The sequence below is a fragment of the Hymenobacter crusticola genome (genome assembly GCF_002154225.1).
GTDB lineage: Bacteria > Bacteroidota > Bacteroidia > Cytophagales > Hymenobacteraceae > Hymenobacter > Hymenobacter crusticola.
Genome location: NZ_MTSE01000002.1, coordinates 519,043 through 576,713, shown reverse-complemented (window position 1 = coordinate 576,713; position 57,671 = coordinate 519,043). Strand labels below are relative to the sequence as shown.

Annotated in this window: 45 protein-coding genes (1 of these 45 running past the window's edge); 19 read left to right on the top strand and 26 right to left on the bottom strand. The window is 54.9% G+C overall.

What is annotated here, in order from left to right:
• The first annotated feature begins 610 nt into the window (after positions 1-610).
• The 3 genes from BXP70_RS05700 to BXP70_RS05690 all read left to right on the top strand — a co-directional run bounded on the left by BXP70_RS05700 (position 611) and on the right by BXP70_RS05690 (position 4,341).
• Positions 611-1,057 carry a hypothetical protein gene (locus BXP70_RS05700; RefSeq protein ID WP_086593051.1) on the top strand — a complete coding sequence of 149 codons (447 nt, stop codon included), beginning with the start codon at positions 611-613 and terminating at the stop codon, positions 1,055-1,057.
• Between the two features lie 29 nt (positions 1,058-1,086).
• On the top strand, positions 1,087-1,809 hold the full coding sequence (locus BXP70_RS05695; RefSeq protein ID WP_086593050.1) for a DUF92 domain-containing protein: 723 nt from the start codon (positions 1,087-1,089) through the stop codon (positions 1,807-1,809).
• A 108-nt stretch (positions 1,810-1,917) separates the two neighbouring features.
• Complete coding sequence (locus BXP70_RS05690) at positions 1,918-4,341, top strand: outer membrane beta-barrel family protein (RefSeq protein ID WP_086593049.1); 2,424 nt, start codon at positions 1,918-1,920, stop codon at positions 4,339-4,341.
• 125 nt (positions 4,342-4,466) lie between these two features.
• Here the strand turns inward: BXP70_RS05690 and bglX are convergent, their stop codons facing one another.
• The 7 genes from bglX to BXP70_RS05655 all read right to left on the bottom strand — a co-directional run bounded on the left by bglX (position 4,467) and on the right by BXP70_RS05655 (position 17,157).
• Positions 4,467-6,770 (bottom strand): beta-glucosidase BglX, encoded by a 2,304-nt coding sequence (gene bglX, locus BXP70_RS05685; protein ID WP_086593048.1) that lies wholly within the window; start codon positions 6,768-6,770, stop codon positions 4,467-4,469.
• Positions 6,771-7,006: 236 nt separating this feature from the next.
• Positions 7,007-8,761 (bottom strand): family 43 glycosylhydrolase, encoded by a 1,755-nt coding sequence (locus tag BXP70_RS05680; RefSeq protein WP_086593047.1) that lies wholly within the window; start codon positions 8,759-8,761, stop codon positions 7,007-7,009.
• 207 nt (positions 8,762-8,968) lie between these two features.
• Complete coding sequence (locus tag BXP70_RS05675; RefSeq protein ID WP_086593046.1) at positions 8,969-10,306, bottom strand: glucoamylase family protein; 1,338 nt, start codon at positions 10,304-10,306, stop codon at positions 8,969-8,971.
• Positions 10,307-10,399: 93 nt separating this feature from the next.
• A complete protein-coding gene (locus BXP70_RS05670) occupies positions 10,400-11,863 on the bottom strand; it encodes a RagB/SusD family nutrient uptake outer membrane protein (protein WP_086593045.1) in 1,464 nt (487 codons plus the stop codon).
• Between the two features lie 18 nt (positions 11,864-11,881).
• Positions 11,882-15,262: a TonB-dependent receptor gene (locus BXP70_RS05665; protein WP_143436380.1), complete on the bottom strand. Its 3,381-nt coding sequence runs from the start codon at positions 15,260-15,262 to the stop codon at positions 11,882-11,884.
• 114 nt (positions 15,263-15,376) lie between these two features.
• Positions 15,377-16,417, bottom strand: coding sequence for a FecR family protein (locus BXP70_RS05660; RefSeq protein WP_143436379.1), 1,041 nt, complete (start codon positions 16,415-16,417; stop codon positions 15,377-15,379).
• A gap of 137 nt (positions 16,418-16,554) precedes the next feature.
• The gene (locus BXP70_RS05655) at positions 16,555-17,157 is read right to left on the bottom strand and encodes an RNA polymerase sigma factor (RefSeq protein ID WP_143436378.1); all 603 of its coding nucleotides are present in this window, start codon (positions 17,155-17,157) and stop codon (positions 16,555-16,557) included.
• A 285-nt stretch (positions 17,158-17,442) separates the two neighbouring features.
• Between BXP70_RS05655 and BXP70_RS05650 the strand changes: the two genes are divergently transcribed.
• From BXP70_RS05650 to BXP70_RS05630, 4 genes are all read left to right on the top strand, one after another.
• Positions 17,443-18,735: an MFS transporter gene (locus BXP70_RS05650; protein ID WP_245849513.1), complete on the top strand. Its 1,293-nt coding sequence runs from the start codon at positions 17,443-17,445 to the stop codon at positions 18,733-18,735.
• A 732-nt stretch (positions 18,736-19,467) separates the two neighbouring features.
• On the top strand, positions 19,468-20,115 hold the full coding sequence (locus tag BXP70_RS05640) for a L,D-transpeptidase family protein (protein WP_218779746.1): 648 nt from the start codon (positions 19,468-19,470) through the stop codon (positions 20,113-20,115).
• Between the two features lie 244 nt (positions 20,116-20,359).
• A complete protein-coding gene (locus BXP70_RS05635) occupies positions 20,360-21,151 on the top strand; it encodes an SDR family NAD(P)-dependent oxidoreductase (RefSeq protein WP_086593040.1) in 792 nt (263 codons plus the stop codon).
• A 126-nt stretch (positions 21,152-21,277) separates the two neighbouring features.
• A complete protein-coding gene (locus BXP70_RS05630; RefSeq protein WP_086593039.1) occupies positions 21,278-21,712 on the top strand; it encodes an META domain-containing protein in 435 nt (144 codons plus the stop codon).
• Between the two features lie 28 nt (positions 21,713-21,740).
• On the opposite strand, the gene BXP70_RS05625 is transcribed toward BXP70_RS05630, so the two are convergent.
• Positions 21,741-22,886: an NAD(P)/FAD-dependent oxidoreductase gene (locus tag BXP70_RS05625; protein WP_179197600.1), complete on the bottom strand. Its 1,146-nt coding sequence runs from the start codon at positions 22,884-22,886 to the stop codon at positions 21,741-21,743.
• A 114-nt stretch (positions 22,887-23,000) separates the two neighbouring features.
• Between BXP70_RS05625 and BXP70_RS05620 the strand changes: the two genes are divergently transcribed.
• From BXP70_RS05620 to BXP70_RS05610, 3 genes are all read left to right on the top strand, one after another.
• Complete coding sequence (locus BXP70_RS05620; protein WP_086593037.1) at positions 23,001-23,537, top strand: NUDIX hydrolase; 537 nt, start codon at positions 23,001-23,003, stop codon at positions 23,535-23,537.
• 314 nt (positions 23,538-23,851) lie between these two features.
• Positions 23,852-24,340: an outer membrane beta-barrel protein gene (locus BXP70_RS05615; protein ID WP_179197599.1), complete on the top strand. Its 489-nt coding sequence runs from the start codon at positions 23,852-23,854 to the stop codon at positions 24,338-24,340.
• Between the two features lie 198 nt (positions 24,341-24,538).
• Positions 24,539-25,630 carry a WD40 repeat domain-containing protein gene (locus BXP70_RS05610; protein WP_086593035.1) on the top strand — a complete coding sequence of 364 codons (1,092 nt, stop codon included), beginning with the start codon at positions 24,539-24,541 and terminating at the stop codon, positions 25,628-25,630.
• A gap of 55 nt (positions 25,631-25,685) precedes the next feature.
• Here the strand turns inward: BXP70_RS05610 and BXP70_RS05605 are convergent, their stop codons facing one another.
• A complete protein-coding gene (locus BXP70_RS05605; protein ID WP_086593034.1) occupies positions 25,686-27,089 on the bottom strand; it encodes a DUF5723 family protein in 1,404 nt (467 codons plus the stop codon).
• A 215-nt stretch (positions 27,090-27,304) separates the two neighbouring features.
• Between BXP70_RS05605 and meaB the strand changes: the two genes are divergently transcribed.
• Positions 27,305-28,282 (top strand): methylmalonyl Co-A mutase-associated GTPase MeaB, encoded by a 978-nt coding sequence (gene meaB / locus BXP70_RS05600; protein WP_086593033.1) that lies wholly within the window; start codon positions 27,305-27,307, stop codon positions 28,280-28,282.
• Between the two features lie 213 nt (positions 28,283-28,495).
• On the opposite strand, the gene BXP70_RS05595 is transcribed toward meaB, so the two are convergent.
• The 6 genes from BXP70_RS05595 to BXP70_RS05570 all read right to left on the bottom strand — a co-directional run bounded on the left by BXP70_RS05595 (position 28,496) and on the right by BXP70_RS05570 (position 36,857).
• Positions 28,496-29,368 carry a TraB/GumN family protein gene (locus BXP70_RS05595; RefSeq protein WP_086593032.1) on the bottom strand — a complete coding sequence of 291 codons (873 nt, stop codon included), beginning with the start codon at positions 29,366-29,368 and terminating at the stop codon, positions 28,496-28,498.
• A gap of 164 nt (positions 29,369-29,532) precedes the next feature.
• Complete coding sequence (locus tag BXP70_RS05590; RefSeq protein WP_086593031.1) at positions 29,533-29,922, bottom strand: VOC family protein; 390 nt, start codon at positions 29,920-29,922, stop codon at positions 29,533-29,535.
• Positions 29,923-29,946: 24 nt separating this feature from the next.
• Complete coding sequence (locus BXP70_RS05585) at positions 29,947-31,182, bottom strand: gliding motility protein GldB-related protein (RefSeq protein WP_218779745.1); 1,236 nt, start codon at positions 31,180-31,182, stop codon at positions 29,947-29,949.
• Between the two features lie 149 nt (positions 31,183-31,331).
• Positions 31,332-33,875 carry a DUF5916 domain-containing protein gene (locus tag BXP70_RS05580; RefSeq protein ID WP_086593029.1) on the bottom strand — a complete coding sequence of 848 codons (2,544 nt, stop codon included), beginning with the start codon at positions 33,873-33,875 and terminating at the stop codon, positions 31,332-31,334.
• A 199-nt stretch (positions 33,876-34,074) separates the two neighbouring features.
• On the bottom strand, positions 34,075-36,447 hold the full coding sequence (locus BXP70_RS05575; RefSeq protein WP_086593028.1) for a M56 family metallopeptidase: 2,373 nt from the start codon (positions 36,445-36,447) through the stop codon (positions 34,075-34,077).
• Complete coding sequence (locus BXP70_RS05570) at positions 36,447-36,857, bottom strand: BlaI/MecI/CopY family transcriptional regulator (RefSeq protein ID WP_086593027.1); 411 nt, start codon at positions 36,855-36,857, stop codon at positions 36,447-36,449. Before BXP70_RS05570 ends, BXP70_RS05575 begins: the two co-directional genes overlap by 1 nt.
• A 325-nt stretch (positions 36,858-37,182) precedes the next feature.
• Between BXP70_RS05570 and BXP70_RS05565 the strand changes: the two genes are divergently transcribed.
• Both BXP70_RS05565 and BXP70_RS05560 read left to right on the top strand, forming a co-directional pair.
• Complete coding sequence (locus tag BXP70_RS05565) at positions 37,183-38,187, top strand: Kelch repeat-containing protein (RefSeq protein ID WP_086593026.1); 1,005 nt, start codon at positions 37,183-37,185, stop codon at positions 38,185-38,187.
• The gene (locus BXP70_RS05560; RefSeq protein ID WP_086593025.1) at positions 38,174-39,538 is read left to right on the top strand and encodes a DUF4270 family protein; all 1,365 of its coding nucleotides are present in this window, start codon (positions 38,174-38,176) and stop codon (positions 39,536-39,538) included. The genes BXP70_RS05565 and BXP70_RS05560 overlap by 14 nt, the downstream gene beginning before the upstream one ends.
• A gap of 84 nt (positions 39,539-39,622) precedes the next feature.
• On the opposite strand, the gene folB is transcribed toward BXP70_RS05560, so the two are convergent.
• The 3 genes from folB to BXP70_RS05545 all read right to left on the bottom strand — a co-directional run bounded on the left by folB (position 39,623) and on the right by BXP70_RS05545 (position 42,169).
• Positions 39,623-40,000, bottom strand: a complete 378-nt coding sequence (folB, locus tag BXP70_RS05555; protein ID WP_086593024.1) for a dihydroneopterin aldolase — start codon at positions 39,998-40,000, stop codon at positions 39,623-39,625.
• Between the two features lie 120 nt (positions 40,001-40,120).
• On the bottom strand, positions 40,121-41,134 hold the full coding sequence (locus BXP70_RS05550; protein WP_086593023.1) for a DivIVA domain-containing protein: 1,014 nt from the start codon (positions 41,132-41,134) through the stop codon (positions 40,121-40,123).
• A gap of 99 nt (positions 41,135-41,233) precedes the next feature.
• Complete coding sequence (locus BXP70_RS05545; protein ID WP_086593022.1) at positions 41,234-42,169, bottom strand: WD40 repeat domain-containing protein; 936 nt, start codon at positions 42,167-42,169, stop codon at positions 41,234-41,236.
• A gap of 73 nt (positions 42,170-42,242) precedes the next feature.
• Between BXP70_RS05545 and BXP70_RS05540 the strand changes: the two genes are divergently transcribed.
• Both BXP70_RS05540 and BXP70_RS05535 read left to right on the top strand, forming a co-directional pair.
• Positions 42,243-42,911, top strand: a complete 669-nt coding sequence (locus BXP70_RS05540; protein WP_086593021.1) for a 4'-phosphopantetheinyl transferase superfamily protein — start codon at positions 42,243-42,245, stop codon at positions 42,909-42,911.
• A 9-nt stretch (positions 42,912-42,920) separates the two neighbouring features.
• On the top strand, positions 42,921-43,508 hold the full coding sequence (locus BXP70_RS05535; RefSeq protein ID WP_086593020.1) for a redoxin domain-containing protein: 588 nt from the start codon (positions 42,921-42,923) through the stop codon (positions 43,506-43,508).
• A 97-nt stretch (positions 43,509-43,605) separates the two neighbouring features.
• Here BXP70_RS05535 and BXP70_RS05530 read toward each other — a convergent pair whose 3' ends face one another.
• The 5 genes from BXP70_RS05530 to BXP70_RS05510 form a co-directional block, all read right to left on the bottom strand.
• Positions 43,606-44,475: a transglutaminase-like domain-containing protein gene (locus BXP70_RS05530; protein ID WP_086593019.1), complete on the bottom strand. Its 870-nt coding sequence runs from the start codon at positions 44,473-44,475 to the stop codon at positions 43,606-43,608.
• 203 nt (positions 44,476-44,678) lie between these two features.
• The gene (locus tag BXP70_RS05525) at positions 44,679-45,227 is read right to left on the bottom strand and encodes a hypothetical protein (RefSeq protein ID WP_086593018.1); all 549 of its coding nucleotides are present in this window, start codon (positions 45,225-45,227) and stop codon (positions 44,679-44,681) included.
• Between the two features lie 28 nt (positions 45,228-45,255).
• On the bottom strand, positions 45,256-46,884 hold the full coding sequence (locus tag BXP70_RS05520; protein WP_086593017.1) for an acyl-CoA carboxylase subunit beta: 1,629 nt from the start codon (positions 46,882-46,884) through the stop codon (positions 45,256-45,258).
• 148 nt (positions 46,885-47,032) lie between these two features.
• Positions 47,033-48,073 carry an MlaD family protein gene (locus tag BXP70_RS05515; RefSeq protein WP_086593016.1) on the bottom strand — a complete coding sequence of 347 codons (1,041 nt, stop codon included), beginning with the start codon at positions 48,071-48,073 and terminating at the stop codon, positions 47,033-47,035.
• 70 nt (positions 48,074-48,143) lie between these two features.
• On the bottom strand, positions 48,144-48,950 hold the full coding sequence (locus tag BXP70_RS05510; protein ID WP_394334980.1) for an N-acetylmuramoyl-L-alanine amidase family protein: 807 nt from the start codon (positions 48,948-48,950) through the stop codon (positions 48,144-48,146).
• Between the two features lie 112 nt (positions 48,951-49,062).
• Here BXP70_RS05510 and BXP70_RS05505 point away from each other — a divergent pair, with 112 nt between their 5' ends.
• The 4 genes from BXP70_RS05505 (at position 49,063) to BXP70_RS05490 (ending at position 54,704) form a co-directional block, all read left to right on the top strand.
• Complete coding sequence (locus tag BXP70_RS05505) at positions 49,063-51,906, top strand: putative LPS assembly protein LptD (RefSeq protein WP_143436377.1); 2,844 nt, start codon at positions 49,063-49,065, stop codon at positions 51,904-51,906.
• A gap of 144 nt (positions 51,907-52,050) precedes the next feature.
• Positions 52,051-52,866 carry a 3-methyl-2-oxobutanoate hydroxymethyltransferase gene (gene panB / locus BXP70_RS05500; protein WP_086593013.1) on the top strand — a complete coding sequence of 272 codons (816 nt, stop codon included), beginning with the start codon at positions 52,051-52,053 and terminating at the stop codon, positions 52,864-52,866.
• A gap of 151 nt (positions 52,867-53,017) precedes the next feature.
• Positions 53,018-53,728, top strand: coding sequence for an RluA family pseudouridine synthase (locus BXP70_RS05495; protein ID WP_086593012.1), 711 nt, complete (start codon positions 53,018-53,020; stop codon positions 53,726-53,728).
• A gap of 220 nt (positions 53,729-53,948) precedes the next feature.
• The gene (locus BXP70_RS05490; RefSeq protein ID WP_086593011.1) at positions 53,949-54,704 is read left to right on the top strand and encodes an acyl-CoA desaturase; all 756 of its coding nucleotides are present in this window, start codon (positions 53,949-53,951) and stop codon (positions 54,702-54,704) included.
• Between the two features lie 179 nt (positions 54,705-54,883).
• On the opposite strand, the gene BXP70_RS05485 is transcribed toward BXP70_RS05490, so the two are convergent.
• The 3 genes in view from BXP70_RS05485 to BXP70_RS05475 are tightly spaced (at most 35 nt apart) and all read right to left on the bottom strand, a layout consistent with a single transcriptional unit that may run on beyond the window.
• A complete protein-coding gene (locus BXP70_RS05485) occupies positions 54,884-55,876 on the bottom strand; it encodes a Hint domain-containing protein (protein ID WP_086593010.1) in 993 nt (330 codons plus the stop codon).
• A gap of 31 nt (positions 55,877-55,907) precedes the next feature.
• A complete protein-coding gene (locus BXP70_RS05480; RefSeq protein WP_245849512.1) occupies positions 55,908-57,080 on the bottom strand; it encodes a pyridoxal phosphate-dependent aminotransferase in 1,173 nt (390 codons plus the stop codon).
• 35 nt (positions 57,081-57,115) lie between these two features.
• Positions 57,116-57,671 carry the end of a flavin monoamine oxidase family protein gene (locus tag BXP70_RS05475; RefSeq protein WP_317044455.1) on the bottom strand. 1,034 nt of this gene lie beyond the right edge of the window, so only the last 556 of its 1,590 coding nucleotides appear in the window; its start codon lies beyond the right edge, outside the window — the gene reads right to left on this strand; the stop codon is at positions 57,116-57,118.

The following is a 57,671-nucleotide window of genomic DNA, read 5'->3' as shown; positions in this document are numbered from 1 at the left end:
CCCCTAGCGCGCACGCAGCGTCAGACCTAGGGAAAACGCCGGCAACGACACGGCGAAGCAGCACGCTTGGCGCGCTTGATATGGCTAATGGACTAGCAACGGGAGGAAGCAGCCTAGGAGCAACAACAGTCGGCTGAAATTGCCGGAGCGAATCGCTTCGCTCCAGTTATTGCTTTCTCGTACTGGTGTTGGTTTGAACGCCTGCCTGCATGAGGCGTTTGGCGGATGCCTGTCGAGAAAGACGGCACCTGACGCATACTCCCGCGGCCTTGCCGACAACTGGAATTACATAAGTTCTGCGGTTGACCATCACGCGTGGTTCTTGCGCGATGAACGAACGGATAAGTTGATTGCCAACCTCTTCCGCTCGGGCAGAAGAAGTGCTGGCACGCAATCATCGGGTCAACTCAGCGGATTTCCATTGGAGTACTAGTAGGCTTACTTGGCTGCAAGTATAAGAAAAACAGAACATTGTTTGTCATGCGCCAGCTTCATCTTCTGCCACTAAGTACACCACCTGTCCGAACCCTTTGACAGCACCGTATGAGTTGAGCACAAACCCCCTAGCTTTGAACCGACTTCTACCAGGCCCTTACTCATACCCGCTGTTATGCGCATTGACGAACTAGAACAAGAAGATTCTGACATCGATTGGTTTGCCGTTGACAGCGACGGGCACGTGCTGCACGTTTCTTCCGGGGGCGGCGTGTTGCCCGAGTCGGTGGCTGCTTCCGAGGAGACGTTGTTGCAACTCTACCAGTATTTTCTGGCGCTGCCCGATACCGCTTCTGCTGCGCTGGTGCAGGTAGAAGCCAATGCTGAAAAGAGCGGCCGAAACTACCAGAACGCCATTCGCTACGCCCAACGGGGTTTGTTCTCCTTCGATAAGACGTTGCTGAACAAACACCCCGATCCGCAGTATCACTTGGTAGTCCGCCCCGCCGATCCGCTCACGATCAAAGACATTCCCGAGCCTATCGCGACGCTGCTTTTGCGCACGCGCTTGCCGGAGCCGGTGGCGGCGAAGACCAAGCTGCTAGTCGCCGACATAGCCTAGGTAGTGTTCCTCTCCTTTCGTCGAGCCAGATGAACAATCTTCTACAAGTCGGGGCGGTGGCGCTGATACTGGGTATCGGGATGCTCTACAGCGTGCGGGCGGGCAAGCTCACGGTGGCGGGCGCCTGCACCGGCGGCGTGCTGGGCGTCCTGATCTTTCTAGGGGCGGGCTTCACGGGGCTAGCTATGCTCGGCTTGTTTTTCCTGCTCGGGTCGGCGGCCTCGGGGTGGCGGGTAGAAGAGAAGCGCCGGGCTGGACTAGCGGAGGAAAACAAAGGCCGCCGCACCGCCAGTCAGGCGCTGGCCAATGGGGGCGTGGCGGGCATCTTGGGTTTGTTGAGCTGGCTGTTTCCCGCTTACGCGACGGTGTTCCAGCTGATGATAGCTGGCAGCTTTGCCTCGGCCACCGCCGACACGATGGCGTCGGAGCTAGGCAACGTGTACGGCCGGCGCTACTACAACATTCTCACCCTGAAGCCTGACACGCGCGGCTTGAACGGCGTAGTCAGCGTGGAAGGCACCCTGCTGGGGCTAGCTGGCAGCGTGGTTATTGCCGTGGTGTATAGCCTAGGTTTTGGGTGGAGCAGCGCATTTGGCTGGCTGTTGCTGGCGGGCACGGTGGGCAACCTAGCCGATTCGGTGCTGGGCGCCACGCTGGAGCGCAAACATTGGCTTTCGAATGATGCCGTCAATTCGCTTAATACGCTCGTTGGGGCAGTGGTGGCTGCGGCGCTGTGGAGCCTCGCTAGGTAGCTCCCGCCGCAAAAAGGCTGGTTTCCGCTACTTCGGAGCTTCTATCTTTGGCGGCAACTCGCTCCTGCTTACCTCCGGGGCGCAATCCACGCCAGCTACCTAGCTTCTATGCGGCATCTTTTACCCTTGCTCTTGTGCTTGCTGATTCAATTTGCCGCCCAGGCGCAAACCGATCAGACGCTACGTGGCCGGATAGTGGATGCTCAACAGCAGCCTTTGGAGTTCGTGACGGTGGCCTTGGTGCGCACCACCGACCAGCAGGCCGTGCAGGGCACGCTTACCAACGCCGCGGGCGAATTTGTGCTGCACTATGCCACGCCGGGCGCCTATCAGCTCATGGTGCGGTTTGTGGGCTACCAGCCGTATCAGTCCGAAGCGTTTACCCTAGCTAGCCGCGACTGGGGCACGCTGGTGCTCACGGCGTCGGCTGCCGAGCTAGGGGAAGTGCGCGTGTTTGGCAAGCAAGATCTAGTGACGGCCGAAAACGGCAACCTCAGCGTGAACGTGGCCGGCAGCACCACCGCAGCGGGCCAAACCGCCTACGACTTGCTGCGCCGGGCACCCGGCGTGGCTATCAGTCGCGACAACGTTGTTTCGCTGAACGGCAAGCAGGGCGTGCGCCTCATGCTCGATGGCAAGCTGGTGTACCTGGAAAGTGCCGACTTGGTGGCTCTGCTGAAAACCTTGCCGGCCAATGCCATCAGCAACATCGACCTGCTCGCCAACCCTGGCGTGCAGTATGATGCGGCGGGTACGGCCGGGCTCATCAACATCCGTACAAAGAAAGGCATGGCCGAAGGGTTAAATGGCGCCTTTACGGTGGGCGTTTCGCACTGGTACACCCCCAAAACCAACGCCGACCTCAACCTAAACTACCGCCGGGGCCGCCTGAACCTTTACGGCACCTACAACCACCAGATCGGCCACTACGCCTACCGCTACACGCTCTACCGGGTGCAGCGCGACACCATCTACGACAGCCCCACCCGCGACACCGACAAGCGCAGCAACGTTAACGCCACGCTCGGCGCCGACTACCAGCTCGACGACCACCAGACCCTAGGGTTGGCGCTGAGCACCAACCAGCGCTTTGGCCCTGGCCTTACCCACACCATCACGCGCATCTCGCCCGAGGCCACCGGCCAACTCCTGCGCACTCTCTACGCCACCAACGACTACTATTTTCAGCGCGCCAACCGCTATAATGCGAGCCTCAACTACCGCTGGCAGGACAGCACCGGCCGCACCTTCAGCGCCGCCGCCGACTACGGCTACTTTGATGGCGGCTCGCGCAACTTGCAGCCCAACGTATACCGCAGCCCGGAAGGCACCACGCTGAGCGAGAACCTGTACCGCTCGCTTACCCAAGCCGGCATTGATTTGTACGCGTTCAAGGCCGATTTTCAGGATAGCTTAGGTCGGGGGCAGCTGAGCGTCGGGACGAAGTTTTCGGATGTGCAATCGGATAACAACTACCGTTTCCTACGGGTGGAAGGCGCCGCTGAGCTACTCGATGCGCAGCGCTCCAACCGGTTTGAATACCACGAGCAAATTGCCGCCGCCTACGCCGACTACCAGGTGGCCGTTAGCGCCCGCGTGCGTCTGCAAGGCGGCCTGCGGCTGGAAAACACGCGGGCGCGGGGGCAACTGCGTTACGCGGATGCACAAACCACGCCCACCCAGCCCGTGAAGCGCGACTACCTCAACTTGTTTCCGGCCCTCTCGGCGGGCTACAAGCTCAGCGACCAACGCCGCCTTTCCCTCTCCTACGCCCGCCGCCTCGACCGGCCCGCTTACCAGAGCCTGAACCCGTTTATTACACTGCTCGATGAGCTTTCTTTCTGGCAGGGCAATCCGCTGCTGCGCCCCCAGTACGCCAACCGCTTCGCCGTCGATTATTCCACTGCCGGCAACCTAGCTCTTACATTAGCCTACACCCGCACCCGCGACATCATCGCCTCCATCAACGACACGCTGGAGAGCAATAAGGTGGCCATGACGCCGCGCAACGTGGGCCGCCAACACCACCTCAGCCTGACGGCCACTCGCTCCTTCGCACCGACAACGTGGTGGAATATTTCGGCCAGCGCCACGCTTTACTACGTCGACAACCAGATTGCTTTCGATGCGAATCGGCAGTTTCGGCTGCGGGCATTGGCGGGCAATATGAGCTTGCAACAAAGCTTTCAACTGCCTTTTTGGGGCCTGAACGCCGAGCTGGTAGGTAACTACAATTCGCCCACCGCTACCTCGGCCAACGAGCGTAATCACGGCAACGGCCAACTCGACGCGGCCCTCAGCCGCAAGTTTTTCAAGGACGCTGGCAGTCTGAGCCTAGGTATCACCGATATTTTTCTGACGAGCCGCTGGAACAGCCGAAGTCAGTTTGCGGGCTTTTACCTGCGCAGCTATGGCTACGGCGAAACCCGCCAAGTGCGCCTGAACTTCACTTACAACTTTGGCAACAAGCAAGTAGCCGCACCCCGCGAGCGGAAATCCGCCTTGGATACCGAAGCCGGCCGGATTAAGTAAGCAGTCGCCTGCCGGTCGGACGCGTAGGGCGTCGGACCGGCAGGCGACTGCTTATACTAGAAAATAAAAGAGCGGCCATGCCCAGACATGACCGCTCTTTACATATGAGACCTAGCTAGGCCTTCTTATTCCAGCGTGAAGCTAGCTTGTTGCACATCCCGCGAGTTGCCGCCGACCATCACTTGGAAGGCGCCGGGCTCTGACACGAATTTCAGATCGGCGTTGTAGAACTTAAGATCGTCGGGGGTGAGGCGGAAGGTGAGCGTGCGGCTCTCCCCTTTTTTCAACATCACTTTCTGGAAGCCTTTCAGCTCTTGCACGGGCCGCGTGATGGAACCTACCATATCGCGGATATAGAGCTGCGCGACTTCTTCGCCGTCGTAGTTGCCGGTGTTTTTCACCGTCACGCGTACTTCTTGCGTGTCGCCGGTGCGCAGGGTGGCTTTGCTCAGCTCGGGCTTCGAGTAGCTGAACGTGGTGTAGCTCAGGCCGTAGCCAAAGGGATACAGCGGGTCGTTGGTTACGTCGAGGTAGCGCGACTTGTATTTGTCGAGCTGCTCGCCGGCGAAGGGACGGCCGGTGTTGCGGTGGTTGTAGTAGATCGGCACTTGGCCCACCACCTGCGGGAAGGTCATGGTGAGCTTGCCGGCGGGGTTGTAGTTGCCAAACAGCACATCGGCCACGGCGTTGCCGGCTTGCGTACCGCCAAACCACGTTTCGAGCATCGCGTCGGCGTTCTGGTTTTCCCAGGGCAAGGTCAGCGGACGGCCGTTTACGAGCACAATGACTAGCGGCTTACCTAGCTTTTTCAATGCTTTCAGCAGATCGAGCTGGCGACCGGGCAAACTGATGTCGGCGCGGCTGGCGGCTTCACCGGTCATGCCCTGCGACTCCCCTACCACGGCCACCACCACGTCGGCCGCTTGGGCGGCTTGCACCGCTTCTTGGATCATGGCTTCGGGGGTGCGCTTGTCGAGGGCTAGCTCGCCGCCGTGGGCGTTGAGGCGCGCAATCATCTGCTCGTCGTCGGTCACGTTGGCGCCTTGGGCGTAGGTGAACTTCACGCCGTTGCCAGCCACATTTTTCAGGCCTTGCAGGATGGATATGGCTTGTTTGCCTTCACCCGCGCCGCTCCAGTTGCCGATCATGTCGCGGGCGCGGTCAGCCAGCGGCCCAACCACGGCAATGGTGCCCGATTTCTTCAGCGGCAGTGTGTTCTTGTCGTTCTTCAAGAGCACCATGCTGCGGCGGGCCACGTCGCGGGCGGCTTCGATGAACTCCGGCTTCATCAGGGTTGCCTTAGCGCGCTTCTCGCTCACGCCTCGGTACGGATCTTTGAACAGCCCTAGCTTGTACTTGCCTTCCAAGATGCGGCGGCAGGCTAGGTCAATATCGGCTTGCTTCACGGTACCTTCTTTCAGGTTTTGGGCTAGGTTCTTCAGAAACACCTCACCCACCATGTCCATGTCGATGCCAGCCGTGAGGGCAATGGCCGACACCTGCTTCTCGTCGCCGAGGCCGTGCGGAATCAGCTCGTTGATGGCCGTGTAATCGGTGGCCACGAAGCCTTTGAAGCCCCATTGGTTGCGGAGCAGATCGGTCATGAGCCACTTGTTGCCGGTGGCGGGCACGCCGTTGATGTCGTTGAAAGAGCTCATCACTGAGCCCACGCCGGCCTCGACTGCCGCTTTGTAGGGCGGCAGGTACTCGTTGTACATGCGCTGGAGGCTCATGTCGGTGGTGTTGTAGTCACGACCGGCTTCGGCGGCGCCGTAGAGGGCGAAGTGCTTCAGGCAGGCCATCACGTTGGCGGGGTTGGTGAGGTCGGCGCCTTGGTAGCCGCGCACCATAGCCTCGGCGATGCGCGAACCTAGGTAGGGATCTTCGCCGGCGCCTTCGGCCACGCGGCCCCAGCGCGGGTCGCGGGCAATATCCACCATGGGCGAGTACACCCAGTTAACACCGTCGGCGGCGGCTTCCTGGCCGGCAATGTGGGCGCTACGCTCCATGGCGGCTAGGTCCCAGCTAGCCGCCAGCCCCAGCGGAATCGGGAAGATGGTACGGTGTCCGTGAATCACGTCGTAGCCGAGGATGAGCGGAATGTGCAGGCGCGATTCTTTCACCGCCATTTCCTGGAGCTTGCGCGCCGCCACGGGCGTGTAGGTGTTCAGCACGCCGCCCACGAGGCCCTTGCGGATCTTCGCGTCTACGTCTTTGCTCACTACCGGGCCGGTCACGTCGAAGCCTACCGACACGAGATTCAGCTGGCCGATTTTCTCTTCCAGCGTCATCTTTTTCATCAGCTCATTAATGAACTGATTCATTTTCGGGTCGTTGGCGGTGGTGGCCGTGGCAGCCTTCTGTGCCTGTAGGTGCGGACTTGCTAGGAGCCCCAGCGCCAGCACGGCCGCGCGGAAAGTTGAGTTCATGTAAAAGGGGTATTGGTTGAAGTATGACGTTCTAGTGGGGCGCCTTACCCCCCGGCCCCCTCTCCGAAATGGAGAGGGGGAGCCACTCGTCTGAAGTATTGAGTGCGAAGGGCTGAAGATTGCGTTGAAAAAATCACTTAAAACTGGAAACCTAGCACTTTTCCCTTCTTGCATCGGGCTCCCCCTCTCCTTTTCGGAGAGGGGGCTGGGGGCGAGGCGCCCCAGCAGAACGGATTTTATTTTGCTTCCATCACCGGCGTGCGTTGCGAGATGCCGTTTTCGTTGATGGATTCGATGGTGAAGTAATACGGCCGGTCTTTGTCCATGCCTTTGAAGTAGTACTCGTTTTGGCCGTGCACCATGATGCAGTTGTAAAGCTTATCGGGCGCGATGCCGGTGTAGATGTTGTAGGCGTAGGCCCCATCCGTCGGCGACCACCGCAGCCAGGCACTGCGCTTGTCTTTCTCGGTGCGCAACACCACGAAGCCTTTCACCGAGCTAGGTTTGGTGCCCGATCCTAGCCCAAATACTCGCAAGCCGCTGATGGCGAATTTGCCGGTGGGCATGTGGATGTTTTCGAGCTTGAGGTAGCGGGTTTTCACGCCCGCGGGCAGCTCAATGTAGTCGTGGGGCACGTCGGTGCGGTTCTGACTTTTATCCACCAGCACCTTCCACGTTTTGCCGTCATTCGATTGGTAGAGCTTGTACTGGTGATACGTGCCCTGCTGCTTGCCCAGGAACTGCGCGTCCTGGTCGGCGTAGTTGATCTGGATGGCGCGCACGGTGCACACGCTACCTAGGTCGGTTTGCAGGTACTCACCTTTGTTGGCGGTGGCGGCGCTCCAATAGGTTTTGATGTTTTCGTCTACGGCGTGGTTGGCCGCGTAGCCGCCGAGCGTGGACGATACTTGCACGGGCTTGTTGTAGTTCAGCAGCATCCAGCCGGCAAAGCGGCTTTTCAGGTGATCTTCGGGGCCGGTGGGCAGGTAGGTTGGGTAGTCGCCGAAAGCGGTGTTGCTGTACAGCACGCCGTCTTTGTCGAAGCCCGCGGGCCACAGACCTAGGCGGCGCTCGAAATTGTTCTTCACCGCAATAACCATCGTAGACAGGTGCCACCAGTTGCCCCACGTATCCTGAAAGGTATTGCCGTGTCCCGCGCCGCGCGCAAAGCCGCCCGGCTTGTAGGCAAACGGATTATGCGGCTGCGGCGTGAACGGACCTAAGGGCTTGTCGCTCACCTGCACGCCGTCGGCGTAGCCGCTGAATTCGGTGCCGGGCGCGCCGTATTGGAGATAATACTTGCCATTGTACTTGTTCATCCAAGCGCCTTCCATAAACGGGTCGAGGAAGGTATTGTCGAGGTATTCGCCGAACCGCTGCCAGCCAAACTGCGCGTCGTTCAGCTTGAACAGCTCCTTTCGTTCGCCAATCGGCGCGAAGTTTTTGCGGCTGATTTGCTGGCCGTAGAGCGGATACACGTTGGAACTGCCCCAGTAGAGGTACAATTTACCGTCGGTGTCGAGGAAAAAGTCAGGGTCCCAAGCGCCAACCTGGAACGGGTCGACGGCCTTTTTCCACTCGTTTTTCTTTGGGTTAGTGCTCATCCAGATCGGGAAGTTCTTTTCCTGCGTCGAGCCGTAGACCAGCAGCGTATCACCGAGCACGAACACTGCTGGCGCGCACAGGTCGTCGTACACTTTGTGCTGCGGCTCTAGGAAAGAGCGCGACACGAACTTCCAGTTATACAGATCCTTACTCCACCAATAGCCCCATTGGTTCGTGGAGAACAGGTAATAATCCCCTTTGTAGAGCGTGATAACCGGATCAGCGGTAGCGCGGTGCTTGCCGGCCTCCGCAAAGTTTGGGATGGGCGTGTAGCCATAGTCCAGATTCAGCGGGTTGCAATACGTGCGCTGGCCGGGGCTGGAAGTTGGCTGCGCCTGAGCGGCTAGACTCAGTACAGTAAGAAGGAGAAGGAGCGTTCGGAGCATGGGTAGGATGGTCGCGGATAAAGGAACAGTCATGCTGAGTTTGTCGAACCGTAGGTCAGCGTAGCTAGCATCTCTACCGCTTCGTTGCACGATGTAGAGACGCAATACTTTGCGTCTCCCGTTGAACGACCTAGCTAAAACGCCTGAAAAACATCAGCAGCAACGGCGAGACGCAAAGTGTTGCGTCTCTACATCGTGCAATGGCGCTTACTTCTTCAAATGCGGGCTTTCAAACCCTAGGTTCTTGAGGCCGCGCTGCACGTCGGGGGAGCTCATGAACAGCTTCCACAGCAAGCCTGTCCGGTGGTTCTCAATCATGCCCACGATGGGACCTTGGTCGATGGCTAGGTAGGACTTTGCGTACCAATCGTGCTGCTCGCTGAAGCCGTCCACGAAGCCGTATTCGCCCCAGATTTTGTCGCCGAGGTCGTTGTAGAAGTGCTTCAAAGCTAGCATCGACTCAGCCGGCGCGTAGGGCATGGCCGACAGCGCGGCGGTGGGCGAAATCACGCCGAGGTCTTCGGTGGGCGAGTGCGCGGCGTAGCCCTTGTAGCTATCCGAAGCGGTGAGGCCCCAGCTGTTTTTGCCGTAGCCCTTGTACTTCTTGGGGTTCGATACGCAATAGTCGTAGTTGATGCGCGTGTGGGCTTGGTTCTGCTGCCAGTAGTCAGCGTACTGGTCTTTGAGGCCGTGCGGATCGATACCGAGGAAAGAGTAATGCGAGAAGAACAGCGGTCCGCCGTAGTCGAAGCCCAGCGGCAGGGTGGTACCTAGGTACTTCTTCCCATTCTTGAAGTAATCACCCGTGGCCCAGCCTTGGTCGTACACCTTCTTCTCAATGGCGTACTTGGGCGAGGAAGCCGCCAGCACGTACGTCACGAGGCACTCGTTCCAGCCGTGAATCTGGTGGTTCATGCTCCAGCCGTTATTCGGGCTCCAGTGCCAGTAGAGCACGTTTTGACCGCCTTGGGTGTGCCAGTTCCACTCCACGTTCTCCCACATCCACAGGATCTTGTTGCGTAGTTGGCTTTCCGCAGGAGTGTCCTTCGTGAAGTACTGGCGGGCGCAAATCAGGCCTTCGTACAGGAACGATGTTTCCACAATATCGCCACCATCATCCTTTAGGCTGAAGCGGATGGTTTTGCCGGTTGCGCCGTCCATCCAGTGCGGAAACACGCCGTGGTACATGTCGGCTTTCCACAGAAAGTTGACAATCTTCAGCACCCGCTCAGCGGCTTGCTCGCGCGTAATCCACTTGCGCTCGGCGGCCACGATGATGGCCATGAGGCCGAAGCCCGTACCGCCGGTGGTTACCACTTCGTCGCCGTAATCGAAGGACTTGTTGCTGCGCTCCCGCGCCATGCCACTCACTGGGTGGCCAAAGTCCCAGAAATAGCGGAAGGTTTGTTTCTGCACCAGGTCGAGCAATTGCTCGTCGGAGAGCTTGCGCGGGCGTTGGACACCACTGCCTACTGCGGGTAGTTGCTGGGCAAGCAGCGAAGTGGTTAAAAAGAAGAAGAAGGCAAAAAGGAAAGAATGCTTCATGGGTGGCAAGTAGGAACGAAGTACTGAGCTAGGTTGGGTAGCGAGGCAAAACCAAAAGCGGGAGCTAGCTATTGCCAGCTCCCGCTTTCGTGATTAATAACCAGGGTTCTGCGTGAGCCGGCCACCACTCAAGGTGATTTGGCTTTGCGGAATTGGCATTAATTCGTTTTTGCCAGCTTTGAAGCCTTTACTAGCCAGCACCGTAGCGGCGCGGCCTTGCCGTACCAAGTCGAAAAAACGGTCACCATTTTCGAGAGCTAGCTCCAACCGACGTTCCTTGTAGATAGCTTGGCGTAGCGCCTCCTGCGAGAGAGTAGATGCTAAAGGCGCTAATCCTGCACGTACCCGAATCCGGTTAACCGAAGCCAAGGCTTTAGCCGTTTGGCCTAGCTCGTTTGCCGCTTCAGCATTCATGAGCAGCACATCGCCCAAGCGGAGAATGCGGATGTTCTGGTCACGGCCGTAGCTACAAGCTTTCGTCACCGAGTTAGGCACATAAGCCTTCATGTTGTAGCGCGGGTTCGGCGATTTGGCCGTAACGGAATCGCCAGAAGGCGTGAGTGTACCGCGCGCCAAGATGGTACCAATCTTACGCTTGTCGCCGGGCTCAAAGGCATTTTCTAGATCCGCGGTGGGGTTGAAGAAGCCCCAGCCAAATTGGGGTCGTGGTCCTTGCACCTCGGCCCATTGGCTATTAGAAGCATCGCAGTTGCCTACCAGCGTTTGCGTCTGCACCTCGAAAATCGACTCAGGGCCGTTTTCGCCCGCAACCCGGAACATCTGGTAGAAGTCGGGCGCAAGCGAGTACCCTAGCCCTTGCACTTGGTCAGTCAGTGTCACCACATCAGCCCACTGCTTCTGATACAGCTTCACTTTCGCCAGCAACGACAGCGCCGCTCCCTTCGTGGCCCGGCCTACGTCGCTAGCCGAATACGCTTGAGGCAACACGGCCGCTGCCGCAGTTAGGTCACTGACAATGAAGGTATACACTTCATCTTGCGAAGCGCGGACCGGGTTTAGCTCATCCGGCGTTTCCGCAGGTTTGGTGTGCAATGGCACCCCACCAAAAGCACGCACCAAGTTGAAATAATGGTAGGCCCGCACAAATTGCGCTTCGGCTACTAAGCGGTTTTTTAAGGTGCCATCCATATCAATAGAGGGCACTTTGGTAATTACTTGGTTGCACAAGTTGATGCCCTGAAACTGACCAGCCCAATACCCTTCCGCTGGCCCCGTGGTGGCAGTCATGCGGAAGAAGGTGTAGTCGTCTAAGAAGGCCGCATCGCCGGCGACGCTTCCTTTCTCCGCATCATCTGAGGTTAGCGTAGTGACAGCTAGCCAGTTGAAAGCAATCAGGTTCCAATCGCGCAGCTTACCATAAATGGCGTTCACGCCTTGCAAGGCCTGCTCTTGGTTGGTGAAGAACTGCTCACTCTGGGGTTGTCCTTGCGGCGTCACATTCAGGTACGATTCACTGCACGAGCCAACGCCCATCAGACCTAGGATGCCCAAGGCCAGCACCGCACGGCGCCGGAAAGTATAGAAAGAGGTTTTCATTGATGTAGTCTTTTGCGTTTAGAAGCTCACGTTCACCCCGAAGTTGTAGGTAACCGATAGCGGGTACACATTTAGGTCGATACCCGAGCTAGTGGGGTTCGTGCCGCTGTTGCTGCCCGTTGCGGTCACGTAGCCGGTGGGGTTGGCCGCGGAGTACGGTCTTCTCGTTGGGTCGTACGACGTCCCAACTTCCGGCGTGAAGCCGCTGTAGTTGGTGAGCGTAAATAGGTTCTGGGCATTTGCGTAGATGCGAATACCCTGAATGCGTGCCTTCTCGCCGAATAAGGTTTTGGGCAGGTTATATCCTAGCTGAATATTGCGCAACCGCACATAGTCGCCTTTCTCCACGTAGAAATCACTCGGATCTAGGTTACGGCCTGTAAGATTAGCGGACGGGTACGTGTTCGAGGTACCAGCCCCGTGCCACCGCTTATTGTAGAACTCTTCGGTATAGTTCTCGTTGCCGTAGCGCACGCCACGCGTTGCATTGTAAATGTCGACCCCGCCTACCCCTTGGAAGTCAACTTGTAAATCGACTGCCTTGTAGCGGAAGTTCGTGTTGAGACCGTAGCTGAACTTAGGGTTCGGGTTGCCGATGATTACCTTGTCGCGGTCGTCAATCACACCGTCACCATTTTGGTCGCGGTACTGGAAGTCGCCTGCTTTGGCATCAGTCTGAGCAGATCTAGCGACATCTTGCTCTGACTGAAAAATGCCCTGTACTTGGTAGCCGTAGAACGAGCCAATCGGTGCGCCTACGCGCGAAACTGTGGTTAGATAACCACCAACGGGCAACCCACCAGCAAACAGAGGAGCATCGCCACCGGCTGTCGACAGCACTTTGTTCTGGTTGTAGCCTCCCGTGAACCCTACGCTGTAGCTGAAGTCGGTGCCGGCATCGGCGGCCCAGCGTACGGCAACTTCTACCCCCGAATTCTTGAAGGAGGCATTGTTAGCATAAAACCCACCGGCGTTGGTGTAGCCAGGCGAGGTGAGTACCGGAATCGGGAACACGGCATCAATGGTGCGCCGGTCGTAGTAATCTACTTCTGCTGTCAGGCGGTTGTTGAGGAAACGCATTTCCAAACCAGCATCTCCTTCGCGCACTTTCTCCCACGCTAGGTTTGGCGGCACCTGCGTGTCGATGCTAGCTCCTGTGTTTGCCTGACCGCCGAAGAAAGAAGTGTAACCAGCCAAAAAGCTAGCCCGCTGGATGGCAATGTTATTCACCACTTGGTCGTTGCCGAGCAAGCCGTAGCTCACGCGCAACTTCAGGAAGTCAAAGATCCCGTTTTCCTTCAGGAAAGACTCTTCCGATAAAACCCAACCGGCCCCAACGGAAGGGAAGTTACCCCAGCGCTTGCTGAACTTCGAGGAACCATCGCGGCGGAAGCTTGCGGTCAGTAAGTAGCGGTCTTTATAAGCGTAGTTGACGCGGCCAAAATAGGAAGCTAGCGTAAACAGATCTACTGGGTTTTCGAGGTTGCTTGTGCCTACGGTACCTAGGTTGAAGTAGTAGTTTGCATCCGAACCAGGCGGCACGCCGTTTATCGAGCCGATAACTTGCTCGACGCGGGTGCGCAACGCAGTGTTGCCAAGCAAGGCGGTGATGTGGTGGTCGCCAACGGTCTTGTCATACGTCAGCGTATTCTCCCACTGCAACGTACTCGACCGCCCAAAGCCTTTCCGCAACGTATTGCCCCGATACACCTGCGCCGTAGTGAGCGAGTCGGCTTTGCGGTAGTTGTAGAACTTGGTGCTGGCGTAGTTGATACCAACACTTGTACGGAACGTGAAGTCCTTTAAGATGTTAAACGAAGCAAACACGTTGCTAACCAGCGTTTGTCCGTTCGTTTTTTGATTGTAGTAGTCGAGGCTGCCTTGTGGATTGCTGAAGTTACCTAGGCCACTACCGATTAAGTTAGGATCACCGTATCGGCCATTTGGGAGAAAAGGCTGAAGTACCGGCGGAGCAATAAAAGCTTGGTAAAAAATATCGCTCGGAATATCGCGCGAATTAGTATTAGCGAAAATGGCGCTGTAGCCTAGCTTGATGTGCTCCGTAGCGTTGAAGTCCGTCTGCAAACGAGCAGTGATACGCTCAAAGTTGTTCTTCTTGATCAGGCCTTCCTGGTTCAGGTAGCTACCGCTAAAGCTGTACGAGATTTTATCGGAACCACCCGACAAGCTCAACTGATGATTATGGATGGTGGCAGGCTGCGTAGTTTGCTTCAACCAATCGGTACTCGGCAGGCTGGTAGCTAATGAGTTAGGTCCATTCTTTTCGTTGATGAGTGTAGCGTACTGTTGCGCGTTGGCCATCTCTACTTGGTTGGTCACCTTCTGCACGCCCACAAAGCCATTGTAATTGATACGTGGTGTGCCTTGCTTGCCACGCTTGGTCGTGACGATGATTACGCCATTAGCGGCGCGTACCCCATAAATGGAAGCACTCGCTGCATCCTTCAATACCTCGATGGAGGCAATATCGTCTTGGTTAACGAAGCTCAAATCGGGCACGAACGTACCATCTACCACGTAAAGCGGCGCGCTACCTGCAATTGAGCCAATGCCGCGTATGCGTACATCAGGGGAGGTACCAGGCGCACCAGAGTTGGTGATTTGCAAGCCTGCGACCCGCCCTTGCAATGAGCTAACCGGATTCTGAGAGGCTTGATTTACGAGCTCTTCCCCCTTTACAGAAGCAATAGCACCGGTTACTTCGCTTTTAGCCTGCGTGCCGTAGCCCACTACCACCACTTCATTCAGCGTCTTGGTATCAGGAGCTAGGTTCACGTTCACCGTGGTGCGGCCAGCAATGGCAACTTCCTGCGGATTGAAACCTACGAAGGAGAAAACCAAGATACCTTGATCGGGAGCCGTGAGCGTGTAGCTACCGTCGCCGCCAGTTTGAGTACCATTGGTCGTGCCTTTTACAACCACGTTTACGCCCGGCAGCCCTTCGCCTTTATCATCAAGTACGCGGCCGGTTACGGTAATATCCTGGTTTACTGAAACGTTTGCAGAAACTGGCTTAGAAGGCATGCGCAACACGACGCGGTCTTCGCTTACTTCGTACTGGATTTTCAGTGGCGCCAGGATCTCATCTAGCACGAGCTCCAACGGCTCATTCTTAGCGCGCAAAGTCACTTTGCGCTCAGCCCCAATTAGTTGCTGACTGTAAACGAAGCGAATGTTGGTCTGCTTGGCAATCTGGTTTAGCGTCGCCTTTATGGTTTGTGCCTCTACCTGAAGGGTAATTTTGCGCTCTAATACAGTCTGGGCTAAGCTCGGGCGCGCCGTTGCGACGCTAGCTAGCAGGCAGGTAAGGACCAGTTGCAACAATACCACTCGGAGCGGACGCCAAAGAGGTGGTGAAAGCCGTAATGGGTTTTTCATGAGTGTGAGATTATGGTGGGAACTAAAGAAAACAGCCAACCTTTCGCATCTGACGGGATGCGTTAATCAGCAGTAAGACAAAACCTTATATAGAAAACAACCAGATGCTAACGCTCAGTTTGTTTGACAGCCATTGCTATGAATGACGACTTGCGTACCCTCCAGCGTGTAGTAAGCACCCAAGGATTTGCACAGCAGGTCTAGCTTTTCGAATAAGGGCTCCTTGTAGAAGGCAATGCTCACGGTACAGCCAGCCAGCTTGGCCTTGTTGTACACCATTGCTATCCCGTAGGCCTTCTCCAACGCAGTAAGAACTTCCGGCACGGGTCGTTCCTCAAACTCGAATGTCTGGGGAGCTAGCACCACCGGCTTTGCCACCAGGGCTTTCGTCAAGTGGTGACTGGCAGCCGAGTACACCACCTGCTGATTGGGGAGCAACAACACGCCGTTGGCGGAGGGCTTAGCGGGTGTAGCATCTAAGTTGGCGGCGGTGCGGGCTTGCACTGCTACTTTGCCCTCTCGTACAGCCACGGAAGCTTCTTTACTACCCGAATAGGCCTTCACCCGGAAGCTCGTGCCAAGTACGGTGGTCACTACCTGTTTGGTGAATACCAGAAAAGGGCGGTGCGGGTTTTTGCTCACCTTAAAGAAAGCCTCTCCCACCAGATATACCTCGCGCCTAGGTCCGGCAAACCCTGCGGCATATCGCAGACTACTACCTGGATTCAACGTAATACGGCTACCGTCGGGCAGCGTAAAAGCCTGCACCTGCCGGGTGGTGTTAGTGCGGCGCGTCCAGCTGTCTTTCGCCGTGGCTACTTCTTGCCCCGCCAACCAAGACCGGCCGCTCAATCCGAACAATACACCTAGCCCAACGGCAACCAGAGCTAATACGGCTGCCCACCGCACAAGAGGCGTTTGCCAGAAAGACGCCGGATGCTGCACTACCTTGGCCACGGGGGCAGCAACTGGCTGCGTGCGCACCATGCGGTGCCAAATGGCATCTTCTATCGCTTCCTGGTTTTGGCTAGGTAGCATTTTCGCTTCGGCCTGCTCCAGTCGGTCGTACCATTGATCCACTAGAGCTTGCTCGTTGGGCGTGCAACAGCCGTCGAGGTAGCGCTGAAGAAGAATATGGAACTCAGATTCCGTCACAGTAGCAGAGGTTAGGCGGGCTTCTAAAAAGGAAGTCAACGAAACCAGGCACACCCCTAAAACGAACCAGCACTTTTTTTACGTTGCCTAGGGCGCTACTACTATTCTTACGCGCCAACATATTGATGTACAGCGCTCTATCTATCCTTAATGAATAGCAGTAGTGGCAACAAAATCAGCAGAAACTCGCGCAGGTAGCTTCGCAGCAGCTTCAGCGACTTGGTCAGGTGGTACTCGACCGTTTTTTCCGATAAGTGCACACGAGCCGAAATTTCTGATACGGTATAATGCTCTAGGCGACTCAGCCGAAATACCTCGCGCGACTTTTCTGGCAGTTGCCGCAGCCCGGCGGCAAAGGCCGAGTTTAAATCATCCAGAGCCAGCGAATCTTCGGTGTTGGTATCGGTTTCCGACAGCGACACGCGGCAGAATAGCTCGTAGCCTGCCCTGACTTTTTGCGCCTTGATATAGTTGATGATCCGGTAGCGGAGCGCGGAGAACAAGTAATAGTCCAACTGCTGAATGGTAGCGGTAGCTCGCTTGCTCCAAAGCGATTCGAACAAGTCCTGCACTAGCTCCTCAGCTACTTCGCGGCTTTTCAGCTTGCCATACGCGAGGGTGAAGAGTCGGTAACAATAGCGCCGATATATTTCTCCGAAGGCTTCTTCGTCGTGTGCGCGCAACGCATCTAGCAGCGCAGCGTCCGACCAAGAAGAATACATTCGGAGAGAAGAATTCACAAGAATGGGCAGCTAGGTGGGCAAGGGCAAAGCGAATATACTGTTTCGCTCTCGATTACTGCTACGGCTAGTTGTCGCTGCGGTTGAGCGCAACAGCACATAAGAGGTGCGCGCTAAACAGGTAATGACGACCAACATAAGCCGCAGAAGCAACCTAGCCCTTTTGCGCTTCAAAACGAAGCCAAAGCTCCGCCATTGCGCTTGCATTTTTTAAACAAACAAAGAATTAATTAGGTTATTCAGCACGCCATAAGTCGCCCCGATTTACTGGCTTAACGGATCTTTGTGGCAGCTCCTGTTCTGAAAGAAAGTGTCGGGCTACGGTACTTTACCTTCTTCTACCTCTACGTCATGCAGGGTATCCCGTCGGGCTTTGCGCTCACGGCGGTTTACAACTATCTGATTGGCAAGGGGTTGACGGCGGAGGCAGTGGGTTCGTTTGCAGCTATCGTGGGCATCCCCTGGACGTTTCAGTTCGTGTGGGGGCCACTAATTGACAAATACCAGTACTCCGTTATTGGGCACCGCAAGCAATGGGTGGTGCTTACGCAGCTGGTAGCCATGCTGGTGTCGCTGTCGTTGCTACTCATCCATGACCCCGTAGCGCAGTTGCCACTCATGTCGGGGCTGTTCTTTGTACACAGCATTTTCGCTTCCATCCAGGATGCTAGCGTCGATGCCATTGCCATTGAGGTGACGCCCGAAGCGGAGCGCGGCCGCGTGAATGGCCTGATGCGGGCGGGCTACTTGATGGGTATTTCGTTTGGCGCGGCCGTGTTGTCTTACTTGCTGCATCGCTACGGTTTTCATCAGGCGGCCCTTACCCAGTCGTTGATCTTGCTGGCGCTAACGGTGCTCACCTTTTTCATTCGCCTCGACCGCCACGACCAGCTTATCCCTAGGTTTGGGGCGCGGCAAACGCGGGAGGAAGCTGCCCAGAATCCGTCGTTGCGCTGGCTGTTCAAAACGCTTTATCACAGCGTTACCGAGACCCGCAGCCTGCGTTTGTTCGGCATTATCGCTCTGGTGTACTTGTGCGCGGGGCTTTTTGGTCGGGCGTATTCGTTCCACCTCATCCACAGCCTGCACTGGCCCGACAGTGATGTTTCGATCTTGCAGGGCAGTTGGGGCAGCCTCGCTACGCTAGTATTACTCGTAGGGGGCGGCATGATTTCGGACCGGGTGGGAGCCGGACGGCTGCAACGCTGGGTGATGCTCGGGCTAGGTATTTTCCTGCTTGGATTTAGCAGTTTGTATTTCCTCTGGCACTACAAAGGTGTGGGCACGGCTGGGCTGCTGCTCACCAATATGGCCGACCCGTGCTTTAGCGTAGCCGCTCTTCCCGCCCTAATGGCCCTGTGCCAGGCGAAAGTGGAAGGCTCGCAGTTTACGACATACATGGCGCTGGTAAACTTCTGCGACGTGCTTAGTGCCAAGCTCAATGGCTGGGCCCTAGGCGTTACGACTGCACCAGTGCTCGGTATTATCTGCGGCACTATCGTGCTAGTGCTGGTGGTAGTGCTCCAGCGGCTTAGCAAACAACAAGTGACTCCTCCCCTATCGGTGCACTCCTCGTAGCCGCAACCCCCTAAAAAAGCCGCCCCTAGCTAGTCTGTAAGACCTGCCAGGGGCGGTGTTGCAATATAGGCGTGTGTATTTCCGGGTAAACGATGCTAGCGGTATTTGACGTGTCCCAAGTAAGCTGATTAGCGATGTAGCAAGCTCAGCAGACCCCGGTGTTTCGCGCCATGATACGGCTTGTAGTATGGTCGGTGTGCATAGCCATGACCGCGGGTTACGGCGCGGGTGTAAGGCGTAGCAGCGAATGTAGCGGTGGCGCTTAGCATCACGAATAACAGCAGAGCAAAAGCAGCAAAACGGGTAAAACAGGTGTGCATATTCTAGTTTAGGAGACGGACAGCAGGTAAGGATAAAGGCAAGAGCTAGGTGTTGAGGACTTGCTGATTTGCTATGCAAAGGAAAAGGCTACCGCCGCACCAAATGGAATGTTTCGGCCAAATCTCCTAATACAGACCCGAACGGTAGTAGCTACTCGCCCAATCGTATTGTGCGCAATCTTTCTCTACGAGCTTTATCCCGTTGTTCTGCTCAGTTGCGCTATTTTATTCATATAAATATATACTTATTACCTGCTTGGTACCGTTGTGCTTGTCGTTGGGCGGCGCGCCAGCTGATTGGCGCTAGCTTCTGCGGTCTTGTCCATTTATGCGCTTTCTGCTGGCTGTCATACTGTTGCTTTCCACATGCTGCGCTCAAGTAGAGGAACCTTCTTTTCGAGACCAACAGCTCTTGTACCCGCGAGTCCGGGCGGCATATGCGGCCACGTGGGAGCCGTTGCAAGCGCTCCTACGAAGTCACCACATCGAACCTAGCCGGCTGGAGTTGTTCTTTCGTGCCTTCAAGATTGGGCAACGGTTGGAAGTATGGGGGCGCAACGCAGGCGAAGGCCCGTACCAGTTGCTGCGCACCTATTCTATTGCCGGCACCTCCGGCACCCTAGGTCCCAAACGGGCGCAGGGCGATGGACAAGTACCAGAAGGCTTCTACGAACTCGACCGTTTTAACCCGCGTAGCCTTTACTATTTGTCATTGGGGCTGAACTACCCTAACGCCTCCGATCGGCTGCTGGGTAGCGCGCATCCTGGCCAAGATATCTTCATTCACGGCTCCGATGTAACCATTGGGTGCGTGCCCATTACGGATGCGCTCATTCAGGAAGCCTACGTACTGGCTGTGGAGGCTCATAATGCAGGCCAGCAACACATTCAGGTGCATATTTTCCCTTTTTCACTGACGGAAGAAAATCTTTTTACGCGGCAGCACAGCCGGCACTACGACTTTTGGAAGAGCTTGCAGCCTGGCTATGAGTATTTCACGCGGCATCATACTTTACCCGAAGTGCTCGTCGACTCGGTTGGCAGCTACGCTATCCGCTGAAGCAGCGGTAAATAGTAAGCAGCTAGGCTGCGCCCACGACCAGGTGCTTCAGGCTAATCGAAGAGCTTATACAGACGCAAAGTAGAGCACTTTTACCCGGTGCTGGCAATCTGTACGTTTTAAGATTAAGACAACGCTTCATGAAAAAGCAGGCTGCTACTTGCGCGCTTCCGAGCCGGGCTGCCGGGTTTAGTGAACAGTAGACCTAGGTACTTGTTGAAGCTTTCAACGAACGTCCTCTCTTATGAACCTCCAACTCACCCATAAAACTGCCTTGGTCACGGGCTCCACGGCGGGCATCGGCCTGGCTATTGCGCAAGGCCTAGCAGCAGAAGGCGCACAGGTTATCATCACTGGTCGCACTGAGGCCCGCATTCAGGAAGCCATTGGCACGATCAAAGCCCAAACACCTAGTGCGCAAGTGCGGGGCGTAGCCGTCGATTTTGGACAGGCTGAGCAGGTGCAGCACCTCCTGCAAGAAGTACCGCAGGTTGATATTCTGGTCAACAACGTGGGCATCTTCGAGCCGAAGCCTTTCGCCGAAATTAGCGACGAGGATTGGATGCGGTTCTTTGAGGTAAACGTGCTGAGTGGCGTGCGGCTCTCGCGCCACTACTTCCCCCAGATGCTCAGCCAGAACGCGGGGCGCATTCTGTTCATCTCCAGCGAATCGGCCTTCCAGATTCCCGAAGAGATGATTCACTACGGTACTACCAAAACGGCGCAGCTAGCCGTAGCGCGAGGCTTAGCGGAACTTACCAAAGGCACCAACGTGACGGTCAACTCGGTACTGCCCGGCCCCACGGCGTCGGAGGGCGTGCAGGACTTTATCAAAAAGCTAGCGGCCGAAGGCAAGTCGGCAGAAGAAGCCGAGCACGACTTTTTCCAGCATGCGCGCCCTTCCTCGTTACTACAGCGCTTTGCCACTACCGAGGAAGTAGCCAACCTAGTGGTGTACCTAGCTAGCCCGCTCGCCTCCGCAACCAACGGCGCTTCGGTGCGCGTAGATGGCGGCGTAATTCGCAGCATTGGGTAAGCAGCACACCGGGCACTTCGTGCTACCAGCCTATTCGTTGCACGGTCAGCGGCGGCCAACATAAATCATGCAACCTTTCGTAGGTCCGCTTGATCTTCTTAGCGGATTCCCTTTACAAAACTGGTTATGCGCCGATACGTCAGTAGTTGTTTGGCAAGCGTTGCTCTGCTGCTTGTTAGTTGTCAGGAAGATTCCGATCTGGCGCCTGGAAGCGCGTTGTTAAATACCCGCTGGAAGCTAACGTATGTAGGCAACTTTCCGCTATTGGCTTCCAGCTACAGCTACGACTTTGATTCTTACATCGAGTTCAGGGCGAACAACTTAGTGAATGGCCTAGCTACTTACACTGCTTTCAACGGCAAGTTTGCCTACAAGCCCGCCACGCAACAGCTAAGCCTAGAGCCGCTGACCCTAGCTACCCCCACTTGCAACAGCCCCACGGTAGCGGCTCGTTACTTAGCGGCGCTCCCAACCATTGTTCGCTACGAAGTAGCCGACGGCAGCCTGCGCCTTTATGATGCACAAAACGCTAAGCCCCAACTGGTATTTGAAGCAGAGTGAATACAGCTACCACCTGCTCGCTTATTTATCAGCCAACAGCGCGCACGAGCCATTTCTGCAAGAGTGAGTTGCTGGCTAAACGAAAGCTAGCACTCACTAGCCGCGGTTTGTTGGATAGAAAGCGCATCAGCCAATAGTTGCGGGCCAGCTTACGACCTAGCTTTTCCTGAACCGCATGGGTATAGTATTGCATGGCGGCAGCACTGAAATCTTGGCTGGCAAAACACCGCTTCACCTGCTCAGCCGCCAGCATGCCGCTTTGCATAGCCGTGTCGATACCATGCCCTAGCAGCGGCTCTACCAACGAAGCCGCGTCGCCGGCTAGCAGAAAGCCGGCACCGGCAATGGGGCGCTGCGTACCTCCCAGCGGCAGCCCTGCCCCGCCGATAGCCGATATCTGGGTAGCATCAACAAAACGCCCGGCTACTTGGGGGTGCTCCTGCACAATCGCCAGCAAGACCTTTTTCAGATCGAGCTTCTGCGCCGCGGCGGTGGCCGACAGCATGCCAAAACCCACGTTGTACATGCCCTCTCCAACCGGAAAAACCCAAAAGTATCCTGGTAGGTATTCGCGCAAAAAGTAGAGCTCGTTGGTACGCTCGGGCATGTTGGTCACGCCGCTGAAGTAAGCGCGCACGGCTACGCAGTGCCGGGTCCGGTCGAAAGAGCGCGGCGTGAGCTTGCGCGCTACCACCGAATTAGCGCCGTCGCAGCCAATAACTAAGCGTGCGGTGAGCGAGTCGCCGTCAGCAGTGGTCAGCACAGCGTGGTCGGAAGCTAGCGCGACTCCTACCACAGGCTTGCTTTCCAGCACGTGCACATCCGTGTGCTTCTTAACCGTATTCAGCAGGTGTTCGTCGAAGTGCAACCGGGCGCTGTTGAACGTACGGCCCTTCCAATGAAATCGTACCTGGTGGCCGTCGGGCGTGATCAGGCAACTTGTAGGGGCTTCAGCTTTGCGGGTTAGCGCGAGTATTTCCTCGTACAGCTCCATAGAGAGCGTGCGCAACGCCTTCAACGCAGGACTCGGAATGATGTCGCCGCACACTTTGTCGCGGGGAAACTTGGCCCGGTCGAGCAGCACGACGCGCAAACCGCTCCCGCGCAAAGCTAGCGCGCAAGCTGTGCCGGCGGGTCCGGCTCCGATAATGGCAACGTCGTAGGCAGTAGACACGGGTGGTAGTAGCAGGAGGATGGAACCAAAGGTACGAGCGCACGCCTCTACTTACGAGCTTACAGCGCCGAGCTGATTGGCGCACTACTTTTGTCGTTATTCTTGCTTCTTAATATGCGTTTTTCTGCTGCCCCTCTCCGCCAAGCTGCCGTGCTGGTGCCTATTTATCGTGATGCCGCTGGCGAACTGCAACTCGTACTAGTGCGTCGCGGCGACTTCGGTATTCACGGCGGACAGCTTGCTTTTCCCGGCGGTAAACCGGAGCCTACCGATGCCTCGCTTGTGGATACTGCCCTGCGCGAAACGTGGGAAGAAACCGGCCTGCCTACCACCGATGTGCAAATCCTGGACACGCTGCCAGCCATTCCAACGTATGGCAGTAACTTCCTGATCACGCCATTCCTGGGGAGCATCGTGCCACCCGTTGCCTGGCTGCCCATGGAACACGAAATCGCGGAAGTGCTAGTCGTGAGCGTACGCCACCTAGCCAACCCCAGTACCTTGCAAGAGGGTGAGTTCTGGTCACCTACCCGGGACGCGTCGGCGCGCTTTCCCTTTTTTCAGGTAGGCGAGCACCGTCTGTGGGGAGCCACTTACCTCATTGTGCAGCCATTGCTACCTAGGTTGCTAGCGGGCGAGTGGCCGATTTGAGGTGAGGCTTTCACCAAAACTATCGCCCATTGTCGTTTGCAATACAGCTATTTATCCTTTCCTTACTGCTATTAGTTCATGTGCATTCTTCGGTATCCTTTATCCCTCATTCATTATGCAAAACACGTTTACTTCCGTCGTAGTCTCGCTGTTTATTCTTGGCGCAGTTAGTACTGCGCAGGGCCAACAGCTCCAGGCGCTAGGCGTCAGCGGCAGCTTCAACATTGCGCGGCTACACTCCGGCCAATCGGCTTCCAAGCTAGGCTCCGTTACCATCGATCCGCAGGCAGATCAGTCGAATGATGAAACGGGGAATGGCATCACCCTCTTTGGCCGCTGGCAGGTGGGGCGGTTGGTATGCGCAGCCAGAAATCGGCTACGTTTCAACCCTAGCTACACCGATAGGAATAAGCTACAACCTAGGCTCGCTGCAGTACGCCGCCCAACGCATCCGGCACCTCGACGCTCGACTCTTGGCAGGCTATCAATCGGGGCCGCTTCGCCTGTTTGCGGGACTTAGCCTTGGGTATCATCTTCGCAACACGATTAATAACCGACAATTCACCAGCTCCGACGTGCAGGCCGTCGCTGATGCGTTGGCCGCGCCACCGGCTCGGTTGCAGGCCGCCCTACAAGCTGGGGTTGGCGTCAGCCTGTGGCGGCTCGATGTTAATGCGCGCTACGAATGGGGCCTAACCCAGTACCGGCGCACGATTCAATTTCAGCAACAGTCACACTACCTGCATCAGAACTTACAGCAGATTATCTTAGAAGTTGGTTACCGCTTCTACCGAAAGTCATAGCCAGCGGGCTGAGGCGTTTGAGCGTGGCCTTACGCTAGCTTCTGTTAGCCTAGGCAGCTTGGTGTTTGCGTATAAAATCCAACGCCACTTACTAAGGGAGCTTGCAAGATTCAAAGCACACATTACGTTTGCAGCCAGTGGGCCGTTTGCACGTAAGCTAGCTTCCTGCTGGCGTTAGTATCCTCTTCTCTCCCTCTTATGTTTTATCGTTTTCTGCTAGTGTTGCTGCTCAGCACACCTAGTTTTTGGGCTCATGCTCAGGGCGAAAGCTCCATCTGGTACTTTGGTCAGCAGGCGGGCCTCTCGTTTGCCGATGCGCAGCCTACTCCGCTGCTCGACAGCAAAATGACGACGTACGAAGGCAGTGCTGTGGCCACTACTAGCCGCGGCCAGCTGCTGTTCTACACCAACGGCGAAAACATCTTCAACCGCCAGCACCAGGTGATGCCCAACGGCCGCAAGCTGATGGGCAGCGGCTCCAGCACCCAAAGCGCCCTGGTCGTGCCAGACCCTGGCAGTGGCAATATATTTTACGTGTTCACCACGGCTCCGCAAGGCGGCGTGAACGGCTTGCGCTACTCCATCGTGGATATGACGCGCGACAATGGCCTAGGGGATGTGCCCCGCGCCAACCTCTTGCTCATCACGCCCGTGGCCGAAAAGCTAGCCGCCGTGCGGCACCAGAACGGCCGCGACGTGTGGGTGGTGGCCCACCGCTGGAATTCCAATGCGTTCGTATCCTACCTCGTAACGGCCGATGGCGTGACTGGCAAACCCGTGATGAGCAATGTGGGCAGCATGAACGCTGGCCCCGGCCGCAATGCCATCGGGTGCCTGAAGTTTTCGCCTGATGGCACCAAGCTCGCCAGTGCCCTGTGGCGCGAAAGCAACAAGTTTGAAGTATTCAACTTCGATCGGCGCACCGGGCAGGTGAGTAAGCCCCGCTCCTTTGGTCCTTACGAAGAAGCCTACGGCGTGGAGTTTTCGCCCGATGGCACCAAGCTCTACGGCAGCAGCAACGGCACCGGCGGCGGCAACGCGCAGGTGTGGCAGTTCGACCTAGCTACGAATAAGGTGACGCCCGTAGGCAACTCGGCCAACCGTAAAGTGGGCAGCTTGCAGCTCGGCCCCGACGGCAAAATCTACGTGGCCCGCGAGGACAACCCCTACCTAGGTGTCATCCAGAACCCAAATGCCGTTGGTAAAGCCTGCAACTACCTCGATGATGGCCTGAACCTAGGTGGCCGGCGCAGCAAGCTAGGGCTGCCAATTTTTCTGCGCAATCCGTAAGGCTGGGCAGCGCCACAAGCCGGTAGCGCGAAGCTCACGCTTCGCGCTACCGCGCTCAATCAGCTTTGCCAAACTTAAAGCGCAGCACACCCACGGCTGCCGATAAGTACGGGTTCTTCGCCGTGAGCAGGCCTGGCACGTCGCGGGTGCTAAAGCCAGCTTCGTATACTTTGCTCACGAACGTGATACCGAACGGAACACTCAGCCGTGACCCGGCGCCACCTGCTAGGCCGCTGCTTAGGCGCAGCCAGCGTTTGGGGCTGTAGTCGATACCTGCGCCTACGTAGGGCGAAACGTAGTTGCCGGCCACACTGTTGAGCGGCAGCGTCACGTCGAGACCGGTTTCGAGAAACTCGCTGATGCGCACCCCAAAGCCGGCGCGCAGCTTGGTGGGCAGGTTGGCGCGGCGGGCTTGGCCAGCTTGGTACTGAAACAAGCTGTCGGTGCCGGAAGCCAAAATTTCGGAAGCTTCCTTGAAGAAGTTGTAGGTTCCTACCCCGGTCGAATTAAGCTTTTTCAGCTTCTGATCGTTGGCCGACAGCAAATTGCCTTCCCAAGTCATGTGGCCGATGTCGGTAACGGACAAGCCCACACGTATCATTTTACCAATTTCGGCGGCTACCCCTAGGTCGAAGCCGTGGCCCTTGCCGGTCTTTTCGAGGCCGCCATCCACTTGCGCGTTGAAGTCGGGGTTGCCAGCGCTGATGCTGCTGTAGTCGATGTTGAACACCGGCGACAAGGAGCTGTACGCCTTTAGGTCGCCGGGCTGAATGCGGATATCCATCACGCCGAAGCCCTGCACGTAGCGGTAGCCCACACCCGCCGACAGCTGAAACGCTGGCAGATCAAGGAGTTTCTTACCCCAGGCAATGTTGTATTCGTTCAGGAAGGAAGCTTGCACGGCTGAGCCCGCCAGTACTTCCGAAATAAGCGGCACCTTCCCGCTATTTGGGTCGTAGTTGGCGTAAATGGGAGCATCTTCTCCTAAAAATAAGAGCTCGGCTGCGTCCCTATTCAATTCTACGTGTCCTACTACGCGCTGCCGGCTGCTCACGGCAATGCCACCAATCACGGGCAGTTGCACGGATAAGCCGAACGCCGTAGCACCGGCATTCACGTTGAGCGCATTATCTGAAGTAAAGGAGCGCGCTAGGCCTTGCTTATCGGCCAAGGTCAGGCTTTGGTCGCGGTTGTAAACAAAGTTTTTGAGCTGCTGCCTAGTAAGCGACTGAGAGTTAGCTGCCCCACTAACCTCGCCAATGGTGAAGGCCACCCGCGCCCCACCCCCGCGACCTAGGTTGGCGGGGTTCACGCCAATCACTTGATAGTCGGTGGCAAACGTGTTGATGACACCCCCGCGTCCCGTCGCGGAGAAGTTTCCCAGCTCGTTTTGGGCGTATAAGCAAGTTGGCAAAGCCAGCCCGAGAGCGGCTAAGAATAGCGTAAGTTGTTTCTTCATAGATAGGTGGGTTCGAGAAAGGGAAAGAACCTGGAAGCGCAGGCAATCTGCTACTTTTAAGCCAGTACCGCGCAGTGCATCAGCGGACAATTTATTGAAAACCCTAGAATAAATAGTACTTCCTATTACGTCAGCGTCATCCCCTGCACCTACCAATTTGGAACCTGCGCTGCTAGGCTCCTCGTACACGTTCTGTCTGCTTAACTCTTTGTTCCTTGCTCAAGCGCCTCTCCGCTGATCAATACGCCGATGGCATCCTGGCCGGCAACCGCGTCGTGCTCAGCCAAACCATTACCCTCGCGGAAAGCACCCTAGCTTCCGACCAAGCTCTCACGCAGCAGGTGCTCGATCGGGTGTTGCCGCACGCGGGCCAGTCGGTGCGGGTAGGCATTACGGGCGTGCCGGGCGTGGGCAAAAGCACGTTTATTGAAGCCCTAGGCCTGTTTCTAGTGAATGAGCAGCACAAGCGGCTGGCCGTGTTAGCCGTCGACCCTACGAGCCAGCGCAGCGGCGGCAGCATCCTGGGCGACAAAACCCGCATGACTCAGTTGGCCGCGCATCCGCAGGCGTACATCCGGCCGTCGCCGGCGGGGCGCTCCTTGGGCGGCGTCACGCGCAGCACCCGCGAGGCCCTGCTCCTGTGCGAAGCAGCTGGCTACGACGTCATTTTCGTGGAAACGGTGGGCGTGGGCCAAAGCGAAACCGCCGTGCACGGCATGGTCGACTTCTTCCTGCTGCTGATGCTAGCCGGCGCCGGCGACGAGCTACAGGGCATCAAAAAAGGCATCATGGAAATGGCCGACGCCATTTCCATCACCAAAGCCGATGGCGGCAACGAGCTGGCGGCTCGCCGGGCCCGCCGCGAATACCAAAACGCTTTGCACCTCTTCCCTGCCACCGACTCGGGCTGGCAGCCGGTGGTCACGACCAGCTCGGCGGTGAGCGGCGCGGGCGTGCCGCAAGTGTGGGAGGTCATTCAAAACTACACGCAGCAAACCCAGGCCAGCGGCTACTTCCAGCGGCGGCGGCAGCAGCAAAACCTGCACTGGCTCCACGAAGCCATCCGCCACGGCCTAGAAGAGCGCTTCTATGCGCGCCCCGAAGTGCAAGTGCAGCTAGCTTCTTTGCGTCAGCAGGTAATCAGCGGCCAGAAGTCAGCCTTTGGTGCAGCAGGCGAACTATTGGGGTTGTAGCGCAAAGTCTGCGCTTCGTGTAGATCGTACGATACGCTCAGCGCCCCTATTAAAGTAGGCTTCGTGCTTTATTTTTTTCGGCAGTGTACACTAGCAGGTGATATCCTGAATGGATACGTAGAGTCTGGTCGACCTAGGGCAAGTGTGGCAATATAGCCTTGTGCAAGAATGAGAGCTGCAACGGCTAGCTGAACAGAATCCACGTTCCGTTTCCTAGTTTTTAAGCAACGTAACCGGCTTTACCTTATATCCATGCTGGCGCAACAGCGTAATGAGCCCGCTTTTGTATTGCAAGTGCCCTAGGCCAACGGCTACAAAACAAGAACCTTCCTTCATCTTCTGTTCCAGCTGCGGATACCACAACAGATTTCGTCGCACCGTTATTTCTCTCATAAACCCTGTCGCTTCTTCGTTGAGCTTCAGGTCGGCAGAAAGCTTCGCTATATAAGCCGCTTCCATGTTTTCTTTAAAAGCACGGTCAGCCTTACTGTCTTTATCTTTAATAGATAGAACAATCAGATTTGCTAGCAGAGTATAACTGGTTTCTAGAGCTCTTCTGTCAGGATCATCATCGGCATCGAGGCGAAACAGCGGCTTTCCCGTGCGCCTCATCTCCTCGGCAATTCCCGTATCTAAGCCGCTCGTTTCGGCCGCAGCGGATGTTTGCTTCAGCATCCTAACTGCGTACAGCATGCCAAGCAAGTCGGCATCCTCATTGTGCGCTTTTATACTACCTAATGGAGAAGCGGAGAAGATGCTGTCTACCAATGCATAGTCCTGCTTGCTGAAAAGACTATCCAGAGGAGGCTGGGGCCGTTCCAGCGTACCGTTCGTTTTGGGCTGTGCCGGAATGATGGGGTCACCAGAGATTTCAAAAACGCCAAACTGCGCCTTCCTCATGTACTGCTTCACTGAAAATTTGTCCAGCAGAGACGGGGAAAGGGTGTGAACTGTACCCAAAAGATAAGATTTGTCTTTCAGTCCCCTTCCGGACACCTCCCACAGTACCGATTGCATCACTTGAGATGATGCCGTAAGGGACGTAAAAACCAGAGAGAGGATAAGCAACCTAATCTTCAGTCCCATTGTGCATCTGTATGTTATGGATGAGCCAATGTATATACTTATCGCTCTGATGCAAAGGACAGAAGGCTTTTTACGCTGCCCGAAATGCTGTTTCTAGCGAGTAGCAAATCAGCCTTGCGTCGTTCTGAATAACCAGCAGCATTACCATGCTTCACACGGCTGCGCTACATCGCTGGCTCTAACAAGTCCCACTTGTTACCGTACAGGTCTTCTAGCACCACAACTGTGGCGTAGACCTCCTGCCTAGGTTCTTCTAGGAACCGCACGCCTGCGGCTTGCATGCGGTGGTAATCAGCCCAGAAATCGTCGGTGTGCAGGAACAGCCACACCCGGCCGCCGCCTTGGTTACCAATGTAGGCCGCTTGCGCTTCATCGGTAGGTTGGGCTAGTAGCAGGCCCGTAGCGGCGCCGGCGGGCGCTACGACCACCCAGCGTTTGCCGCCACCTAGGTCGGTGTCTTCTAGCAGTTGAAAACCTAACTTTTGCGTGTAGAAGGCAATTGCCTCGTCGTAGTTGCGGACTAGGAGCGTAACGCGGCCGATGTGTTGAGCCATAGAACAGAGCTTAAAGCAAATTTTTCAGCGCAAAGCTAGCTTTTCTTCGTAGCGACTCTTTTGCAAAAAGGCCGGATAATCTTCCAGGTTCAGCATGTCATGAATAGCCTGCTTTTTATCGGCTGTTTCATCGTAGTAGGCCTGGCAGATTTTATAGCCTACGAAGTAACCTAGGTCAGCAGGCTTTTCGTCCGTTTCTTGGTCGCCGTTGGCAATCCAGTTGCGCCAGCTGGTGCCAGCCATTTCTTGCGCAAAGTCAGCCCAGAGGTCTTTCTCGTGCAGATTGCCGTAGGTCATCAGGCGAGCATTCGGATTCTTGCCGGTGATAAGCTCCGCCAGAAAATCGGCCATGCCCTCGTGGATGGCACCTTGGAGCAAAGTTCGCCCTTTCGTTTTTTTCTGAATGATGTGGATGTGCTCGTGCGCTACAATGGCGGGCAGCTCCTCCAAGGAACCTAGGTTGTTACGTTCCCATAGCGTCAGCTCCTTCAAGGGGGTATCGGGGGTGCGCGCCTCCATATCCGCGCTGACGAGCATGCCATTGCCAGACACCGTACCGCCCGCGTTGAAACGCCCGATAACAAAGTAGACGTTGGGAAACCAAGCGGGCGGATATAGCTCCTTCAGCGTGATGAAGCCGGCCCGGATCTGCTTTTTCATCGCTGCTACTTGCTCCGTGTTGGCCCGAATAGCGGGGTAGAAAGCGCGCTTGCTGTCTAGGTTTTTCACAAACAAGTGCGTGGAGCGAATCTTACTCAAGAAATAATCTTGCAGGCCAATCGAGCCCTTATCGAAGTACTGCGCTTGGTAGATCTCTTCTTTGAGCCCTGGGTTTTTGAGGGTGGCGTCGTAAGCCTTCCAAAACAGATCGATGTCGCTCGTCACCAGCTTCGCCTTTCTCGGGTTCAGCTGCTTGGTTTCTACCTTCGCCATGCGCTTCAGCATAGCGTCGAATGCCGGAAGCTGCCTCAGGCTCGCCAGATCATCATCGTCTCTGGCCAGCGCCACGTTGTGCCACCCCAGCTTGGCAGCGGCTTTCAATTCGATCAGCGCTCGGTCGGGGGTATGAGCACGGGCGTAAGCGCAGGCGGCGTTGTAGTGCGCGTTGGCCTTGGCCGTCCGGTACTTTTCGACCTCGGCTTGTTGCTGGTAAAAGCTAGCTCCTTTCACAAAATCAGTAGCGCGCATCGCCCGACTGGCCCGCGCCCGCAAGCTATCCACACGCATCGTACCCGACTGCCCATAGCTCAACGCTGCCACAAGCAGCAGGAGAAATAGTAGTACGTTCTGTTTACTCATCGACTTAGCTCTGCCTTCTGCCCGACAGCCTTGTCCGCTTAACCTAGGTTGTGCTACAGTAAGCCGTCTGCTATAGAACAAACCTATTTCCGCCAAGTTCACCCAACGCTCTACCCTTTCGCGCCCGGCAGCACGCGCTTGAGCACGAGGTAATCGAGGTAATACAGCACCTTGATAGACAGCGAGTTGTTGTGCGGTGTATTCATGGTATTGTTCAAGTTATTGAAGTAGAGCGGCGTAGCCTCGTTGGCTTCCAGAAAGCTGGAGCCGGCATTTTTCCACACAATACTCATCTGCGAGCCAGGTGCAAACCACCACGCGAATACCGCATCCACGTTGAAGGCGTTGAAACTGGTGTCGCGGTTGCGACGGTAAGCAGCGGGCGTTTCCTGGCCGTCCGGACCTAGGCTAAAGAAGTCGCGGTAACGCACGCTGCTCACGTAGTGACGCGTTCGAATGGTGAACGACATGCGGTTGTTGAAGGTGTAAGAGCCCGACAGCGTGTTGGTTACCGTCACGACTCGGCGCCGGCCTAGCAACGGGGCGTCCATAAATTCCACGTCCAGCGGTTCGTCTTTGTTGAGCGCTCCGCCGTAGCCGATTTGGTTGCGCCGCACGCCCCAGCTTAGGTCGTAGCGGAAGGTAAGCTGGTTGCTCACGCGGTAGCGCGGACTCAGGCTCACGTCGTAGCCGGTGCGACCGGTCCGGTCGCCGTCGTTGGCGTGCCAGCGCCCCCGTAGGGTCACGTCGTAAGCTAGCTTCTTGCGGTAGTCGGACGAGGCAAAGGCCGCAGCGCCAAAGTTGGCTGGCACTCGCACGTAGTAGCGGCCCAGCGGCGAAGTGCGCGGCTCGTAGAAGTCGTGCGACGCGGGCGAGTAGTCGAGGTCCGTGCCGACGTTCAGGAAGCTCTTGGTGAAGGTGGTGTTGCCTCCGGCGTACGCCGTCACGTTCTGATAACGGGTGGGCTTGTACAACAACGATTGGCTCACGCCATAGTAGGTGTACAGGTTGTTGACCTTCCAGAACGGCTTGTACTTGTTGTAACTAATGTCGATCGACTGCGTGATGTTGTTGTTGCCGAACAGAATACCTAGGTCGTTGGGGTTGTAGCTGTTCGACTCGATGCCATGCTTGACCTTCCAGGTGAAGTTGCCGCTGATCTTGCCGAAGCCGAGCAAGTACTTGTAGCCGTTCTGGTCGTCAATGGGGGCTTCGGAGTTGAACACCTGCCCACGCCGCCGCGAGTACACCACTTGCCCATCCACGGCGTAGGAGTTTTTCTTGTTGGCAATGCGAACTAAGCCGCCGGTCACGTTGGCGTCGTAGGTGCCGCCCGTGCGCGTCACGTTGGTGTTGATGAGCGACACGTAGGAGTTATTCTTCAGCGACTGATCGAGCACGAAGATGTTGTAGTTGGCAAAAGGCTGGGTGAGCACCTTGCGCTCGGCGCCCGCGCTGTCGCGTAGGGTGGCGTACACGTTGTTCGACAAGGCATTGAACAACCCCACCCCTAGCCCCTTGCTCGTGCGCCCCGACACCTTGGTGGCGTTCAGCAAGCGGGTCACGCCGGGGTTCGCCACCACTTTCTCGCCCGGCTGCAGCTGATTCTCGGCTTCTGCAAACCCAATAGGCTGGGCGCCTACTCGCCGCGAATAGAACAGGTTGCCTTTGTTAAACAACTCGGTGCCTTCGGTGAAAAACTGGCGATTTTCCTGGTACTGCACTTCGAAGGGCGACAGGTTGAGCACTTGGTTGTCGCTCTGCACCTGCCCAAAATCCGGCACCAACGTAGCGTCCAGCGTGAAGCTTTCATTGATGCCCCACTTCAGATCGGCGCCGCCGTTGAAGCTGGTGCTGGTGTTGCGCACGCCTTGCTCCTGATACGGGTAATGGTTGAGGTAGCTCGACACGTAGGGCGTGAGCGAAAGGCGCAACGGCGGCTTGATGTCGCGTAAGCCACTCAGCTCGCCCCATTGGTTCACGAAGCCATCTACCTCAGGCTTGGTTTCGTTCCAAAGAAAATCTTGGTTGGTGCTGCGCCGCCGCCGCATGCAGTTGAACCCCCACACCTGCTCGGGCGCCGCGCTGAAGCGAATAGCCGAATAGGGAATGCGCAGCTCAGCCACCCAATCGGTGCCGTGCAGGGCCGTGCGACTTTCCCACACGGCATTCCAGGCCATGTCTTCGCCACCGGCCGGCGAATAACGAGCATCGAGCTGCACCCCACCTGAGGTCACAAAAAAGCCGTAGCCGTTGAGCTTATCGTGGTAGGTATCAAAGAAAACCGCGAAGAAATCAGTATTGCCCATGTCGTCGCGTTGGCTTAGCTCCCGGAAAACGGAATCGGGCGACACGTCGTGCATCACGGCGCCGATGTAAAGCGCCACGTCATCGTAGAGCACGCGCACTTCGGTAGGATGCTGCTCGGGCAAGCCCGGATTAGGTCGGTACTGGGTGAACTTGTTTGCTAGCGGTGCCTCCCGCCACACAGCCTCATCGAGTACCCCGTCGAGCTTAGGTGCCTGGGTGATACGCAGCGCAGTAAGCTGCCGCTTAGGAGCTAGCTGCGGGGTGGTAGTGGCGGGTGTTTTTTGCGCGTAACCCGCCAGCGAGCAGAGCAGCCACAAGCCGAGGAAAAGAATGCGAAAACGCATTGTAAACAGGAATAGAAAGTGGAGCGATAAGGAAGAGTGGATAAAGCGAATAGCAGGAACAGCTGCGCTGCTACAAGCAGCCCGGGGCGAATACAAACCAGATGCACGCACCCGCCCGACCGTTGCCCGCCTCGAAAGCAATGGGCACAAAAAAGCCGGCTCACTCTTCTGAGCAGCCGGCTTTAAGAGCTAGACTCGCTTATTCGCTAACTGAGATTTGAATAGTGCGGGAGCTTTTGCTATTCGTGCTGGCGGGCACGTCCAGCAGTTCGCGGTATTTCTTCGTCAGAGCCTCCGACTGCTTTTTGCCGTTCACGAGCAGCTCTTTGCTGTTGAGCTGAAACTGAAAGCCTTTGTCTTTTTTGCCGATCAGGCCGTCTCTGCGCAGCTCATCCCGGATGATATTGCTATCCACGGCCGGTGGCGCAGGTGGTACGGGCGGCACAGGTGGCATCGGAGGGGCACTAACGGCCGGAGCCGGGGCCGGCGCTGTGGGTGGCGCCGGTGGGACCGGCATGGTAGGGCGAGCCAGACGTGCTGGTCTTTCGGGACGCTCTGGGCGCTCAGGCCGTTCTGGGCGCTCGGGCCGTTCAGGACGCTCCATTGCCATGGAGGAACTATGACTAACCGAGTTGCGCACACTGTTGTACGACTTAGTGCCCGTAAGCTTGCGCCCACTCTGGCTTTCGTAGAGAGCTAGGTATTTTTTCAGCATAGCCGCTGACTGCTTTTTGCCGTTCACGACCAACTCATTGGCACTTAGGTGAAGCTGGTAGTTGCCTGCGTCACGGATCAAGCCGTCGGCTTCCAACTCCTCAACCAATGCAGCTTCCAACTCTTCCCGACGAACTTCTTCCGCTTCGCGCAGGGCCTCTGCCTCTTCTCGCTTCACTTCCAATTGTTCGCGCGCTATTTCCAGTTGATCACGCCGTGCTTCTTCGGCTTCCCGCTTGCTTTCTTCTAGTTCGAGCTGCGCTTCTTTAATCTCTTGACGAGCTTTTTGAACCCACTCACGGTCCTCATCGGTCTTGGCATTCTTCTCCACTTCCCGCAGGCTCTGCTCGGAGTTTTGCAGTATGCCAGGCGTTAGCATATCCACGTTCTTCAACGCTGCTATAACCTGGTTCATGCTCATCTCCCTCAACGCTGTTTTGTGTTGCGCTACGTTTATTTCTTCATTAGCTATGTCCTCGGCATCAATCGTTTTTTCGGGCAACTGCACCACCTCTACCTGCGCTGCTTTCTTGCCTTTGGTCGGCGTGGCCGTTTCTACCCGCTGGCCATCCACGTACAGGTCAGTCAATCGGCCTTTCTTGTCTTTTTTAATCACAACCGTACCCGACTTCTTTAGGCTGTCTTCTTGCTCCGGTGTGAGCATGACGGGCTTCGCGAGTACTAGGTGCGTAGGCGTACCTTGGGTAGTGGCTACGCTGCTCTCTTCTAGGTTGATGGGCAATTCGCTGAGGCTACCTAGGGTCGTGCTGGTTGTAGGTTGCGGATCGGCCCAAGCCACGGCGGTGCTCAGCAGACCTAGGCCAACCAACATAACGCAGGCGGCGCCAAAGCCTTCGGCAAACGTGGGCGTGCTTTGCCCCTGCAACAACCGCTTGATGCGGCCCAGCAACGAACCATCGGGGCCCATCACCGACAGCGCCAACCGCGGCGCAACGCGAGGCTCGACGCTTAGCTCGGCCAGCGCCGCCAAAGCACGGGCTAGGTGTAGTGGGTTGCCGCACAGCGTGCTGGCTACGTCATCGCAGCAATTTTCGCGTTCGGTACGCAGGCAGGCAGAAATAAACCATACGGCCGGATGATAGAAAAACAACGTTTCCACCACCGACTGCAATAAGTTCATCAGATAATCGCGCCGAATGATGTGCGCTAGCTCGTGCGCCAGAATAGCCTCCAACTGTAGTTGGCTCAGTCCCATTACGGCACCCAGCGGCAACAGAATCGCAGGTCGTGCGTGTCCAACCACCAAGGGCGCTTTCACTAGCGCCGACTGCAGCAGGAGCACAGGGCGGCTGAGCCCAGCCTGCTTAGCCAGAGCACTTAGGCGCTCCAACCATTCTGCTGGGAGCGGCTCTACCCGGTAATGCCGGACGCGTTGTACGTACGCCAAACCGCCAAGCAAACGCAAGGTCATAGCCAGCATGCCTAGGGTCCAGGCCAGCACCAGCATGGGCATGTTCCGCTCGAAATACAGCTGCCAAGCAGCTAGCTTAGCGGCGCGGCTACTCAGCGTACTGCCGGGTTGCCTGACTGTGGCCGTAGCCTTGGCGGAAGCGCTAACGCTCCTTTTTTCCACCGATCTAGTTAGAGCAACAGGCGCTTCAGTGACAGGGGAAGCAGCATAATAATGTCGGACAAACGTACCGAGCGAGAGCAATAACAGCGCTACCAAGGCCGCCGCCGCCGTCACATAGCGCACTTGCGCACTGTGGCGGCGTAGCAGCAGCAGCAACCCCGCCAGCGCTAGTGCCACCACGGCACCTTGCCACACGGAGTGAATCAGCATCCAACCCAAGGCGCGAACAAGCGCCGGCGAAAAAGTTTGCTCCAACCAGTTCATTAGTCCTTTGCGTTAGGGTGTTGGTCGTCTTTGTTTTCAATCTCATTGAGCAACGACCGAATCTGGTCTAGCTCTTCGCGCGAGGTATGGCGGTTGCCGAGGGCTTGCATCACCAGCTTCATAGCGGAGCCGCCAAAAGCAGTGTCCACGAACCGATCGAGCAGCAGGCCTTGCGTTTCCTCTTGGCGAACCGCTGAGCGGTACACATGCGTCCGGCTATCGTCGTCGCGGTGCACCAGGCCTTTCTCCAGCATCAGCTGGAGCAGCTTCAGCGTGGTGGTATAGCCCACTTCGCGCTTCTGGCTGAGTTGGTCATTCACAAAACGGACGGTACTTGGGCCGTGCTGCCACAATACTTGCAAGATTTCTAGTTCCGATTCGGTAGGCTTAGGGAGTGGGGACGTACTCATAATTAGGAGGCAAATGTTGATACGAACAGATTCGTAAGTCAAACATATACGAACTTAATCGTAGATGCAACGAAATGCTACGATTTATTTCGTAATCCCCGAAAAGGAAGTGTTATGCTAGGTTTGCAGCTGTGCTTAGCGGCCTAGGCACCGCTGTTCATCTATGTTTCGCCCACGTTGATAGAGGCAATTTCGGACGTAGTTGCGGCGTTCGTAGCTTTGGCGTGCGGAAGAATGATTAAAAAATCCGGAACTTGCTGCCACCTTACCCCTGTCTTTTAACTCTTACCTCTGTACCCTTTTTCTTTTACAGTTTTCGCTTTTTATGAAACACCTTCTCTTCGCGGTTTGCTTAATGCTCAGCGCGTTCAGTATTAGCTCTTGCAAAAAAGATGATAATGATACTGATGCAATCATTGGCGTGTGGTCAACTGGCGCTCAATTCGAAGGTGCGCCCCGCAGTGGTGCCGTCACCTTCACAATTAATAACCGAGCATATGTAGGCCTAGGCTGGAACGGCACCGACAAATTCAAAGACTTTTGGGTGTATAACCCCGACAACCGTTCGTGGCGTGCAATTGCTCCTTTTCCAGGTGTAGCACGCTATAATGCTGTAGCTTTTGCCGTTGGAGGCAAAGGCTATGTAGGCACTGGGTATGACGGTGCTAATCGTCTAAGTGATTTCTACGAGTACGATCCAAGCTCTAATACTTGGACAAAGAAGAAAGATTTTGCCGGTGGTGCTCGTTATAGCGCTGTAGGCCTAGCCATTGGCGATAAAGGCTACGTTGGTACAGGATACGGTATTATCAACGGAGCTGTCGGCGCTGCCAACCTAAAAGACTTCTACGAATACAACCCTTCTACGGACGTTTGGACGCAGAAAGCTAGTCTCTTCGGTAACAAACGGATTGGCGCTATGGCCTTTACTATCGGCAATTTTGGCTACGTGTTATCGGGAACCGATAATGGTAATACGCTGACCGACAACGAAGCATACGACCCGACCACCGATACCTGGACTAGCATGCGCAGCCTCACTAACAACTCGACCGATGGCTACGACTACAGCGCTGTTGCTCGTAACTATGGTGCTAGCTTTGTGGTGAATGGAAAAGGATATGTAACTGCAGGCGAGGGCTCTAAACTCGACTGCTGGGAATTCAATCCTGATGCAGACTCTTGGACGCAAAAAACTAATTTCCCTGCCGCTCCTCGCACGTACAGCGTAGGCTTTGGCCTAGGTAACACGGGCTATATTGCCACTGGCTCCAACGGTAGCACGCGCTTAGATGATGTGTTGGAATTAGCTCCTGATGCAACACAATAGCAATAGCTTCTTTCGCAGTTTGTGCGCAGTTGGCAGCTTGCTGCTAGCTGCGCTCACTACCTCTTGCGCCGATGAGAGTGCTATCGGCAATGATCTTCCCGTTACGACGGACAAAGTAGGCATCACGTACATTGATACGTTCACGGTACGTACGTCTACCGTGCAGCTCGATTCTATTCCGTCGTCTACTAGCTCAACCTTGATGGTGGGCCGCTACGTCGATTCACGCTTGGGGACGGTAGAGGCGCGGGGCTTTACGCAACTCGGATTGGGTAATAACCCTATTCCTAGCACCACTACTTCCTACGATTCTTTGGTTCTCACATTACGTACGGATACGTATCGTTATGGTGATACCACGCGCACGCAACACTTGCTTGTGCAGCGCCTACAGGAGGACTTCGTCAACAAGACGTATTACACACTCGATGCGTTGCGCTACGACGCCACACCACTCGGCCAAGTCGGGGCAACTCAGGCGCAAGAGTACACTTTTCGGGCGCGCCCGGGTGCTCGCACACTTCGCATACGCCTAAACGATAACCTAGGTCGGGAGCTGTATCAACTTGCTCGCTCAGGAGCATTGACCTCAGATACTGATCTACAAACTCGTTTTAAAGGTTTGGTTCTATCGCCTGGTGCATCAGATGACGCAGCCTTGCTACGCTATTTGGTAAATGACGCTAGTTCCAGCTTGAGCTTGTACTATCACGAAGCGGCAGCCGCAAGTGATCCTATTGTATATGCTTTTCCGCTAACTACTGGTAGCCGACACTTCTACCGGTTGCGGGCTAACCGTAGTGCTACGTTGTTAGCTCCACTCACCAGACCTTATCAGGCGCTGAGCAGCAACGTCACAGCAGCGGAAACCTACGTTCAAGCCGGGCTAGGTCTGTATACGCGGGTAGACGTTCCGTATATCAACAACCTTAAAGAGCTAGGTGGCTCGTTGGCTATCATCTCAGCCGAGTTGACGATGGAAGGGGTGCAGGGCACAGAATCACGGTACTTGGCTCCTCCGAATACACTTGCGATTACCCTCACTGACCCTTCTAACCGCAGGGGGGCTGCTGTTACGCTGTTGGATGGTAGGACTACTATTACGGGCACATACCCTCCCCCACCTCCGGCAAATCCGGTAATCATATCACCTCGGACGGGGTTAGAAGTAATTAGTTACACCTTTCAACTGACCACTTACCTCCAAGCGGTGCTGAATCGTAGCATCACTAATACGGGTATACTCTTGAATCCTACTAGTGTCGACGAGGTATCACGGGTAGTACTAGGAGCACAAAATAGTTCCTCCAATCCGCTGCGATTCAGAGTCTACTACGCTCGAGTGCAGTAAGGCAGTAGCATCAAGAGCTATCAACGAAACAGGCCTAGGTACACGGTGTACCTAGGCCTGTTTCGTTATAACCAGCATAGAAGCTTAATTATCAGCGCTAGCAGATCCACGCTTCCGTTTTAGGGTCACACGGGCACGAGTGCAGATTCCTCCTAACGGTGGGTTGAATTTCGACACACTTACCTTCACCCCGTGGATGTGCGGAAAGCGTGCCAGAATTCGGTCCATTACCCGATGGCCTAGGTGCTCTAGGAGCCGCGCCGGAGCGGCCATTTCTTCCGCTACCAAACGATAAAGCACTTCGTAGTTGACCGTTTGCGCCAGGTTATCGGAGGCACCCGCAGCATGAAGGTCCGTCTGAATATAAAGGTCTACCCCGTACTTATTCCCAATTTTCTGCTCTTCGTCGTAGAAGCCGTGGAACGCAAAAAACTCCATTCCTTCCAGCGCTATTTGACCCATGTGTTTCTGTGTTTTAGTACTGCGAGGCTGCTCGCGTTGATAAAAGTACGTTCATAAAAAAGCCCACAATAATAAGTTGTGGGCTTTTTGGGGTGCTAGCTATGCAGCGATAAGCTGACGCTAGATCTCATCGAAGAAAGATTTCTCGGCCGCTACTGCTACCATGCCGGGGTGCGTGGCCGGCGAGGGCTGCGTAATTTCCGGATGGCTAGGTCCTATCGGTTGAATATCGGGCGCCATAGGCTCCACAGTGGGGGCGTCCGGTTCGGGAACTTGCGCCGGTCCAGGTTGGTAGATGCGGGAAGGCTCCGATATACCTGGGTTCTCGCGCGGCGATGGCATCGGTTGAATATCTGGTCCGGGCGCCTGATCGGGGTTGCTAGGGTCAGGCTGCTGACCTGGTTTAGGATTGTAGCTACCGGGCTGCAGATCAATAACCTTTGCAGTGGCCGGGGTTACCGAGCCACCAAACGTAGCCGCCGAAGCGCCAGCAATAGCAGCGCTAGACGAAGTAGAGGAAGAAGTAACAAACATGGGAGCGTCAGTTTCAGGTGAAGGGTCTGGTCTATTCACCTTTACGCTTGCCGTCCGCGAAAGGATGGCTGCCACGGCTGCTTTCGGCCGAGCTTTCGCTTTTTCTACTTTATCCAACGCATCAGTGGCCAAATGATGCAGGTCGCGCACCAAGCCATCCAGCTGGCTTTCCAAGCGCTGACACTCCTGCCCTAGGCCATTGACTTCAGTCTTCATCTCAGTGACCGTCTTTTCGGCCTGCTTGTAAGCATCGTCCATCACGCCCCGCGCTTTTTGCCGTGCCTCGTTAAGCAACTGTTCGGCTTTCAACTGGGCTTCGCGAATACGCAGCTCCGCGTCGCGCTGTGCTTGCTCGGTGATGCTGTTTCCCGTGTCCTCGGCCGTTTTGAGCGTACGATAAAGAGATGTTTCTACCTCGCGCATCTTGCTCACTTCGTGCGTGGCGTGCTCAAGCTTCATACGCAACTCGCGGTTCTCATCGCCCATACGCTCCCACTGCTGGGAGAGCGTGAGCAGAAAGGCTTGAACTTCGTCTTTGTCAAGCCCCCGAAAGGCTTTTTCAAACGTCTTTTGCCGAATATCGAGTGCGGTGATCTTCATGTACTAGTGACCATTTAACAGTTAACAATCCGTGGCTGACAATGACAAAGAGCAATCAACAAAACCGAAGTCTTCGAGCAGGCTGCTCCCTGTTGTCTGTTAATTGGCAGAAGTCAACTGCCAAACCGCGAGGCTACGGTCGTCGCTACACGAAACTAGCCTATTCTGCCGTCCTGACCAAAACAATCGGTTGACGGAGGTGCCGTGGCCTGCGTGGCGTGCTTTATCGACTACGCGCAGCAGCCGGAATGTCTCCGCATCCCACACCTTCACCGACTTGTCCATGCTGCACGTTGCCAGCAGCAACCCATCGGCGCTGAACGCTAGGTGGTTAATAGCAAATAAGTGCGCTACAATAGCTTGTTGCTCCCGGTATTCAGTGGCAACCTCCCAAACGCGAAGGTGCGCATCGCGCCCTGCCGTGAGCAAGTAGCGGCCATCAGGTGAGTACGCCGCGGTGAATACGGAGTTGGTCGAACCCGTGAGTACATGCTTCACGGTCAGCGAGTCGGCATCCAGTACGCGCACTAGCGCATCGCTGCTCCCAATAGCGAGCTCTCCGCGCTCTTCATGCAGGGCCAGGCAACGTAGGCTTTTGTCGGTAATGCGCACTAGGTGCTCCACCCGAAAGTCGTCGATTCGCAACACGGCCAGCGTACCGTCCCCGAGTGCAACGTAGAGACGCTGCCGCGTTGATGAATACGCTAGGTCGAAGATGGCAAAGGGAGGCAGTGCCGTGGCGTGCACCAGCTTCTTACCGGTCAGCGCAATGGCCTGCACCCCTTGAAAGTTATGCCCAATCAGCAGTAAATCGCGCTCAGGTAAGTAGCGCAAAGTGTACACCGCGTTTTCTACGCGGGCAATTAGCTCTCCATCCTGTTGTGGGTTATCAATGTTCCAACCGACTACAAGCCCATCGGCGCCCGCCGAGTAAAATGTCGGTTCGCTGGGGCTGCCTGCTAGCGCATACACACAGTCGCGGTGCCCAGTAAGAGTAGCTAGTTTTTGCACCTGGGGGCGAAAAAGCGGCGGCATACGGTTAAGCAGATTAGATGAAGGACAAATTTAGAGCTTACTTCGGGTTCCGTACGGCTAACCTACTTTCCACATGCCTCTTCACTCTATTACGCCACTTTCTGCCTCGGTGGTGCTAGGTCTTTGGCACGTACAGGAATCGACGGCGGAACTGATGGAGCAACTATCTTCCGCGGAAAAGTATGCTGAGTTGCAGCCTATGGGCCGTGCTAGTACTCGCGCAACGCAATGGTGGGCAGGCCGAGTAGTAGCCTGTAAGCTGCTCGAAACGTTCACTAGTGCCGGGCCCATGCTACACAATGATGAGAACGGACGCCCCTTTTTTCCGGCGTTGCCACAGTATGCCGTTTCGCTCTCGCATTCAGGCGAATGGCTAGCCGCGCTAGTTGCTACGCATGGTCGTGTTGGCATAGATATTGAACTGATACGTCCTAAGGCCCAAAAGCTAGCTTCTCGTTTTTTATCAGAAGCTGAGCAGGCCAATGCCGGTGACGAAACGACCAAGTATAGTCTTTACTGGAGCGCCAAAGAAACGCTCTATAAGCTGCACAGTCGCCGGGGTCTGGTGTTTAAGGAGCAAATTATGCTTGACCCGTTTTGGCTGCGGGAGGCAGGTGTGTTGACGGGGCACCTGCTGCTAGAAAACTTCCGCAGCCAACACCAGATTTACTATACTTGTCCAGCCGCCGGCTATATCCTCACTTATTGTTACGAGGATCTTCCCTTGCCCCTACCCTCCTGACCCACCTTCATGTCTGTTCGTCGTCTTTCAATTATTGCCGCTGTCGCCTTACTCCTTTGTACGGTGGCCGTCGGTGCGGCCAATGCTCAAAGCAACCGTTCCGTCAACGATTTTAGTCTTAAGAATGCCTCTAATGCAGAGGTTTCTCTGCGGAGCTATGCCAGCAACAAAGCCGTCGTTATCGCATTCGTGAACCCTAGCTGCGCATTCTCGAAACTGTACCGCGAGCGTTTTCGGGCGCTAACCTCTAGCTACAAAGACCGCGGCGTACAGTTCATTTTCATCAACGCTCCCATCAACATCGAAGACGGCCATACAACCGATGCGGGCGACGCAGCTTCGCTACCCTTTTTCACCGACGAAGGTCAGAAAGTAAGCACCCTACTTGGCGTTACCAAAACACCTGAAGTGGTGGTGCTCCAACCCGTTGGTGAGGGGTTTGCGGTACGCTATAAAGGAGCCGTCGATGACAACCCGCAGGTAGAAGGCTATGTGAAGGAGCGCTACCTAGCTACCGCCCTCGACGACGTGCTGGCGGGGCGGCCAGCAAGCGTTACCGATAAACGAGCCGCTGGCTGCCTAATCAAGCGCCCTTAAGTAAGTGCGGTAGTACTTTGACTTTGCACGAAAGCCCGTCTGCTACATACTAGCAAGACGGGCTTTTTGATTGAGGTTGAATTCGCGCTGAAGCTATTTATTCGTCTTCATCGTCGGTGGCCGGCGGGGCATCATCCGTAAGAATGGCCAACAGCTTTCCTACTTCAGCGGCCTTGGCTGGCTCCTGCATCTTTTCGAAGCTCAGCACTAGGTTGCGCAAAGCTCGCCGTACGATGTCTAGGTGCGAGCAGGGCTCAAAAAAGATATCATTAGAAGACAAATTTAGCTGCGATACATAGTGCTCAATATCGGCACGCGACAGGATAAGCCCCCGATTGTAACAGTTGATGTAGAAAGGCTCCACCTTACGGTTTTCGGGCCGGTAGGTGAGCACAAACAAGTTGGGTAGATTTACCCCGTACACGGGCAAATTCAGGCGCTGCGCTACCAACAGGTAAATCACACAGAGGGTAAGTGGATTACCACGGCGCGTTTCCAGCACCAGGTGCAGCATGGAATTGGCTGGCGAATGGAAATTCTGCGTATTGGCGGCAAAACGATGGTTTCGGAATACCACATGGTTGAGGGCCTGCACCTGATCAGCAGGGTGCATATCAGGGCGCATGAGCGTCCAGGCCTCAAAGCGTAATTGCTCGATAGCCCGGTTCAATGCTTGAAGGTCTGCGTCAGGATACTGGTAGCTGTTGAGCAGCCACATGCCCTCTAGTAAGTTTTCGCCGCCCGAGTCGCGCCATACCCGCATACGCTGCTGCAAGGCGTCAAACTGCAGGTTATGAATTAGATCCTCCAAGCGCTCCTGTTGTTTAGGATCCAGGCTTTCCTCCCACGACTCTTCTAAGAACGGAATGATACTCTCGCCCAAGGACTGAATCTTATCTTGTATCTGGGGCGCTACCTCCGGATCGTCGAGTAGGGAAATAAGGGCTTTAATCTCTTTGTTCGTCATTCACTTAGCTAGGCAGGTTTGGGCTCTGCCTTATTCATTATTCCTCGTACGGTCAGATGAAAAGCCGGTTCCATGTCGCTACGACACGAAACCGGCTGGGTTTTCTTACTCCAGAAACACTCAAGAAACGTGGTATCGTTCACGCACTTGGAACAGGTTGGAATTACTAAAAGTTAGGTAAAGGATCTATAGCACGTTTGGATTCACTCCATCGATTCTTGCTCCAACCACTTAACAAAGTGTACTATCCCACGCTCATCAACTGTTACTTCAGCATTTTCGCAGATATCAGAATCAGGTATGCACAACGAGGCTTCGAAAATGAACATGTGGTTACGACAACCTCTATAAAAGACATTGTTCCACGCATACGGTTCGCTATACCTGGTACGACCTAGGGTTTGCTTGTCCAAAATACATTTGAATAACAGTTGACCATTTTTCCAATCCTTTAGTTCGGTTTGCCAGTTATGTGCAGCAAACATGGATACTGTGTCGAGCACCGCATTATCATTCAGGCTATATGTTGTCCATTGCAATCTGTACTCATTTTCGAACTGAATAGTAGTATCCTCAATGCTGACCTTATAATCAGGAGGCCAACGCTCGATTTGTAAAGCGTGATTTTCAGCCTTTGTTAAAGGTACTTTAGCTGCTGATAGAGTCTTTTCCGAAACTGGATGAGAGTGACAACTGAAGCTACCTATAAGTAGCAATAACACACTTAGATTTGCGAGGAAGCGGCTAGCCATTCGAGTAAATAGGTACCATTACTATCTCCTACACCTGAATCACGCCCACATTAAACGTCTTTTCAATTGGGGCATGATTTGCCATGGCAATGCCCTCCGAAATCACCTTGCGAGTTTCCAGCGGGTCAATGATAGCATCGACCCACAACCTAGCAGCGGCGTAGTAGGGCGAAAGTTGCTCTTCGTAGCGCGCCTTGATTTTATCCAGAAGTTCCTTCTCCGCTTCCGGCGTGATGGTTTCGCCTTTGGCTTTAAGGCTAGCCACTTGAATTTGCAGGAGCGTGTTGGCCGCAGCGGCGCCGCTCATCACAGCTAGCTGGGCGGTAGGCCACGCCACGATGAGGCGAGGATCATACGCTTTGCCACACATGGCGTAGTTGCCGGCACCGTAGCTATTACCAATGATTACCGTGAACTTTGGTACTACGCTGTTGCTCATAGCGTTTACCATCTTCGCCCCGTCTTTGATAATACCGCCCTGCTCGCTTTGCGAGCCCACCATAAAGCCCGACACGTCGTGCAGAAACACCAGCGGGATGCGCTTTTGGTTACAGTTCATAATGAAGCGCGCCGCTTTATCGGCTGAGTCGGAGTAGATGACGCCGCCCATCTGCATGGCACCTTTCTTCGTCTTCACGATTTTGCGCTGGTTGGCTACGATACCCACGGCCCAGCCGTCAATACGGGCTAGGCCACAGATGAGCGTCTGGCCGTAGAGGTCTTTGTACGGCTCAAACTCGGAGTTGTCGACCAAGCGGTGGACGATATCCATCATATCATAGGGCTTGGCCCGGTCAGTGGGCAGCAGGCCGTAGATTTCCTGTTCTTTTTCGGCGGGTGGTGCGGCCGCCTTGCGCGAGAAGCCAGCCGACGGTTGGGCACCTAGCTTGTCAAAAATGTTGCGAATGTGGTCAAGGCACTCCTCATCGTTTTTGAACTTGTAGTCCGTTACGCCTGAGATTTCTGAGTGCGTGGTGGCGCCTCCTAGGGTTTCATTATCAATGCTTTCGCCGATAGCTGACTTCACCAAATAGGAGCCGGCCAAGAACACTGAGCCTGTTCCATCTACAATCATGGCCTCGTCGCTCATGATGGGCAAGTAAGCTCCGCCCGCCACGCACGGGCCCATAATGGCCGCCAGTTGCACGATACCTAGGCTGCTCATCACGGCATTGTTGCGGAAAATGCGGCCGAAATGCTCCTTATCCGGAAAAATCTCGTCCTGCATGGGTAGGTACACGCCCGCCGAATCGACGAGGTAGATAATAGGCAGCTTATTTTCGATGCTGATTTCCTGGGCACGCAGGTTTTTCTTGGCCGTAATTGGAAACCAAGCGCCGGCCTTTACAGTGGCGTCGTTGGCTACTACTACGCACTGCCGACCTTGCACGTACCCCACCACTACGACTACGCCGCCGCTTGGGCAGCCGCCTTCTTCAGCGTACATACCCTCGCCAGCAAAAGCGCCCACTTCGATGCCTTCGGCGCCCTTATCAAGCAGGTATTCAATTCGCTCGCGAGCAGTGAGCTTGCCTTTGGCTTTGTGAGCAGCAATACGTTTTTCGCCGCCACCTAGCTTTACTTTCTCTAGGCGGTGGCGTAGCTGATAGGTCAGCTGCTTTAGTTGATCTTCGTTTTTGTTGAACTCAAGGTCCATAGTGTAACTGAGTGGCTGAGAGGTTGAGCAAATCATTGAACAACATCATTCAGCTGCTCAATTACTCAGCCTCTCACGGGTGGGTGGAAAGCAAAAAATCCGCCCGAAGGCGGATTTTAAAGGTAGGAGTTCTGCGGATAATGCCGAACTAGTCTTTCTTGACTGTATCACCAGACAACGACGTTTGGGAAGTTGTCTGAACGTTCTTCGTCTTCGTTTCAATTTCGCCGTTTGGCTTCTTGGTAGTTTCCTTTTTGGTCTTGTCTTTACCACCCCCGAAAGTAATCAGCGAGAAGTGCACATAGCGCTTAGGGTTTGCCTTTAAGTCAACAAGCAAGTCGTTAGAGCTGGCTGCCGTGTTGCTAAGATTATTGTAAAGCGAGTCATCGTTGATGAGTTTGCCAAGCGACCCATCAGTGCTGGTGAGCGTCTTGTTTAGGGTAGTCATCGCACTTTGTGCTTCTCCCACGGCCACATTCATACGGCGCAGCGCCGGCCCGATAGGAGCCGATTTCAGCGAATCCGTTAATTGGCTGAAGTTGGCAGCAATGCGGTCAAACTTTTTGCTCGTAACAGCTAGATCGCCGCTTAAGCGTGCCATGTTCGTCGTAATCTGATTGATATTGCGCTGGTTCATGAGCAGCAGGTTCTTGAGCGCTTCAGTAGAGCCTTGTGCGTTTAACAAGGTCTGCTGGATGCTTACTTTGGCATCTTTGCTCAAGAAGCCATTTACCTTTAGCAGAGTCGAGTCGACGGTACCTAGCACAGGCAACGCCTTGGCTTGGAAAGCATCGGTGATGCTAGCCACGGTGTACGACTTCAATTCTTGACCACCATCGTAGATTTTGGAATTTTTTCCTAGAAACAACGTGATGGTTTTGCTGCCAAGTAATGAGCCTGACAAGCTAGCTACTGTAGAGTCACCGACGACCACTTCCTTCCCTAGCTCCACGGATACTTTCACGCGGTTCATTTCCTGGGGCAATAGCTGCATTTCCTTTACCTGCCCTATCTTGATACCGTTCAGGATAACAGGGTTGCCCACTGCCAATCCATCCACATTATCATATTTGGCATAGTACGTCTTGTTGGAAGACAGCACGTTGCTTCCCTTCAGGAAAGTAAATCCGAGGTATAAAGCCACTAAGGCTACAATGGCCAGTAAGGCAACTTTTATTTCTTTCGACACAACAGGGCGGAGGAAGAGGTTGAGTTTTGACTAACACGTACTTACGAGCAACGGAGTGTACGGAACTGTACTACTCTTCGTTCATGGCTTCCAGCTCATTTTTGTATTCCCGGAAGGCGCGATAAATACCCGAAGCCATATACGTTTGTCCGGCTTTATCGTTGAGGTAGTTCTCCTCCGTGCGGTTTGTCAGGAAGCCGGCTTCAATTAATACCGAAGGCATCGTTGACTTCCAGAGCACCAAAAAGCCAGCTTGCTTCACGCCACGCGAAGCCCGACCTATCTTTGTACGAAACTGTTGATCAACACGTTGGGCAAAACGTAAACTATTTTGTACGTGCGCACTTTGATAAAGCGAAAATAGGATATGACTCTGCGGCGAGTTCGGATCGAAGCCGTTGTAGCGTTCCTTATAATTGTCTTCCTGTAAAATAACGGCGTTCTCTCGCTTCGCCACAGATAGGTTGGCCGCAGTTTTGGCCGTACCCATGGTCCAAACTTCGGTGCCGTGCGCCACGGAAGGGCCGGAGTTGCAGTGCACCGAGATAAACAGGTCGGCATTATGTCGGTTGGCGATGCCTGCCCGGTCGGCTAGCTCAACAAACACGTTGGTTTTTCGGGTGTAAATCACCTTTACATCGGGGATGTTTTCCTCGATCATATGGCCGACCTCCAGCGCAATTTTCAGCGCTACATCGGCCTCGCGGGCACTTACGCCCGCGCAGCCTCGGTCTTTGCCGCCGTGGCCCGCATCGAGCACAACCGTACGCAGATGATACCTAGCCCGCGGTACGCCTGGGGTGCCAGGTGCCACGGCCCTTGATGGCCCAGCGAAAAATAATAGGCCGAAAACACAAAGAGCGACAATATTCCGCACAGAGTTCGTTAGTTGGGGTAGCTACCCGCTACCTTTGCAAACCGCCACAAAACTAAACGAATAAAACTACGTGGCCTTGTCCGCGCTGTTCAGCCTCTCCACTTTTCGCTACTTGCCCCACGCGCTTCGGCTTGCTACGCTGCTGCCGGTGCTACTGGTCTGGCTTGGTCTGCCTTTCGCTGCGCATGGCCAGCAACGTCCACAGAAGGCCAAAGTGCCGACCACGGTGCCCCGCCTAGGTCCGGATGGGCGCGCAGGCATTCCGTTACCCAACAACGACACTACTCGCGTCCGTACTGTTGTCGTAGCCGACACGGCGCGCACGGCCGATTCGCTCCGGGTAACGCCGCGCAAAGGCGCTCTGGAAACGACCGTGAAGTATGTTGCCAAAGACTCCATCCGGTTTGAGGTGCAGAGCAAGAAAGCTTACCTCTACAACAAAGCCGATGTTAACTACGGCAAAATGGAGCTCAAGGCCGACATGATTACTGTAGACTACGGCACCAACGTCGTCAAGGCGGAAGGCGTAGCTGACTCGACAGGAAAAGTAAAGGGCAAGCCGGTGTTCAACAATGAAGGCGGTATTTACTCAGCTGGCGTTATCAATTACAACTTTAAAACAAAGAAGGGTAAGATTGCGGAGGCCGTCACCAACGAAGGAGAAGGCTACATTCACGCGGAAACTATCAAGAAGAACGCGCTGAACGAAATGTACGGCCGCAATGGGCGCTACACCACCTGCAACCTAGAGCACCCGCACTTCTACATCAACGCGACCAAGATGAAGGTGATTCCGGGCGAGAAAGTCGTGACTGGACCTTTCAACTTGGTAATCGGCGACATTCCAACGCCCCTAGGTTTCCTGTTCGGTTACTTCCCGATGACGAGCAGTCACAGCCGTGCATCCGGTATTATCATCCCCACCTTCGGCTCGACCACCGACCGCGGTTTCTTCCTGCGCAATGGCGGCTACTATTGGGCCGCCAATGACTATATCGGCGTGCGCTTAACGGGCGACATCTATTCAGGCAATGCGCAGTCATTTGGTGGGTTCGGCCTGACGGGCGAGATGCAGTACATCAAACGCTACGCCTACAACGGGCGCTTGAGCTTGCAGTACAGCCAGCGCCCGCCCAACCAAATTCTGTCGTCAACCACCGCATCAACGGATGCCGAGTACCGCAAGCCCCGCTCCCCCAAAACTATTTGGATCAACTGGAGTCATTCACCTGTGCAGAAGCCAGGCGGCGGCCGCTTCTCCGCCAGCGTACAGGCCGGTAGCAACGATTATAATACCCAGAACGCGTTTGATGCGCGGCGGTACCTCACGCCAGCTTTTAGCTCCACGGTTAGCTATCAAAAGCAGATTCGGAACTCGCCCATCAACTACGCTATCAACATGTCACAGAGCCAGAACACCACTACCGGCTCTATGACGTTTGTGCTACCGGACATCACGGTAGGTGTTGCCCGTCAATATCCGTACGAGTGGCTCGGCATCACACCGCGCGGCCGCTTTTACGAGCAATTTTCCATTGCTTACACAGGCAATGCAAAAAACAACATCTCCAATTACGAAGCGCCACGGTCTCTGAACAGCCTTCCGCTTATTGGTGGCACAACGACAGGGCGATACATTCCTTTTGATCTTTCAAACCTAGGTACCATCCTGCGTAATTCTCAATCGGGCGTTCAGCACCAATTTCAAATCTCGCTCGGCAGCTACACGGTTCTCAAGCACCTAAGCTTCACACCCAACGTCAACTACAGCAGCACCTGGTACAATAAGCGGCTCGAGTACAGCTACGTGGAAGCAGCCCGTGCTATACGCGTTGATACCATCCGCAAATTTAGCCCAATCAGTAATTTCTCGGCTGGCGCTAGTTTAGGAACCACCATTTATGGTATCCTACCCATTAAAGGCAAGAAGATAGAAGCCATTCGGCACAAGATTACCCCTAGCCTAACCTATAGCTTCTCGCCTGATGTTTATAAGAACGGCAATTACTACAATACGGATGTACTGCTGGATTACTATCGTGCTTTAGGATCTCAGCAGATCACAAATCCTACCAGTGCTAGCTATGCCATTTCCAACTATAATGGGTTTGCCTTTGGACAACCAGGTGGCGCTAGGGTATCTCAAATTAGTTTCAGCCTGCAAAACTCGCTGGAGATGAAAGTTCGCGATACACAGGACACAACTGGTACTACTCCTTTCAAAAAGGTAAGCTTACTTGACGGTCTCGACTTTGGCACCGGGTACAATTTTGCAGCTGATTCTTTAAATTTAGCCCCGCTGTCTGCAGTGTTCCGCACGCAGGTTGCCCGCAAGCTCAACATTAATATCAACGGCACTTTTGAGTTTTATCAACGTGACTCAAGCGGCACCCTTATCAACCGTTACTTGTTCGAGCAGCGTCGTATAGCCCGCTTATCGTCGGCCAGCATTCAGCTCTCCTACCAATTTAACCCTGCAGCTAAGCCCAAGAAGAAGTCGAACGTGGCGCGGGAAGTGGCTCCTACCAACGACCCCGTGCTCGGTGCTCCGCAACAGGCTGACCCATACGAAGACTACGTGGACTTCGAGATTCCTTGGGAGTTGAGTACGTCGTTTGGGGCTTCTTATACCGATCCGGGTCCCCGTGCGAGCCGGCTCACGGTGCTCAACCGCTACTTGCGTCCATTGCCTGTTACTGTAGCGGCTCTCAATGTGAGCGGCTCCGTGAAGCTTACCGAGAATTTTCGTCTGGGTTACAGCACCGGCTATGACTTCAAGAACAAGAACGTTACGTTCACGTCTCTGGATTTCTACCGCGACTTGCACTGCTGGCAGATCAGCGGCAACTGGCGCCCCTTTGGCTATACCCGTGGCTACAACGTGACCATTGCGGCAAAGTCGAGCTTGCTGCAAGATTTGAAACTTAACCGCAATCGCAGCTTCTTGAACCGGTAAGCACTTGGGAACCCAGGTTTCTTGCGCCGCACAGCGGGCAAAGAACACAGGTGGGAGTGTTTGCTAGAAATTCGCCAGTTTTGGCCGCCGATTTCTGGCATCTTTCACGAATCAACGTTCCCAAGACCTTAAGCCCCTATTACCATGTCGCAGCACAAAGAAGTTAAGCTCGTGACCACGCACCAATTGCTGGCCATGAAGCAGCGCGGCGAAAAGATTTCAATGCTCACGGCCTACGACTTTTCGATGGCCACCATCTTAGACGGCGCTGGCCTCGACGTGCTGCTCGTAGGCGACTCGGCTTCCAACGTGATGGCGGGCCACGAAACCACGCTTCCCATCACGCTGGATCAGATGATCTATCACGCCTCTTCCGTTATTCGGGGCGTAAAACGAGCTTTTGTAGTGGTCGATTTGCCGTTTGGTTCTTACCAAGGCAATTCATCGGAAGCCCTGCGTTCTGCCATTCGCATCATGAAAGAATCGGGCGCGCATGGCATCAAGTTGGAGGGCGGTGCCGAGATCAAAGAATCTATCACGCGCATTCTCACGGCGGGCATTCCGGTGATGGGGCACCTAGGTCTTACACCGCAGAGTATTTATAAATTTGGCACGTACAGCGTACGGGCAAAGGAAGAAGCCGAAGCACAGAAGCTTATCGAAGATGCCAAGCTGCTGCAAGAGCTCGGGTGCTTCGCCCTTGTGCTAGAAAAAATTCCGTCGACCTTAGCCAAACAAGTAACCGAAGCACTATCTATTCCCGTAATTGGGATTGGTGCTGGGCCCGACGTCGATGGCCAAGTCCTGGTTGTACATGACATGCTAGGCATCAACAAAGAGTTCAAGCCGCGTTTCTTGCGTCGGTACGCCGACTTGCATGAAATTATGAGCGAGGCCGTGCGGCATTACGTGCAAGACGTAAAAAGTCGGGATTTCCCGAGCCAACAAGAAGCCTACTAGGTCATTTGCCAGTTATTAGTTAAGAATCATCAAGTAGCGGCCAAGGTTTGATACTGTGCTCAGCGAGCAAGTACTCGCCCACTAGTCCAATCTGGCCTTGATCTTCTGTTGACTGATGATTGGTAGATGTTAATTGTTAACTGATTTACTGGTGAACCGTCCCAATTTGTGGTCTGAGCAGAAAGAGATTCTGTTTGAAGACAATCATTTACTTATTATCAATAAGCCAGCAGGCTTGCTCGTACAAGGCGACGAAACCGGTGACGAACCGCTGTCTACCAAAGCGGCTGAGTACTTGCGCTTCAAATACAAGAAGCCAGGTGCTGCCTTCATTGGCGTAGCTCACCGCCTCGACCGCCCCGTGAGCGGAGTAGTGGCCATGGCCAAAACCAGCAAAGCGCTGAGTCGCCTAAACGAAATGTTTCGTGACAACACGGTGCATAAAACTTATTGGGCATTGGTAGGCAAGCGCCCTGAGCCAGAGGAAGGGCACCTCGTGCATTGGTTGGTAAAGGATCCTATCCGGAACGTTACCAAGGCCTATTCACAGCCGCACCCGCAAGGCTTGCGCTCCGAGCTAGACTATCAGATGCTGGGGCAAGCAGGCAATCGCCACCTTATCGAGGTGAAACCCATAACCGGTCGGCCGCATCAAATTCGGGTGCAGCTTTCTACGGGGCTAGGTACACCTATTGTGGGCGATGTGAAATACGGCTTTTTGGCGCCCCTACCCGATGTGAGCATTGCTTTGCACGCGCGGCGCCTAGAGTTGCAACACCCCGTGACGAAGGAACAAATGAAGTTTGAAGCTCCCGTGCCCGATATGTCGCACTGGGAGGCAGCTCGTGAGCTATATACCTAGCTTTTCTGACTAACCTAGGTGCTTACAGCAGCGTCATAGGCGTCGATAGCACTTTATCGAAGTGAGAGCTGAATAAGATTTTGGTCTTTTTGTTCTGCATATTGAACACGCGCAGCCCTGGCCGTAGGTTTGTGAAGAGAATGTGAACTTCTCTGGTCTTATTTGGCTTTAGCGGGCACGCCCTTGTTGCCCTTGTATGCGTCCCTAACTTTTTTGGCCCATGCCCATACTGTTTTTCTTCATTGCTCACTATTACCTCTCGCTGTTCACGCAGACCTTCTATCTGCACCGCTACGCAGCCCACAAGATGTTCACGATGAACAAGTTTTGGGAGAAATTCTTCTTCCTGTTCACGTACATCTGCCAAGGGTCGTCGTTCTTGTCGCCACGGGCCTACGCGTTGCTGCACCGCATGCACCACGCCTATTCCGACACAGAGCTTGACCCCCACTCGCCGTTGTTCTCGTCGAACGCTTTCACCATGATGTGGAAGACGAAGAACATCTACAACGACGTGCTGAACCATAAATATGAGCTAGCTGAGCGCTTTGAAGGAGACTATCCGGAATGGAATTTCATTGAGAACCTAGGAGACAAATGGTATTCGCGCCTTGGCTGGGGCACCGCGTACGTGCTATTCTACATCAACTTTGCTACGGCGTGGTGGATGTACCTGCTGTTGCCCATTCACTTCCTAATGGGCCCGCTGCACGGTGCTATCGTTAACTGGGGCGGGCACAAATACGGCTACCAGAACTTCGACAACCACGACCACTCTAAGAACACATTGGCGCTGGACTTCCTAGCTTTCGGTGAGCTGTTTCAAAACAACCACCACAAACTTCCCATGCGCGTCAACTTCGGCGTGAAGTGGTGGGAGTTTGACCCAACCTACATGTTCATTTGGTCGATGGATAAAGTAGGTATCGTTAAAATTAAGCGCAAAGAAAAAGCGGTAGCGCGCATGGCTGCGTAGCTTACCTAGCTTTTACATCATAATGAAAAGGCGGCTCCTATGTAGGAGCCGCCTTTTCATTTACACTTACCAAGCTCAGCCTGCTGCAGTATCTCTATTGTAATATTATAACCTCAGGCACTAGGGTTGACTACAGCGGTAGAGATATTTCGACAAGCTCAGCATAACTAGCGTGCTTACTATTTCTGCATCACCATTACTCCATTCATTAGAAATGTGGTGCCTTCTGCGGCTACCATGTTGTACACTTTCTGTATACCGCCGGCGTACTCTTTCTTCTGCAGTACCGTGTACGGCTCGTAGGTTTTAGTGACTTTGTTGAGGCAAAGTACCTCCTCGCCTTCCTGAATTTCACCCATTTTCTTTTGACCGTCGCGAGTCATCATGGGGTGGTTCGGGGTGGCTTCCAGCACTTGGCTGGTAAGGTGTACTTCCGTGGCTTTTGCGCTAGCTACTTCACGGGCCGAGACGGTTACTAGGCGTGTAATGGCATAGTTGCTGGCATTGTGTGCGACCAACTCCTTTACGTGCGTGATGGTGGCTTGCTTAGTCTTAGGATCGACTGTTACGACTTGGTCGCCAGGAAGAATATCGCGCAGGAGCTTCTTGCCACCATTCGCCATCGCTACCTCTTGGTCGCCAGGAAAGCAGATATCGTTGCCGTACGTGGCTGACTCTAGCTTCAGGTCTTTGCCCTGGTTGATGTTCTTGTACTGCTGATAGCTCATCTCTTTCGACAGCACATAGGAGAGCTTCAACACGAAGTTTTTCTCTTCCTTGTCGATGGCATGAATGTCTTCGAAGTACTGCTCCCACACTTTGCCATCAGCCGTGAAATCGGGTACTAATGCTTGGTAGCGTTTACCTTTTTCATTGGTATAAAACACTAATAGACCTAGCTCTTGCATGCCGTCTTTGGCAATGAGCTTATACAAGTCCATGCGCTTTTTCAGGCCATCATCACCAGTGATGAAATACGGCTTGCGCATCTCATACCGGTCGAGGATGTACGCATTTTCAAACTTGACATAGGTTTCTGTATCCGGGTCTTTGATTTGAAAAGCTTTGGCCTTCTTGTACTCATCGAGCGTGAGCGGGCGCGGATTAGTCTGTGCTTGCAAAGCGCCTGCACTGAGCAGCGAGAAAGCTAGGATTAGTATGCGTTTGTGCATGGTTGTGCGTAATATGATCGGGTACTAAAAGCTAGGATAGTTGCTTGAAAGCATCGGCAAAGGCTTGCATCTCGTCCATGCGGCCGATGCTCACGCGGCACCATTCCTGGTTGTTGAACTTCCAGTTGCGGATGCCCACGCCGCGCCGCGCCATCTCCTCCACGAAGCGCTTGCCTTCCATTTTCAGCGGGAACATCACGAAGTTGGTAGAAGATGGAATGTACTCGTAGCCTTCCTTCTTGAGCGTCTCGTACAGAAACTGCTTGGAAGCTAAGGTCTTCTGCAACGTTTCCTTTATGAATGCCTGGTCCTGGTAAGTAGCCAAGGCTCCGTGGATAGCTGGTGCCGAAATGCTCATGCCACCTACGGTGTATTTGCTTAGTAGCTTGATCGTTTCGGGCTGAGCCACAATGTAGCCCACACGCAGGCCAGCAAAGCCATATAGCTTCGAGAAGGTGCGCGCCACAATGACGTTTTGCCCTTTCTTCACGGCATCTATCATGGTGGTGGTCTGCGGATCGGGCACGTAGTCGATGTAAGCCTCGTCGATGAAGATGGGTACTTTCTTCGATACCCGCTCACAGAAGGCTTTCAGCTTAGCCGTATCGAGCATGGTGCCAGTTGGATTATTGGGGTTGCACAAGTACATCAGCGCAGTGCCAGTGCCGACCTTCTTTTCCATCCCATCGAGGTCTAGCTTGTAGTCTTTCGTGAGCGGCACTTCCACGATGGTCGCATTCAGGTCTTTCGCGCTGTCGGGCAGGTCGCGGTACGATGGGTCGCCGGTGATGATGGCACCACCTTTTTGGGCGTAGTAAATGGCCGTGGCTTGCAACAGCGGACTAGAGCCGGCGTCTACCATGATATGTTCAGGCGTCAGACCTTCGTGCTCAGCAATCTTCTTTACCAATTCCCGCGTGTACATAAAAGGGTACTGGTAACTCGTCGACATGGCTTCCACCATCGCCTGCTTCGCTTTCTCCGAAGGCCCAAAAGGGTTTTCGTTTGCCAGCAGGCGAGCCTTCATTTCTGGCGGACCAGCTAATGCAGCGGCTTCGTCGGTTAAGGGCACACCCAGGTCAAACGCAGGAGCAGCCGAACGATTGGCTGCCAGCGCCGAAAGCCCTGAGGGCAGAAAGGCTAGACCGCCGGCTAGCAGTGCACTCGACTTTAGCCAGTTACGCCGATTCATAGAAGTTTCCATGGTAGTTGGAGTTAGAAAGTTGTCATGCTGGAATGTTAGTTGCTGCCCACGCTGGGGTAGCTCAACCGCTGCTCACTCAAGCGGCCATGCACTGAGGCCACCACACTGCGTGCCGACTCGAAGGCGCCTGCCATCCATGCGGTGAGGTACGTGGTATGTTCCCCGGCGAAATACACGTTCTTCTCTGGTTTCAGCAGTGCTGCATAGTGCGTTTTACGCTCGTCGGAGTTGTACAAAGCCCAGCCACCTAGGCTATGAGGTAGCTTGTGCCAACTCACCGAAAAGGACTGCTCGAACTCCTTGGGGTATTGCGGGTGAATAAGCTGACCTTTTTGCAGCGCTAGCTTTTCCCGCTCCTGGTAGGTAAGCTCCCCCACCTTCTTGGCCTTCTCGTTAAAGTTATAGTAGCCAATGAGGATGCCCTTCTTGCCTAGGTAATCATAAGAAGGATAGAAAATCTGGGTCAGATCGTTGTTGGTGTGCGTGATGCCACCGAAGATTTGTTCGTCCTCTTCCCAAAAGCGACGCTTAAACTGTAGCCCAATCTTGCCCGTTTGGATGTAGGGCACGAAATCGATAGCGCGGCTTACA

What these genes read in the sequence shown, in the direction of transcription:
- BXP70_RS05700 (WP_086593051.1), top strand. Translation starts at nt 611, where the DNA reads ATGCGCATTGACGAACTAGAACAAGAAGATTCTGACATCGATTGGTTT.
- BXP70_RS05695 (WP_086593050.1), top strand. Translation starts at nt 1,087, where the DNA reads ATGAACAATCTTCTACAAGTCGGGGCGGTGGCGCTGATACTGGGTATC.
- BXP70_RS05690 (WP_086593049.1), top strand. Translation starts at nt 1,918, where the DNA reads ATGCGGCATCTTTTACCCTTGCTCTTGTGCTTGCTGATTCAATTTGCC.
- bglX (WP_086593048.1), bottom strand. Translation starts at nt 6,770, where the DNA reads ATGAACTCAACTTTCCGCGCGGCCGTGCTGGCGCTGGGGCTCCTAGCA.
- BXP70_RS05680 (WP_086593047.1), bottom strand. Translation starts at nt 8,761, where the DNA reads ATGCTCCGAACGCTCCTTCTCCTTCTTACTGTACTGAGTCTAGCCGCT.
- BXP70_RS05675 (WP_086593046.1), bottom strand. Translation starts at nt 10,306, where the DNA reads ATGAAGCATTCTTTCCTTTTTGCCTTCTTCTTCTTTTTAACCACTTCG.
- BXP70_RS05670 (WP_086593045.1), bottom strand. Translation starts at nt 11,863, where the DNA reads ATGAAAACCTCTTTCTATACTTTCCGGCGCCGTGCGGTGCTGGCCTTG.
- BXP70_RS05665 (WP_143436380.1), bottom strand. Translation starts at nt 15,262, where the DNA reads ATGAAAAACCCATTACGGCTTTCACCACCTCTTTGGCGTCCGCTCCGA.
- BXP70_RS05635 (WP_086593040.1), top strand. Translation starts at nt 20,360, where the DNA reads ATGAACCTCCAACTCACCCATAAAACTGCCTTGGTCACGGGCTCCACG.
- BXP70_RS05630 (WP_086593039.1), top strand. Translation starts at nt 21,278, where the DNA reads ATGCGCCGATACGTCAGTAGTTGTTTGGCAAGCGTTGCTCTGCTGCTT.
- BXP70_RS05620 (WP_086593037.1), top strand. Translation starts at nt 23,001, where the DNA reads ATGCGTTTTTCTGCTGCCCCTCTCCGCCAAGCTGCCGTGCTGGTGCCT.
- BXP70_RS05615 (WP_179197599.1), top strand. Translation starts at nt 23,852, where the DNA reads ATGGCATCACCCTCTTTGGCCGCTGGCAGGTGGGGCGGTTGGTATGCG.
- BXP70_RS05610 (WP_086593035.1), top strand. Translation starts at nt 24,539, where the DNA reads ATGTTTTATCGTTTTCTGCTAGTGTTGCTGCTCAGCACACCTAGTTTT.
- BXP70_RS05605 (WP_086593034.1), bottom strand. Translation starts at nt 27,089, where the DNA reads ATGAAGAAACAACTTACGCTATTCTTAGCCGCTCTCGGGCTGGCTTTG.
- BXP70_RS05595 (WP_086593032.1), bottom strand. Translation starts at nt 29,368, where the DNA reads ATGGGACTGAAGATTAGGTTGCTTATCCTCTCTCTGGTTTTTACGTCC.
- BXP70_RS05590 (WP_086593031.1), bottom strand. Translation starts at nt 29,922, where the DNA reads ATGGCTCAACACATCGGCCGCGTTACGCTCCTAGTCCGCAACTACGAC.
- BXP70_RS05580 (WP_086593029.1), bottom strand. Translation starts at nt 33,875, where the DNA reads ATGCGTTTTCGCATTCTTTTCCTCGGCTTGTGGCTGCTCTGCTCGCTG.
- BXP70_RS05575 (WP_086593028.1), bottom strand. Translation starts at nt 36,447, where the DNA reads ATGAACTGGTTGGAGCAAACTTTTTCGCCGGCGCTTGTTCGCGCCTTG.
- BXP70_RS05570 (WP_086593027.1), bottom strand. Translation starts at nt 36,857, where the DNA reads ATGAGTACGTCCCCACTCCCTAAGCCTACCGAATCGGAACTAGAAATC.
- BXP70_RS05565 (WP_086593026.1), top strand. Translation starts at nt 37,183, where the DNA reads ATGAAACACCTTCTCTTCGCGGTTTGCTTAATGCTCAGCGCGTTCAGT.
- BXP70_RS05560 (WP_086593025.1), top strand. Translation starts at nt 38,174, where the DNA reads ATGCAACACAATAGCAATAGCTTCTTTCGCAGTTTGTGCGCAGTTGGC.
- folB (WP_086593024.1), bottom strand. Translation starts at nt 40,000, where the DNA reads ATGGGTCAAATAGCGCTGGAAGGAATGGAGTTTTTTGCGTTCCACGGC.
- BXP70_RS05550 (WP_086593023.1), bottom strand. Translation starts at nt 41,134, where the DNA reads ATGAAGATCACCGCACTCGATATTCGGCAAAAGACGTTTGAAAAAGCC.
- BXP70_RS05545 (WP_086593022.1), bottom strand. Translation starts at nt 42,169, where the DNA reads ATGCCGCCGCTTTTTCGCCCCCAGGTGCAAAAACTAGCTACTCTTACT.
- BXP70_RS05540 (WP_086593021.1), top strand. Translation starts at nt 42,243, where the DNA reads ATGCCTCTTCACTCTATTACGCCACTTTCTGCCTCGGTGGTGCTAGGT.
- BXP70_RS05535 (WP_086593020.1), top strand. Translation starts at nt 42,921, where the DNA reads ATGTCTGTTCGTCGTCTTTCAATTATTGCCGCTGTCGCCTTACTCCTT.
- BXP70_RS05530 (WP_086593019.1), bottom strand. Translation starts at nt 44,475, where the DNA reads ATGACGAACAAAGAGATTAAAGCCCTTATTTCCCTACTCGACGATCCG.
- BXP70_RS05525 (WP_086593018.1), bottom strand. Translation starts at nt 45,227, where the DNA reads ATGGCTAGCCGCTTCCTCGCAAATCTAAGTGTGTTATTGCTACTTATA.
- BXP70_RS05520 (WP_086593017.1), bottom strand. Translation starts at nt 46,884, where the DNA reads ATGGACCTTGAGTTCAACAAAAACGAAGATCAACTAAAGCAGCTGACC.
- panB (WP_086593013.1), top strand. Translation starts at nt 52,051, where the DNA reads ATGTCGCAGCACAAAGAAGTTAAGCTCGTGACCACGCACCAATTGCTG.
- BXP70_RS05490 (WP_086593011.1), top strand. Translation starts at nt 53,949, where the DNA reads ATGCCCATACTGTTTTTCTTCATTGCTCACTATTACCTCTCGCTGTTC.
- BXP70_RS05485 (WP_086593010.1), bottom strand. Translation starts at nt 55,876, where the DNA reads ATGCACAAACGCATACTAATCCTAGCTTTCTCGCTGCTCAGTGCAGGC.
- BXP70_RS05480 (WP_245849512.1), bottom strand. Translation starts at nt 57,080, where the DNA reads ATGGAAACTTCTATGAATCGGCGTAACTGGCTAAAGTCGAGTGCACTG.